This window comes from Streptomyces sp. NPDC050416, assembly GCF_044458845.1.
Taxonomy (GTDB): domain Bacteria; phylum Actinomycetota; class Actinomycetes; order Streptomycetales; family Streptomycetaceae; genus Streptomyces.
The window spans coordinates 450,483-508,153 of sequence record NZ_JBITII010000001.1 but is presented as its reverse complement, the minus strand read 5'-3'; the positions used below and the strand labels follow the sequence as shown (position 1 = coordinate 508,153).

Annotated in this window: 35 protein-coding genes, 1 tRNA gene and 1 pseudogene (2 of these 37 cut by a window edge); 21 read left to right on the top strand and 16 right to left on the bottom strand. The window is 72.6% G+C overall.

What is annotated here, in order from left to right; all coding sequences use genetic code 11:
• Positions 1-787: the 5' portion of a Gfo/Idh/MocA family protein gene (locus tag ACIBL4_RS02295; RefSeq protein WP_399405633.1), read on the bottom strand. It extends 377 nt beyond the left edge of the window; only the first 787 of its 1,164 coding nucleotides appear in the window; its start codon is at positions 785-787; its stop codon lies beyond the left edge, outside the window.
• A gap of 111 nt (positions 788-898) precedes the next feature.
• On the opposite strand from ACIBL4_RS02295, the gene ACIBL4_RS02290 reads away from it, so the two are divergent.
• Together ACIBL4_RS02290 and ACIBL4_RS02285 are read left to right on the top strand one after the other, a co-directional pair.
• Positions 899-1,897: a LacI family DNA-binding transcriptional regulator gene (locus ACIBL4_RS02290; protein ID WP_399405631.1), complete on the top strand. Its 999-nt coding sequence runs from the start codon at positions 899-901 to the stop codon at positions 1,895-1,897.
• 506 nt (positions 1,898-2,403) lie between these two features.
• Positions 2,404-2,477 (top strand) — tRNA-Pro (locus ACIBL4_RS02285).
• Here the strand turns inward: ACIBL4_RS02285 and ACIBL4_RS02280 are convergent.
• Positions 2,443-3,870 carry an HEXXH motif domain-containing protein gene (locus ACIBL4_RS02280; RefSeq protein ID WP_399405629.1) on the bottom strand — a complete coding sequence of 476 codons (1,428 nt, stop codon included), beginning with the start codon at positions 3,868-3,870 and terminating at the stop codon, positions 2,443-2,445. The two genes, ACIBL4_RS02285 and ACIBL4_RS02280, sit on opposite strands and share 35 nt — an antisense overlap.
• Positions 3,867-5,087: an FxsB family cyclophane-forming radical SAM/SPASM peptide maturase gene (locus tag ACIBL4_RS02275; protein WP_399405627.1), complete on the bottom strand. Its 1,221-nt coding sequence runs from the start codon at positions 5,085-5,087 to the stop codon at positions 3,867-3,869. Before ACIBL4_RS02275 ends, ACIBL4_RS02280 begins: the two co-directional genes overlap by 4 nt.
• A 259-nt stretch (positions 5,088-5,346) precedes the next feature.
• On the opposite strand from ACIBL4_RS02275, the gene fxsA reads away from it, so the two are divergent.
• The 3 genes from fxsA to ACIBL4_RS02260 all read left to right on the top strand — a co-directional run bounded on the left by fxsA (position 5,347) and on the right by ACIBL4_RS02260 (position 10,362).
• Entirely contained in the window at positions 5,347-5,541 is a 195-nt protein-coding gene (fxsA, locus tag ACIBL4_RS02270) for an FxSxx-COOH cyclophane-containing RiPP peptide (RefSeq protein WP_399405625.1), read from the top strand.
• Positions 5,542-5,664: 123 nt separating this feature from the next.
• Positions 5,665-9,291, top strand: coding sequence for an FxSxx-COOH system tetratricopeptide repeat protein (gene fxsT / locus ACIBL4_RS02265; RefSeq protein WP_399405623.1), 3,627 nt, complete (start codon positions 5,665-5,667; stop codon positions 9,289-9,291).
• 198 nt (positions 9,292-9,489) lie between these two features.
• A complete protein-coding gene (locus ACIBL4_RS02260; RefSeq protein WP_399405621.1) occupies positions 9,490-10,362 on the top strand; it encodes a hypothetical protein in 873 nt (290 codons plus the stop codon).
• On the opposite strand, the gene ACIBL4_RS02255 is transcribed toward ACIBL4_RS02260, so the two are convergent.
• From ACIBL4_RS02255 to ACIBL4_RS02235, 5 genes are all read right to left on the bottom strand, one after another.
• Positions 10,340-12,610, bottom strand: coding sequence for a hypothetical protein (locus tag ACIBL4_RS02255; RefSeq protein ID WP_399405619.1), 2,271 nt, complete (start codon positions 12,608-12,610; stop codon positions 10,340-10,342). The two genes, ACIBL4_RS02260 and ACIBL4_RS02255, sit on opposite strands and share 23 nt — an antisense overlap.
• Positions 12,611-12,663: 53 nt before the next feature.
• Positions 12,664-13,746, bottom strand: a complete 1,083-nt coding sequence (locus tag ACIBL4_RS02250) for a hypothetical protein (RefSeq protein ID WP_399405617.1) — start codon at positions 13,744-13,746, stop codon at positions 12,664-12,666.
• Positions 13,743-14,618 (bottom strand): hypothetical protein, encoded by an 876-nt coding sequence (locus ACIBL4_RS02245; protein ID WP_399405615.1) that lies wholly within the window; start codon positions 14,616-14,618, stop codon positions 13,743-13,745. The genes ACIBL4_RS02250 and ACIBL4_RS02245 overlap by 4 nt, the downstream gene beginning before the upstream one ends.
• Before the next feature lie 55 nt (positions 14,619-14,673).
• On the bottom strand, positions 14,674-15,927 hold the full coding sequence (locus ACIBL4_RS02240) for a hypothetical protein (protein ID WP_399405613.1): 1,254 nt from the start codon (positions 15,925-15,927) through the stop codon (positions 14,674-14,676).
• Between the two features lie 486 nt (positions 15,928-16,413).
• A complete protein-coding gene (locus tag ACIBL4_RS02235) occupies positions 16,414-17,499 on the bottom strand; it encodes a M12 family metallopeptidase (protein WP_399405611.1) in 1,086 nt (361 codons plus the stop codon).
• 96 nt (positions 17,500-17,595) lie between these two features.
• Between ACIBL4_RS02235 and ACIBL4_RS02230 the strand changes: the two genes are divergently transcribed.
• Positions 17,596-19,320 (top strand): LuxR C-terminal-related transcriptional regulator, encoded by a 1,725-nt coding sequence (locus tag ACIBL4_RS02230; protein WP_399405609.1) that lies wholly within the window; start codon positions 17,596-17,598, stop codon positions 19,318-19,320.
• Between the two features lie 44 nt (positions 19,321-19,364).
• Here the strand turns inward: ACIBL4_RS02230 and ACIBL4_RS02225 are convergent, their stop codons facing one another.
• Entirely contained in the window at positions 19,365-21,932 is a 2,568-nt protein-coding gene (locus tag ACIBL4_RS02225; RefSeq protein WP_399406538.1) for a CHAT domain-containing protein, read from the bottom strand.
• A gap of 178 nt (positions 21,933-22,110) precedes the next feature.
• Between ACIBL4_RS02225 and ACIBL4_RS02220 the strand changes: the two genes are divergently transcribed.
• The 3 genes from ACIBL4_RS02220 to ACIBL4_RS02210 all read left to right on the top strand — a co-directional run bounded on the left by ACIBL4_RS02220 (position 22,111) and on the right by ACIBL4_RS02210 (position 24,664).
• On the top strand, positions 22,111-23,541 hold the full coding sequence (locus ACIBL4_RS02220; protein ID WP_399405607.1) for a S8/S53 family peptidase: 1,431 nt from the start codon (positions 22,111-22,113) through the stop codon (positions 23,539-23,541).
• 62 nt (positions 23,542-23,603) lie between these two features.
• Positions 23,604-24,179: an RNA polymerase sigma factor gene (locus tag ACIBL4_RS02215; protein ID WP_399405605.1), complete on the top strand. Its 576-nt coding sequence runs from the start codon at positions 23,604-23,606 to the stop codon at positions 24,177-24,179.
• Between the two features lie 5 nt (positions 24,180-24,184).
• On the top strand, positions 24,185-24,664 hold the full coding sequence (locus ACIBL4_RS02210) for a hypothetical protein (RefSeq protein ID WP_399406536.1): 480 nt from the start codon (positions 24,185-24,187) through the stop codon (positions 24,662-24,664).
• 1 nt (position 24,665) lies between these two features.
• Here ACIBL4_RS02210 and ACIBL4_RS02205 read toward each other — a convergent pair.
• From ACIBL4_RS02205 to ACIBL4_RS02185, 5 genes and pseudogenes are all read right to left on the bottom strand, one after another.
• Positions 24,666-25,210 (bottom strand): annotated as a pseudogene (locus ACIBL4_RS02205) (cytochrome P450); the annotation flags it as partial.
• A 60-nt stretch (positions 25,211-25,270) separates the two neighbouring features.
• The gene (locus ACIBL4_RS02200) at positions 25,271-26,098 is read right to left on the bottom strand and encodes an N-formylglutamate amidohydrolase (protein WP_399405603.1); all 828 of its coding nucleotides are present in this window, start codon (positions 26,096-26,098) and stop codon (positions 25,271-25,273) included.
• Between the two features lie 127 nt (positions 26,099-26,225).
• Positions 26,226-28,445, bottom strand: a complete 2,220-nt coding sequence (locus tag ACIBL4_RS02195) for an NADP-dependent isocitrate dehydrogenase (RefSeq protein WP_399405600.1) — start codon at positions 28,443-28,445, stop codon at positions 26,226-26,228.
• Positions 28,446-28,771: 326 nt separating this feature from the next.
• On the bottom strand, positions 28,772-29,869 hold the full coding sequence (locus ACIBL4_RS02190; RefSeq protein ID WP_399405598.1) for a mechanosensitive ion channel family protein: 1,098 nt from the start codon (positions 29,867-29,869) through the stop codon (positions 28,772-28,774).
• Positions 29,870-30,098: 229 nt separating this feature from the next.
• The gene (locus tag ACIBL4_RS02185; protein ID WP_399405596.1) at positions 30,099-31,082 is read right to left on the bottom strand and encodes a YbhN family protein; all 984 of its coding nucleotides are present in this window, start codon (positions 31,080-31,082) and stop codon (positions 30,099-30,101) included.
• Between the two features lie 304 nt (positions 31,083-31,386).
• On the opposite strand from ACIBL4_RS02185, the gene ACIBL4_RS02180 reads away from it, so the two are divergent.
• From ACIBL4_RS02180 to ACIBL4_RS02165, 4 genes are all read left to right on the top strand, one after another.
• Positions 31,387-33,273, top strand: a complete 1,887-nt coding sequence (locus ACIBL4_RS02180) for an ABC transporter ATP-binding protein (RefSeq protein WP_399406534.1) — start codon at positions 31,387-31,389, stop codon at positions 33,271-33,273.
• Between the two features lie 117 nt (positions 33,274-33,390).
• Complete coding sequence (locus ACIBL4_RS02175) at positions 33,391-33,897, top strand: hypothetical protein (protein ID WP_399405594.1); 507 nt, start codon at positions 33,391-33,393, stop codon at positions 33,895-33,897.
• 155 nt (positions 33,898-34,052) lie between these two features.
• Positions 34,053-35,681: an ATP-binding protein gene (locus tag ACIBL4_RS02170; protein WP_399405592.1), complete on the top strand. Its 1,629-nt coding sequence runs from the start codon at positions 34,053-34,055 to the stop codon at positions 35,679-35,681.
• Between the two features lie 50 nt (positions 35,682-35,731).
• Complete coding sequence (locus tag ACIBL4_RS02165; RefSeq protein ID WP_399406532.1) at positions 35,732-36,451, top strand: response regulator; 720 nt, start codon at positions 35,732-35,734, stop codon at positions 36,449-36,451.
• Positions 36,452-36,459: 8 nt separating this feature from the next.
• On the opposite strand, the gene ACIBL4_RS02160 is transcribed toward ACIBL4_RS02165, so the two are convergent.
• Entirely contained in the window at positions 36,460-36,693 is a 234-nt protein-coding gene (locus tag ACIBL4_RS02160) for a hypothetical protein (RefSeq protein ID WP_399405590.1), read from the bottom strand.
• A gap of 127 nt (positions 36,694-36,820) precedes the next feature.
• Positions 36,821-37,765, bottom strand: a complete 945-nt coding sequence (locus ACIBL4_RS02155) for a methionyl-tRNA formyltransferase (protein ID WP_399405588.1) — start codon at positions 37,763-37,765, stop codon at positions 36,821-36,823.
• A gap of 212 nt (positions 37,766-37,977) precedes the next feature.
• Here ACIBL4_RS02155 and ACIBL4_RS02150 point away from each other — a divergent pair, with 212 nt between their 5' ends.
• The 8 genes from ACIBL4_RS02150 to ACIBL4_RS02115 all read left to right on the top strand — a co-directional run.
• On the top strand, positions 37,978-39,333 hold the full coding sequence (locus ACIBL4_RS02150; protein ID WP_399405586.1) for a lysine N(6)-hydroxylase/L-ornithine N(5)-oxygenase family protein: 1,356 nt from the start codon (positions 37,978-37,980) through the stop codon (positions 39,331-39,333).
• Between the two features lie 114 nt (positions 39,334-39,447).
• Entirely contained in the window at positions 39,448-40,506 is a 1,059-nt protein-coding gene (locus ACIBL4_RS02145) for a FecCD family ABC transporter permease (protein WP_399405584.1), read from the top strand.
• Positions 40,503-41,564: a FecCD family ABC transporter permease gene (locus tag ACIBL4_RS02140; protein ID WP_399405582.1), complete on the top strand. Its 1,062-nt coding sequence runs from the start codon at positions 40,503-40,505 to the stop codon at positions 41,562-41,564. The genes ACIBL4_RS02145 and ACIBL4_RS02140 overlap by 4 nt, the downstream gene beginning before the upstream one ends.
• A gap of 38 nt (positions 41,565-41,602) precedes the next feature.
• Positions 41,603-42,445, top strand: coding sequence for an ABC transporter ATP-binding protein (locus tag ACIBL4_RS02135; protein WP_399405580.1), 843 nt, complete (start codon positions 41,603-41,605; stop codon positions 42,443-42,445).
• 115 nt (positions 42,446-42,560) lie between these two features.
• Entirely contained in the window at positions 42,561-43,619 is a 1,059-nt protein-coding gene (locus ACIBL4_RS02130; RefSeq protein ID WP_399405578.1) for an iron-siderophore ABC transporter substrate-binding protein, read from the top strand.
• A 46-nt stretch (positions 43,620-43,665) separates the two neighbouring features.
• A complete protein-coding gene (locus ACIBL4_RS02125; RefSeq protein WP_399405576.1) occupies positions 43,666-45,453 on the top strand; it encodes an ABC transporter ATP-binding protein in 1,788 nt (595 codons plus the stop codon).
• Between the two features lie 60 nt (positions 45,454-45,513).
• Complete coding sequence (locus ACIBL4_RS02120) at positions 45,514-56,427, top strand: amino acid adenylation domain-containing protein (RefSeq protein ID WP_399405574.1); 10,914 nt, start codon at positions 45,514-45,516, stop codon at positions 56,425-56,427.
• Positions 56,414-57,671, top strand: partial view of an ABC transporter ATP-binding protein gene (locus tag ACIBL4_RS02115; protein WP_399405572.1) — the 5' portion only. It continues 443 nt past the right edge of the window; 1,258 of the gene's 1,701 nt are visible here — the first part of the coding sequence; the start codon lies at positions 56,414-56,416; its stop codon lies off the right edge, out of view. Before ACIBL4_RS02120 ends, ACIBL4_RS02115 begins: the two co-directional genes overlap by 14 nt.

The following is a 57,671-nucleotide window of genomic DNA, read 5'->3' as shown; positions in this document are numbered from 1 at the left end:
CCTCCAGCACACCGCGCGCCCCGGAGGCGAAGCGCAGCAGACAGCTGACGTAGTCCTCGTTCTCCACCGGGCCGAGTTCACCGCCCGAGGCGCGGCTGTGACCCGCCGTCGCCCCGGTCGGGCGGGCCCGCTCCGGCAGGAAGATCGCCGTGTCGGCCGTCAGAGACGCGATGTCGCCCAGCAGATGACGGGCCAGGTCCGCGCCGTGCGAGGCCAGGTCGCCCAGCACGCCGCTGCCGCCCCGCTCCCGCTCGTACCGCCAGGTCAGCGCGCCCTCGGGATGGGCCGCGTAGTCGCTGAACAGCCGGATGCGGACATGCGTGACCGTGCCGATCTCGCCCGAGGCGATCAGCTCGCGGGCCGCCTCGACGGCGGGCGCGTTGCGGTAGTTGAAGCCGACGGTGCCCTGCACACCCGCCGCGGCCACCGCGTCCGCCACCGCGCGGGCGTCCTCGGTGGTCAGCCCGACCGGCTTCTCGACCCAGATGTGCTTGCCCGCCTCGGCCATGGCGACGCCGATCTCGCGGTGCAGGAAGTTCGGCGCGGTGATGCTGACGGCCTGCACCCGGGGATCGGCGGCCACGTCACGCCAGTCACGGGTCGTCGAGGCGAACCCGAACTGCCCGGCGGCCTCCTCGGCCCGGTCCGGCACCTCCTCGGCGACCGTGACCAGCTCCGGAACGAGGCGCAGATGCGGATAGTGGTGCCGCACGCGCGCGTACGCCTGGGTGTGCACCCGCCCCATCCAGCCGAAACCGATGACGGCGACGCCGAGCGTGTCCACCATGAGAGCCCCTCTTTGGACCGTTCCACAACCTGTCCAGCCCACCCTGGGTGCGGCTTCCCGTCGCTGTCAACCCTTTGACAAGGTCACGACCCGCATGGAACGGTCCATGTCATGAGAGCGCCGACGATCCGCGACGTTGCCGAACGGGCCGGCGTCTCCAAGTCGCTGGTCTCCCTGGTGCTGCGCGGCTCCGACCAGGTACGCCCCGAGAAGCGCGAAGCCGTCCTGCGCGCCGCCCAGGAGCTCGGCTACCGGCCCAACGCCGCCGCGCGCAGCCTCAGCGAGCGGCGCACCCGCACGGTCGGCGTCCTCCTGAACGACCTGCGCAACCCCTGGTTCGTCGACCTCCTCGACGGCCTCAACTCGCTCCTGCACGCCAACGGCCTGCAGATGCTGCTCGCCGACGCCCGCCTCAACCGCCGCACCGGCCAGGACCCGGCCGACCCGCTCCTCGACCTCCGCGTCGACGGCCTGGTCGTGGTCGGCACCCTGCCCGACCCGGCGGCCCTTGGTGCGGTCGCCGAGCGGATGCCGGTCGTCCTGGCGGGCGCCCGCGAGCCCGTGCCCCCCGGGGTGGACCAGGTCGCCGGCGACGACGAGCAGGGCGCCCGGCTGGTCACCGAGCACCTCATCGGCCTCGGCCACCGCCGCATCGCGCACCTCGCGGGTTACGGAGCCGTCGGTGAACTGCGCCGCCGCAGCTTCGAGGCGACGATGCGGGCGCACGGCCTGACCGACCGGGCCGTCGTCGAGACCGGCGACATGACCGAGGAGAGCGGCTACCGCGCCACCGTCCGCCTCCTCAGCCGGCCCGACCGCCCCACCGCCGTCTTCGCCGTCAATGACATCACCTGCGTGGGCGCCCTCTCGGCGGCGGAGGAACTGGGCCTGCGCGTCCCGCGCGACGTGTCCGTCGTCGGCTACGACAACACGAGCATCTCCCGGCTGCGCCACCTGTGGCTCACCACCGTCGACAACGCCGGCCACGAGGTCGGCCGCCGCGCCGCCCGCTTCCTCCTCGACCGCTTCGAGCGGCCCGGGGGAGAGGGGCGGATCCATCTGGCGGCGCCGACGCTGGAGATCCGGGGGACGACGGGCCGACCGTCCTAGAGGCCCGCACCGGATCGGACCATAGTGTCCGTCTCGACCTCTATGCCCTGGTCGGGTGCACCCGTCGACTTAGCGTATTGTTTGCGGCATATGCGCACGGGTTGAGGCTCGTGGGCATCCGAGGGTGAAGGGGGAGCAACGGGTGGATGACGCGCGGGACCGGCGTGTCCGACGAGCCGAAACGGCCTGAGGTGCCGTCACGGGGCTCCTCGCCCTGGCGGCCTGCGCCGGACACGCGACCAAGGCGGAACTGCCCTGGTGGGCCGTCCTCGCCGTCGCCGTCTCGACGGCGGGCCTCGCCGGCTTGACCGGGGCGCATCTCGGGCGCAGGCGCGGGGCACGCGACGAGGCCGTCCTGGAGCCGGGCGAGAGTCCCCTCGGCGCGTACGCGAACCTCCCGCCGCACTGCACCGGTCACACCCCGGCTGACGCCCACGAGGGCCAGGGGTGCGGATGCGGTAGGGTTGACCTGCGCGATCACGCGGTTCACCCCGCGCGAGCCGCATCGGGACGTGGCGCAGCTTGGTAGCGCACTTGACTGGGGGTCAAGGGGTCGCAGGTTCAAATCCTGTCGTCCCGACGTGTGAAGCAGCAGACGAGAGGCTGTACCGGGAGCTTTCCGGCGCGGCCTCTCGGCCGTTCCTGCGCACCCATTCCACCCGGTGCTCGGCGGCCAGGGCCAGACCCCGGCGGCCGGCCTCGGCGGGGACCGGGAGCCGGCACAGCGCGTCCAGCGTGCGCAGCATCGTCTCCGCGAAGTGCTGCCCCAGTGCCGTGAGGCGGCCCGAGGACAGCAGGACCTCCGTGGCCTCCCGGGCGCCCGCGCGCCAGCGGGCGAACTGGGCGTGCGCCCGGGCGAGTTCCTCGGGGTCCTGTTCCACGGCCCGGTGCCGGTTCCAGAACTGTGCCACCCCGAGGTGCGCGTACGCCCCGTGGAACAGCCCGATCAGGGGCCGGGGGTCCGGGCGCCAGGGCGCGTAGTACCGTTCCTCGCCGCCGGGCTCGAACAGGTCGAAGAGGTGCAGGACCGCGGCGAACTTGCTGTGCTGCAACTCGTGGGCGAGGGACAGGGCGAGAGCGCGGCCGGTGCGCGGCCGGGACAGCGCCATCGAGCCGAACGCCTCCGCGCTGCTGCCGCTGAAGCTGCCCGTGGGGCCGAGGGGCACCAAGGTGCGCGTACCGGCGGCGAGTTCGGCGAACGCCCCCGGATGGTGGTTCCGCAGCAGCCGGCAGGCCTCCCGGGCCGTGGCCTCCCACCAGCGCAGATCGTCCGCCGTCAGGCCCAGCGGCCGCTCGGGCACGCCGGGGAAGCGCAGCGGGTCCACATCGTCCAGGAGCAGGGACGCGCCGGTGTCCAGCACGACGAGCCGGTGCGCCGCCCGCCACCGTCCCGACGGCGCGTACGGCACCTTCGGCACGGGCACAGGGCCGGGAGCGGAGCCCCGTCCCACGTCGACCCGGGCGCCACCGGCGGCATCGATCTCCACCTCGGCCACGTCACCGGGCCCGGCACCGGAGAAGCGGGCGCCGCCGAGCGAGGGCAGGAAGACCTGGTCCGTCGTCAGGGGCCACAGCACCCGTGCGGACACGCCCGCGCGGACCGCCGCCGCCGCGGCGAGGGAGCTGAACCAGTGGACCGGCGGCTCACCCACCTCCCCGGACCCGCCCTCGACGACACGGTCCAGCCGGGCCAGCAGGCCGGTCAGCGCTGTGCCCGTCGACGGATGGGTGAGGACCGCCGACACCGCCCCGGGATCGGCCCGATGGGCGGCCGCGAGGAGCTCCCAGGCCTGCCCGGCCGCCTCGGCCACACCGCCGCCGATCTCACGGGCGGCCTCCGTGACCGCGTGCGCGCAGGCCAGGCGGCGGCTGTACTCGGCGCGGGCGAGCAGGTCCATGGCCTCGGCCCCGCCGCCGCCCGTCGCGAGTGCGGTGAAGAGCCTGCCGGGCACACGGATCGGCACGGGCCTCATGCCGCTTCCGCCGGGGCGCTGCGCAGCCGTTCCAGGTCCCCGGAGAGCCGCTCCCTGACCCGCACGATGAGAGCGGCCAGGTCGGCGCAGTAGACGCTGGGGTTGGCGAACCCGGTGGCGGGCCGGTAGCGGTTGGCGTAGTGGCCGCCGCCGCACACCCGCAGCAGCCGGCAGTCCCGGCACTGCGCGGACAGACCCTCGGCGCCCCACTGCCGGGCCGCGACGCCCGGATGGCGCAGCAGCGCGTCGAAGGAGTCACGCTCGACATGGAGGCCGGTCCGCGCGGCGCCGTGATAGGCGGTGCGCAGCGTGTCGTCCTGGGCGAGCGCGCCGTCCGTCTCCACCACGGCGTACCGCACGGGCGCAAGGCCCAGCGCCTCCGTCTCCGGGGCGCCGCCGAGCAGCAGCGTCATCATGTCCTCGAGCAGCCGCACCCGGGTCTCCCGCCGCGGGGCCCCGTACCACCGCTCGAACACCCGCCACAGCCAGTCCGCGTACGGTGTGCCCGGCAGTCCGGGCGGGGGAGTGTGCCAGTTGCCCTGCGGCAGCAGGAAGTCCACCGCGGGCGGGCGGTACGTCAGCAGGTGCTCGTAGCAGCGCACCGGGTCGTTGCCGAGGTCGATGGTGCACAACAGGCCCGCGAACAGCTCGCGATGGGGCCCGTCGGCCAGCCGGTGCAGGGCGGCGGCGACCCGGGCATGGCTGCCGCGCCCGTCGGCGCCCCGGCGGTTGCGGTCGTGCGCGGCACGGTCGCCGTCCAGGCTGACCGAGATCCGGATGCCGTGCGCGGCGCACAGGTCGAGCCAGCGTTCGGTCAGCCGTACGCCGTTGGTCTGAAGCGCGAGGTGCAGCCGTACGCCCGGACCGGCCGCTGCGCGCAGGACCGAGACGGCCCGGCCGACGGCGGCCTCCCCGGCGAGCAGCGGCTCGCCCCCGTGCAGCACCACTCCGGCCTCGCGCACCCCGTGCGCCGCCAGGTGCTCGGCGATGCGCTCGGCCGTGCGGTCCAGCGTCCCGGGCGCCATGGTGCGCGGCTGTTCGCGCCAACTGCTGTCGTGCGAGCGGTACATGTAGCAGTACCGGCAGGCGAGGTCGCAGCGGCTGTGCACCTTCAGCACGAAGGAGTGGAACGGACTGGGCGTCCATCCGGCCGCTTCCCGCGCCGCGACATCGGCCGCGACCGGCCACGGTGGCTCCGCATGGCGCAGTCGATTCATACGTACCCCCCGGTTCGCATGCCGACCGGCCCGGTGCCCGTCCGGCCGGCCCACGCCATTGGGCTCAGTATTCGGCGCCGGTGACAGACCGTCAACATCGAGATTCCGTCGTCCGGGCCGCCCCCCGCCCGAAAGTAGCCGTTTTCCCGGGCCGCCCCGTGGGGACGTCAACACTGGATACGACGTCCCCGGACAGGGACGCGCAGGCGTGCGAGGCCGCCGCCTACGGCGGTCCGTCGGGCACCGCGGAGGATGGGCCATGGCAGAGGTCGAGGAAGCGGGTGCCGAGCAGGGCGAGGCGACCCTGGAGTCCGTCGTGCTCGACCTCACCGACGTGCCGCTGGACGACGTCGCCGCGCTGCCGCCCTCGGTGCTCGGGGAGACCCTGCGCCGGCTCCGGACGGGCCGCACCCCGGGCGACCCCTTCGTCACCGGGTTCAGCGAGAGTCAGTGACCGGCGCCGCGTGCGGACACCCGCCAGCGCGAAACCGCCTGATCAGGGGCAACCCGCCCTATACTGACCGTCCCTGACTGTCGTGCCCCACCGTCCAGCACCTGCCGTCGAAGCGGAGTGGCCATGCCCGACACCCACGCAGCCGACCGCCCGGGACGGTTCGCCCTCTTCTGCTCCACCGCGGAGAACCTCGGCGTCAGCACGACCGTGCGCAATGTCGCCGACCTGCTGGCCGCGGGCAACCGCAGTGTCCTGAGCGTGGACGGCCGTGCGACGGGCACACCGGAGGGGACACCGACGCCCGAGCCCGAGCCCGGGCGGATCGCCCTCGTGGCACGCCCGGACGCGGCGTCCCTCCTCGCCCTCGCCTCGGACGCCGCCGCACTGCGCTACGACCACGTCCTCGTCGAGGCGCCGCTACCCGACGCGCCCAGCGCACCCCCCGAGGGCAGGCTCGGCTCGCTGGCCGACTCGCTGGTGCTCTGCTTCGCCATGACGGCTTGGTCCATCGACGGCGCCGCCGCCCTGGCCGAGCAGATGAGCGCCGGCCGCTCCGGCCGGCCCGTACGCCTCATGGCACTCGGCCTGAAAAGCAACGTCGAGTCGCACGACCGGCTCCGCGGCGCCCGCGAACGGGTGCGGCGCAAGTTCGGCCCCCTCACGCGCACCTCCGGCACGGCCGAGCTCGCCTTCCTGGAGATCCCGTACAACCCGCTCTATCTGGACACCCGGCAGCTCGCCGTGGAGAGCGAGCCGGAAGGCTCCGTGACCGGGCTGCGCCCCTACTACGAGCGGCTCGCCGACTGGCTGCGCAACCGGCGGCCGGTGCCGCTCAGCCGGGTCACCATCGTCCACTCCCAGCGGCACGCCCCCTGGGCCGCCTGGCTGGAGGACCAGTTCCGGCGCGGCGGCATCCGCACCGAACTGCGCGCCCAGGACGCCTACTCCGGCGACCGGCCGGCTCCCGGCACGGCCCTGCTGTTCCTCTCCCCGGCGGACATGGACCACGCCGCGCTGGCGCAGCTCGCGGCGCTGTCCCACCCCGACGTCCGGATCGTGCTGGCCGACGAGCCCTTCCCGGACCCGGGGGCCGCCCACCACGAGCGCATCGACCTGCGCGGGACCGACGAGGACGAGGCCGTGCGGCGGCTGTGGTCCGGACTCGGCCTCGGCACCCCGCCCCCGGCGGACGGCCACCCCGGCCCACGGTTCCCGCGCCTGCCCGCCGTGACCAACGTGGCCCCCCGCTACAGCGGTTTCGTCGGCCGGGACGACGTCCTCGGCACTCTCCTGGAGGAACTGCACACGGCCGGCCGGGACCGCACCCCGCTGGTCGTGCACGCCGCGAGCGGCTGGGGCAAGAGCGAGACCGTCCGGGAGCTGTGCCACCGTTTCGGCTCCGCCTACGACGTCGTCTGGTGGGTGCGCTCCTGGGAGATCCCGCGCGCCCGCCGCGGCCTGAACCGGCTCGCCGGCCGGCTGGAGCTGGTCACGACGGGCGACGGCGCCTCCCCGGAGCTGTTCGAGCACCTCTCCCGCACCGACACCCAGAGCTGGCTGCTCGTCTACGACGGAGCCGAAAGCCCCGACGGGCTGCGGGAGTTGCTGCCCACCCCGCACGCCCGCGGGCACGTACTGATCACCAGCCGCACCGCCCCGGCCACGGACGGCATGGCGGCCTTCGCCCTGCCGCCCTTGTCCGCCGGCGAATGCCGGGCCGTCCTGGCGGAGCAGCTCCCGGAGATCGACGAGGACCAGGCCGAGCATGTCGGACAGGTCGTGGGCTTCGTCCCGCTCGCCGTGCGCATCGCCGCCCTCTGCCTCGCCGAGCGCGCCGCGGCGCACCGGCGCGACGACAGCATGAGCGAGAGGGCCGCCGCCCGTGCGGCCGTCGCCCATCTCCTCGCCGAGTACCGCACCGCTCAGCAGGCCCTGCTCGAACAGGAGAGCGCGGCCCCGCCCGTGACGGTCATGGTGAGGGTGGCCCGGCAGACGGTGCTGCACACCCCCGGCGCCGCGGCCTGGCGCGCCGAGAGCCGCACCAGCGACGCCCTCGGCTGGCTGCTGAACGCGGCGTCCCTGCTCACCGGGCGCGGCATGGGGCTGGAACTCCTGCGGTCGAGACGCATCCTCGCGGAACTGGCCCACGACGGTACGAGGGCCCGGAACCAGGGCGCGCCCCGGAACCCGGCCGACACCCGGCTGCCCGACGAGCACATGGTGAGCGTCGCCCTGTGGGCCCTGTCCCGGGTCGGGCTCCTGGACGTCGACTTCGACCGCACCGAGCAGCCCCTCGGACAGCACCACGCCGTACGGGACGCCGTCCGCGCCGGCATGGACCCGGCAGAGCGCGCCCACATCGAGCACGTGCTGCGCGGCACCCTCGCCGAGTACACACCGGACGAGAACCGTGACCTGCCCGCCGACTGGGCGCGCGAGGTGTACTCCCTGCGGCTGTGGGAGGACCACCGGCCCCGCGTCCGGCGGTCCCTGCTGCGCCACCTCAACGCCCTGAGCCAGCGCGGCGAGACCGCCGACCGGGCCCGCATGCTCGACATCTCCGAGCGCGCGCAGCGGGCCTGGTCCCCGGAGGGCGACGACCCGTCACCGGAGTACCTGCGCCTGCTCAACCTCACGGCCCGCGCCCACCGCCTCGACGGCTCCTACGAGCAGGCCCGCCAACTCGCCGAACAGGCCCTGCGCGGCCACCGCCGGCTGCTGGGCCCGCTGCACCCGAGAACGCTGCTGTCCGCCGACTCCTACGGCGCCGTCCTGCGCTCCCTCGGCAGGTTCTCCGACGCGCTGTTCCAGGCCCGGCCCGTGCTGGAGGGCTTGACGCTGCTGCTCGGCCCGCAGCACAGCGCGACCGTACAGGCCGAGCACAACCTCGCGTTCACGGAAGCGCTGAGCGGCCGGGCACCCGACGCACTGGCCCGGCTCCTGGCCCGGTTCCGCTACCGCCAGGCCCTCGGCGGCGAGGACGAGCCGGCCGTCTGGCGGTTCGCCGACCTGCTCGCCTACGTCTACCGGACGCTGGGCCGTGACGCGGAGTCCCAGGACCTGCTGCGGCAGTGGCTGCACCGGCACGGCGACATCGAGACCGGCACCCGGCTGGGCATCGAACGGGGCCTCGCCATCAGCGAACGGCGCATCACCTACAACTCCGCCCGCTCGCACGAGACCGTCTACGGCTACGAGAAGGCCCTGGAGCGCGACCGGCGGGTGCTCGCCGAGTCCACCGGCCGGTTCGGCGCCGAGCACCTCGACACCGTGCGCTGCCGCTTCAGCCTGGCGGCCGACCTGCACGCGCTCGGCAAGCACGACGAGGCCGAACACGAGGCCCGCCAGTGCAGCCGCGCCCTGCAGAGCACGCTCGGCGCCTGGCACCCCTACGCCGCACTGGCCGGGATCCGGCACGCGGTGTACCTGCGGGCCACGGGCGCCGTCGAGGAGGCCGAGGCCACCGGCAGGGCCGCGCTCAACCTCCTGGAGGACCGGCTGGGCGACAGCCACGCCTGGGTGTCGGCCGCGGAGAACTCCCTCGCGGCCACCCTGGCCGCGGCCGGGCGGACCGAGGAGGCCGTCGCACTCGCCGAGCGCGCCCTGCGCCGTTTGCGGGACCTGGACATGGGGCATCGGCCCGACGGGCGGCGGGTGAGTGCCCACCACACCTGGCTCACCTCCCGGACCACCGCATCCACCCCACCGGCCAGGGACTTCGACATCGACCTGGAACTGCCCGGAATCTAGCCGCGACTTGAGGGCAAAAGACCGAGTCCCGGTGCCGTCGCCCGGCGACGGTTCCACGACGGAAGGTGAGCGTACGTGGCAGCAGCCCCGCACCCGGAGACCGAGCTCTTCACCGAGTCCCACTGGTCCCCGGAGGTCCACGGCCGAATAACAGAGCTGTGCCAAGGGGCCTTCGCCGGCGTCCCCGCCCTCAGGTCGGTGTCCCACTACAGCAACGGCATCATCGACTTCGTCGTCCGCAGGGGCGACTGCCCTCCGCTGAGCAGCCTGGTCACCGAGCAGGGCGAGGACATCGCGAACGAGTCCCTGCCCGGCAGCCGGCTGCTGCTGTGCACCCAGGACCTGAACGCCCTGATGCGGCCGCTGGGCACGGGCGAGCTGATGCGCGTCGTGCTCGCCAACGCGCGCGGCGGTCTGTGGGGCGGTCGCGTCAAGACGGGGGAGTACCTGTCCGCCCTCACCGACAGGCCCGGCGGGATGCCCGCCACGGACGCGGCCATGAACCGCCTCGTCTCCGCCATCCGCACCCAGGTGCTCTCCCTTCCCGACGAACTGCCCGGCGGTCTGACGGGCCCGGCGGAACTGCTGCCGGAACACAAGGAGCGGCTGCGCATCGACTTCGGGACGGCGACGGCCGGACACGACGCACTGTCCGAGATGCGGCTGCGGGCCCTGTGGGGCGGCCACGTCAACACCCTCGACCTGCAGTACGCCGCCTTCTACCGGGACTGGAAACTCGTCTGCGCGGGCGACGTCTTCGAGAACCCAGAGCTCGGACCCCGCTTCCTCGACGTCAGCGTGCGCTCACGCCGTACCGCCTACCGCGACCTCGCCCAGAACCTGCGCGGCCATCTCGCCCGGCTCACCGACGCCCTGCGGCTGGTGGTGCAGCCGCCCGCCGACCGCCTGGTCCTGGACGTCCAGGAGGGTGCCGTGTTCGTGACCTGGCTGTCGCCGCGGGACTACCTCCTCGGGGTGACGCTGGACCAGCGGCAGGTCGGCCACGCGGAGAGCCGGCTGCACGACCTGGCGGGCGCGCTGCGCGAGGTCACGGCGCCCGAACGGCACTGACCAGCGCGCCCCACACCTCGTCGGCGAGCGCCTCCACGGCGCGCGCCGCCGTGGGCCGGTGCGCGGGGCCGGGGCTGCCGAGGGACTGCACGGGCAGCACCTCCACCGCCGTCTCGTACTCCCGGCAGACCCGGCGCAGCCGCGCCCACTGCTCCTCGGTCGGCGCGCCGGGCGCGGCCGAGCGGAACCAGGAGTCGGCGCCCGTACGGAACCGCTCCGTCAGCTGCCGGACCAGGGTGGCGCACCCCAGCGCCGTGAGATCCGATCGCCCCGCCCGCGGCAGCGGACCCTCGCCGTCGTCGGCCGGGTGGCCGGCCAGTCGCTCCACGGCCGCGTCGAGCAGCGTGAACACCTCCTCGAACCGGCCCTCGACGGGCTCCGGCAGCGCCGAGCGCGCCGGGCCGGGCGCCACCGCGACCAGATCGCGCCGGGCCAGATCGCTCACCGTCCGGCGCAGCTGGCCGAGTTGGGCGCTGTGCTCGCCGAGCGCACCGCGCAACTCGCTGGTCAGTTCCGCGAGATCGGCCTCCTGACGAAGCTCCGTGAGGCGGGAGCGCAGCCGGTCCAGAGCCTCGTTCACCGCCCTCGGGAAGTCGCCCGGGCGGTACAGCAGGGGCTGCGAGCCGAGCGAGCGCGCCAGCCGGTCCCGCATGGTCCGCGACACATGGCCGTTGACCACCAGCAGCACCTCGGCCTGGGCCGGATGCAGCGCGCCGCGCAGCGCCCGGACCCGCGCGGTGATGCGTTCCTGGTCGTCCGCGACGAGCACCGAACCGGTGACCACGATCGCGATGTAGGCGTTCGGGACGGGCTCCAGCCAGTACGCCACCACCAGCGATCCGTCGTCGGACGACGCCCGCGCCGGAACCGGGTCGCGCGACGCGATGCGCCACTGCCCGAGGGCCAGCGCGTCGTGGACCGTGGAGAGCACCTGGTCCTCGGACACGTTGTCGTGCAGCCCGCGTACGGCCCTCAGCACGGTCGCGGCGGTCACCTCCCGGACCGCGCCCTCGCCGTCCTCGCTCAACTGCCAGGCGTGATGGCAGGTCTTGAGGATCTCGCGGGGCACCCCGCCGGCGAGTTCCTGAAGGATCGCCACCGACTCGGCACCGAACGGCGCGGGCCACCGCTCGACCGCGTCCGTGCCCTCGGCAGCGGCGGGACGGGGCCCGGAACCGACGTACTCGGCGACGAGTTCGGCGGTGAGTTCCGCACTGAAGCGGGTCGGCCACAGCTGCACCACGCGCTCGTGCAGGCTCGGACGGAACGCGTTGAGCCCGCGCGGCGAGGTGCAGAACACCAGCAGACCGCCCCGGCTCACATAGACGTTGACCAGACGCTCGAAGGCGTCGACGAACGTGCGCCGGGACTCCTCCGGCCAGTCCAGCACCTTCTCCAGCGAGTCGATCAGCAGGACGTACGGCTTGCCGACCCTGCCGTGCAGGAAGCCCTGGACGGCCAGCGCGTCGAAGACCGGGTCGATGCCCGTGACGGCGTCCTTGATGCCGCGTTCCTTCAGCTGCTGCGCCGGCTCGTCACCGGTCAGCCACGCCCACACCATCGAGGTGAACCGCGGGTCCTGGAGCAGGGCGAGCGCGGTGGCGAACCGCCGGTGCTCCGTCACCTCGCCGAGGGTGACCCGCAGATCGGCGTGCAGCACCTCGGGGTCGTAGCGCAGGGCCGAGACCACCTTGTCCGGGTCGAGTACGCGGTCGCGCAGCCCGGTGGCGATGTCGTCGAGGGCGATGTCGTCGAGCGGCACGTCGTCCGCCCGGCCGGGCCGCGGGCCGGAGCTCTGCTCGCCGACCCGGACCGCCGTCACGTAGGCGTAGTAGTCCCGGACGAGTTCCTCGAACGCGGCCCGGCCCTCCGGGGTGTCGGCGGGGCCGCGCAGCCGGTCGCGGTACATACGGCCGAAGTCCTGCGCCGGTTCGTCGACGATCCACATGGCCGGGCCGTCCGGGCGGGCCAGACCGTTGCACACCTCCCGGGCCGCGTGGCTCTTGCCGAGGCCGAACTCACCCACCACGGCGATGGCCCGCCCGCGCCGACCGCCCCGGGGCTGGTCACGGAGGTAGTCGCGCACCAGGTCCTGGAGCTCCCGCAGGATCTTGGTGGGCACATGGGCGTTGCCCGAGTCCGCGGCCTCGACCGGGGCGTCACCGAGATCGGCCGAGGGGCCGAGCCGCACGACCGGCACCAGGGGGAAAGGGTTGCTGTACCAGGTGTCTGCGTTGTTTGCGGCCACGATGGCACTCCTTGCGGGTCCTGTCAGGCGCGGTCGGGGTGGCGTGGCGGGCGTCAGCCGCCGGGGCGGGGCCGGATCGGATCGCGGAGCAGGGCGTCGCGGCTCGCCCGCCGCCGCTCCCAGTAGGGTCTGAGCGCGTCGGCGTCGATCGGCCAGGGGTGCGGTGCGCAGCGCAGGGCGTCCGCCGCCGAGTGGAAGACCTTCCGCAGTTCGCGTACGTCGCGGGGCTTCCATTCGTCGTGCGCTGCCACCAGAGAGCTCCTGTCCGGCTCGACCAGGGCATGCGGCCCGCCGTGGCCCGGCCGGGCGCTGCGGCTGAACCGCCAGATGTCCTCGCTGTTCAGCTCGCTCAGCGCGAGATGGGTGACCGCCGCCGATCCGCTGAGGGCGGCGGCCACTTCCCTCGCCGTCTCCGCCGCGCCCTGGCTCACTTCGACGAACAGTACGATCCTCGGGTGCGCATTGCTCAGACAGGTGCGCAGGAACGCCGCCCTGAGGTGTGCGTCGTTCCACCGTATGTGCGGGATCACGGCGAAGAGCAGCGCGTTGCGCTGGAGCAGCAGATCACTCATCTCGCTGTAGGCCTGCCACGGATCGTCCTCGTCGGTGATCGCCTTGACCCGGGACTCGGGGAAATCATGGAGCCGGAGTCTCTTCGCGAGTTCTCTGCGTATCCGGGCGTTGATCCGCTCGGTCGGCGCGAACGACCCGTCCGCGTCGATACTGATCCGGCGGCCGTCGTTCTCCAGCCCCGCGGTCGGCACGCACACGGGGAGCGGGTTCCCCGCCGCGGCCGCGGTCGCCGCCACACGCTGTTTCACCTCGTAGATGCACCGGTGGATGAGCGTCGTCTTGCCCATGCCGGGCGGGCCGCTGACGATCACGACACGGCCTTGATCAGCGCTCGGGTCCAGGAGTTCACCGAGGCCGGGCCAGTCCGAGCCGAAGCGGTCCAGTTCCTCCCGGGAGTGGTCCACGTCCACCCACTGGTGCACATGGTCCGGCTCTTTCCACGGCACCAGCGGGTGGTCGGCGCTGAGCGCGGAGGCGCCGTTCTGACCGACGTGACGGTTCATGCCGTTCGATCCGTACGGTTTGCGCACTCCGTAGGGGTTCGCCCAGTCGGAGCTGGTCATGCGTGGGGTCCTCCGGTGCTTGTGGGACGGCCGTTGCCGCGTAATCTCCGCAGCCACCACAGGGGCGCGGGGCGCAGCAGTTCCCCCGCGTCCCGTGCCTGCCGGTCCACCGTGGTGCGCACGGCGCTCGCCTCGCTCTTTCTCTCGTGCGGTCCCAGGAACCGCCCGTCCCGGCTGCCCGGCAGCGGCTCCGCCAGGGGCAGGGAGTCGGCCAGCCGGCGGGCCGCCTCGCTGCGCGGAGCCGGGCCGGGCACCAGGGCCAGCAGGCCGGAGAGCGCCTCCCTGGCGCGTAGCGCCTCGGCGTGGTCCGCATCGGGATCCTGCTCGTACGCCGCCAGATACAGCCATGCGATCCTCCGGAATTCCCGTACCGCCGCCACCAGTTGCCGGCTGCGGGTCCGCCGCTCCGCCGAGATCCGTTCCGTCGTCTGCCCGACCAGGGTGAGCGCGGCTCCCGCCGCGAGCAGGTACACCGCGTCGAGGAAGCCGCCCTGCCCCGAACCGCCCTTGTCCGCCGACGCCCCCGGCGGGTCGCCCGCGGCGGCCAGCACTGCGTCGCAGACCCGCTCGAAGTCCCCCCGGTGCGCCTGGGCCCACTCCTCCAGCGGCAGCACGCCGCCCTCGCGCCCGGGAACCTCGACGGCATCCACACCGCCGCCCGTCCCCGCGGGCCGCCGCACCACACCGAGCCGCAGCGCCGCGTCCCTGAGTTCGCCCCGGTGCTCGTCGGCCAGGCAGTACACCAGCCGGACATCACTCCTGCCGGTGTCCGCGACCGCCGCCCCGCCGGTGGCGGCAAGCAGTAACAGGGCGAGGACCGGGATGCCGAGCACAGCCCGCCACCCGCTCCCGCTCCCTCTCCTTTCACCCATCCGGCCTCCCCGTGCCCCTGGCCGCGGCCGCGCCCGGCCGCCGCACACCATCCGGTTATGCGGAGGAACGCAGTCCGTCGGCCGTGGCCGGAGGGGCCGGCGGCCCGCCGCCCTCGCCCGCCGGGCGTCCGGGGAGACGCTCCAGGGCGCCCCGGGGTTGCCGGTTCCTCCGCGACCGGTGACGCGACCAGCACCCGAACCCGATCTGCGCCCCGTAGTGCAGCAGATTGACCGTCACCACGGCCGGGGCGACGATGCCGACCGTCTTCGGGAAGTCCCGTTCGAGGGTGAGGGCGAGCAGCACGGCCGTGAGGCCGTTCTGCTGGCCGATTCCCAGCAGGAACCGGTCCCTTCCCGACAGACCGCGGACGAAGAGGGGCATCAGCAGCATGGCCACCACCGCCTGCGCCGCGAACGCCGTGGCACCGAGCAGCACACCCGGGCCCGGCGACACTCCCTGGGCGACGAACAACCCCAGCAGGGCGGTGGCGAGCAGGAAGGCACTGGAGACCGCCCGTGCGAGCGGCCGGGTGAACGCCTTCGTCCGCAGGAACAGACCGGCGACGGCCACGGCGAGCATCAGCATGTTCGCGGCGGCGAGCACGAGCACGGCCACGGCCAGCAGGGCGGCGAGCGGCGTCGCCGGCCGCCGGGTCCCGTCGGCGTCGAGCTCCTTCCGGGCGGGCCACAGCCTGCCGCCCGCCCACCACAACAGCAGGGCACCGGCCAGCAGCACCGCGTTGAGCGCGAGTCCGAGGGTGTAGCCGCGGGTGCCGCCGCCCACCACCGAGGGCGTGCCCGCGTGCCCCGCGGCCGTGTAGGCGTATCCGGCGACGTACAGCGTCAGCAGGACCGTCATCGGATCGTCGAAGGAGGCCCACGCGGTGAGCAGGGACCGGGCGCGCTGCGACATGTGCCCGTCCCTGCTGAGGGCGGCCACCGACAGCGGGTCGATCTGCGCGACGACGATGCCGAGGATCAGGTACTCCGGGCGGCCGAAGGCCAGCACCATGACACCGGAGATGATCCCCGCCTTGAGGACGACCCCCAGGGTGACGGCCGCCACCACACCGCGCAGATCACGGCGCAGGTCGGCGAGGTCGATGCCGTACGTGCTGCCGTACAGGCCGACGGCCAGCAGCAGTCCGGTGGCGAAGACGTATCCGGTGGTGCCGGCCATGCGCGACGGATCCGCCGCCAGGCCGATCACCGTCCCGAGGACCAGGGCGCCGAGCGCGCCGAGCAGAACGGCCGGAACCGCCTCCGGCAGTCTCGGCCGCCAGGCACGGTTGCGTCGGGACGTCTCCACTGGCTCCCCCCATCCCCCGGTGTTACGCCGCGAGCGTAGTCGGGCCGCCGGCACCTCGTGCGCATTCTGGTACGGACGTGCAACCGCGAGAGCAATCAAGCGTAGGCATCATCATCCGGACGGCGTAACGCCATTGCCAGCCGTTCCCTTGCACGATGCCCGGCCGCGGCGGCCGTTGAACGCTCTTCACCCCTGGCGTGGGTCCACGGCACCACGGCCGGTGCGCCCCGCGTCCGCCCCGCAGCTCTCGGCGGCATCACGATAGGCGGCCGTGCGCCCCCCGCTCCGGCCGGACTTCGGCGTGAACGAGCGGATGGCGGCGCACGCGCCGGTGGGCGGGAACGCGACGGTTCGGCAGGCGTGGAGGCGCGGCAGACGCATGGCGTGGTCGGGGACGTCACCCACCCCCCCCGATGAGGTGACGTCCCCGACCGCTCCCCCGGCGCCGGACTGTGGCTCAGGTGTCCGCCCGGCGGGTCCGTGCCGTCACCAGCACATCACCGCCGTCTCGCCGGAACCCCAGGCGGAGTACAGGCGTACGCGGACGAAGTAGCGGCGGCCCCTGACGAGCCGCGTGCCGATCGTGGCGTTGTGCGGAGTGCCCCCGTCGTCCTGCCCGGCGAGGTAACGGGGTTCCCCGTCCCGCTCCTCGAAGACCACGACGACGGCGTCGCCGTCGCCGAAGGTGCCCAGCGTGTACGTGCGGGTCTCCGGCGGATCGACGACGAAGTCGGCCTGCTCGCCTGGCCCGAGACCGAGCGGTGCCGAGCGGAACGGCACCAGCGCGGGCGGGCCCGGCCGATCCGCCGGCGGATACCAGCGGAGCACGAACTCCTTGTCGGCGGCGGACAGGGTGCCGGGCGGGTTGAGACCCGCGCGGTACTGCTCCGGTTCCAGGACCAGCCCCGACGAGAACGGATACTCCATGATCGAATGCGGGTCCCAGACGGGGCCGTTGACCTCGTCCGTGCCGAGCTTGCGCAGGATGTTGTAGTGCGTCGTCTCCCGGCTCCAGTGGTTGGGCGGGCCCGCCAGTTCGGCGTACACGGCCTCGTCGTCCCAGTGGATGCCGGCGAACGGGCTCTGGTGCTCGTGCAGCATGCCGAGCGCGTGCCCGATCTCGTGCAGGGCCGTCCCGCGCTCCCCGGGCGCGGTCAGGTCCCAGCCGAAGTTCATGGTGCGCTCGTGCCGGCCGGCCGGCAGCGCGTCCCGGCCCACCGCCGACCAGGAGCCGGCGCCGAGCTGGAACCCGATGCGCAGTTCGGCCTCCGAGCGGTCGTCGACCTCGGCGAAGGTGATGCCGATGCCGAGGTCCTGCCACTGAGCGAAGCACCCGCGCACCACGTCCCGCTGCTCCTGGGACCCGGTCCACGGCACGCGTCGCGTCATCCCCGTCCCCGGCACGGGGATGACGGACACGTCGGTGTCACGGTCGAAGAAGCAGTAGTGCAGGACCGTGCCGTTGACCCACATCCGCCGCCCGCTCGCGAGCGCGCTCAGCCGCTCGGCCGCCAGCCCCGGTGCGAAGGCGGGCGCCGGCGCCGGTGCCAGCGAGCAGTAGCGTGCGGTCATGGCCCACAGCCTGCCCCGCTGCCGGTCCCGGGCGCCTGAGTCGGGGGCTACTCAAGTCGCCCTGTATCAGAAGTGAGTAGCCGCGCTCATGTCTGTGTGACGACTTACGAGAGGGACGCGACGACGCTGGAGCTGCCCTGGCCGTTCGCCGGGCGGGAGGACGAACTCGAGCTGGTCCGCCGGTCCCTGACCGGCTCACCCCGCGGCATCGTGGTGACGGGCCCGGCGGGCTGCGGCAAGACCCGCCTCGTCACCGAGGCGCTGCGCGGCACCCACTGCGCCCGGGCGGCGGGTACGCCCGAGAGCCGGGCCATCCCCTTCGCCGCGTTCGCCCCTCTGCTGCCCGAGTCGGTCACCCTGCACCGCGCGGTCCAGCTCCTGTCGGGCGTACGGACGCTGGTCGTGGACGACGCCCAGCTGCTCGACGACGCCTCGGCCGCCCTGGTCCACCAGCTCGCCGTGCACGGCCGCACCCGCCTGGTGGTCGTCGCCACGGACGGCACCCCGGTGCCGGGCGCGATCTCCCGGCTGTGGACGGGGGAACTCCTGCCGCGGCTCGCTCTGGAGCCGCTGCCCGAGGAGGAGACCGCGCAGCTGCTCACCGCCGCAGCCGGGCCTCTCGAAGCGCTCACCGTCAACCGGCTGCTGCGTCTGAGCCGGGGTGACCTGCGGCTGCTGCGGGACCTGCTCGGGGCGGTGCGGGGGCGGCTCACCCTCGAACCGGACACCGGTGAACGGGCGTGGCGGGGCCCCGTGCCGCTGACCACGGCCGTCCGTGAGCGCACCGCCCCCGTCCTCGGCCTCGCCCACCCGCTCGAACGGGAGACCCTCGACCGCCTCGCCTTCGCCGAACCGCTGTCGTCGCCCCTGGACGCTGTGGACCTCGGGGCGCTGGAAGTCCTGGAGTCCGACGGCCTGATCGAGGTCGACGACCTGGGCGGCGTCCGCCTGGCCCACCCCCTCCACGGCCCGGTGCTCAGAGCCGCGGCGGGCCGGCTGCGGGCACGCCGGCTGGCCCGGACACCGGACGCGTACGCCGCCGCCCTCGAGGCCGAGTCGGCCGCACTGGCCCGCCGGATCGACCAGGACGACGTCCGGGCGATGTCCACGCCGGTGGGGGAGTGGCTGGTTGCCGAGGGCGGCCCGCTGCCCGGCCGGTACGCCGCCGTGCGCGCCCGGTTCGCCCGGCTGCGGGGAGAGCTGAGGGAGGCCGCGGCCTGGGCGCGGGAGGGCCTGCGGGGCGATCCCGGGGACGCCGCGTGCCGGGCGGAACTCGCCCGCGCCTGCGCACTGGTGGACAGCGGCGGGGACCTGGACCTCGACGCCCTCGCCGACCCCTACGACGCCGTGCGCCTCGGCTGTCCCGAGAAGGTCATCGACCGGCTGACCGGCGTGTTCGCCCGGCACGCCGACGCGCTCACCCAAGCCGACGGCCCGGCCCTGGACGAGGTGGCCGAGGAGCTGGAGCGGCGCGGTTTCACGCTGTTCGCCGCGGAGGCGCACGCCCAGGCCGTGCGCGCCCACCGCGATCCGAGCGCCGCCCGGCACTCCCGCACCCGGGCCGTCGCCCTGGCCCGGCGCTGCCAGGGCGCCCGCACACCGGCCCTGTCCGGGCTGGTCCTCGGCGAACTCACCGCCCGGCAACGGCAGATCGTCACGCTCGCGGCGGCCGGTCTGAGCAACCGGCAGATCGCCGAGCGCCTCACCCTGTCCATCCGGACCGTCGGCAACCACCTGTACAGCGCCTACGCCCGGCTCGGCGCGAGCGACCGCGGCGCCCTGCCCTGGCTGACGGACGTCCCGGAAGCCCAGCCGGCCTAGGCGCGGCTCCCAGGACCGGCGGCCTGACCCGAACAGGGGACGGGTCAGGCCGCCCCGAACGCCGAGAACGCCCAGCCCGTGGCCTGGTGCAGCGCGTCGCCCGGCAGGGCGGCCCGGGCGTCGCGCAGCGCCTCCGCCAAAGACAGCCCGGCACCCAGGCCCTTGTGCAGCGCGAGCATCAGCGGCACCACGGCGGCGTCATTGACGGGCGCGCTGCACGCCACCACCCCGGCCGTGCCGAGCGGCAGCAGCGCGGTGACCAGACCGAGCAGTTCGTCGGCGCCGACGGAGGCGAGGAGGGCGGTGTCGCAGCAGGACAGGATGATCCGGTAGGGGCTGCGGTCCAGACGCTCGAAGTCGTGCACGACGATCGGGCCGTCGGCCATCCGCAGCGAGGAGAACAGCGGGCTGTCCGCGCGGAACGTGCCGTGCGCGGCGATGTGCGCCAGCGCGGCCCCGTCCAGCTCCTCCAGCACGCGCGGAACCCGCGCCTCGTCCTCCTCCAGGACCGTCGCGCAGGCGTACAGGCCGGCCAGTTCGGGCACTTCGGCGCCGCCCGTGGCCAGGCCCGGGCCGCGGACCAGCACCTGGCGGCCGTCCGGCGGCGGCTCGGTCTCCCGGGCCCGCAGCCAGCTGCCCGCCGACGGCGACACGCTGAGCACCCGTTCCCGCAGCGACGGCAGCAGCGCCCACGGCACCCGGTGCAGCCGCCCCGGCGGCACGATCACCACCGGAACGCCGCCCAGATGCGCCGCGGCCGGCCCGAGCAGCAGCTCCTCCAGCCGCCGCCCCGCGGCCTCCACCACCGCAAGCCGCGCCTCCGCCCCGGGGTGCGCCAGCCGCCGCAGCCCCGCCTGCACGTGCTCGGCCTCGGTCTCCGCCTCGGCCAGCAGCCCGGCCTCGAACCTGCGCACCCGCCCCTGCCCGCACAGCAGCACCTGCACCCGCCCGTCGAGCACGGCGAGTTCCACCAGCCGCACCTCGTCGCCCAGTTGCTCCAGCAGTCGGCCGACGTCGAAACGGTCGCCGCCACCGGGGGCCTCGCCGCGCATGTGCAGGGTCCGGGAACGGATCTGCCGCTCCAGGCGCCGCTGTTCACGCTCCAGTGCCGGAACCGGCCTGCCCTCCATCCGGGCGGCCTCCGCCCGGGAGGCGATCTCGCGGAAGGCGGTCATGCCGCTGAGCAGCTCCGGGTCGGCGGGCGGCCGGGTCGGCGGGGTGGACAGCACGGTGGCCCGCCAGCGCTCGCTCCACACCAGCAGCCGCCGCGGCCCGCCGGAGACCAGACTGGCCCGCTGCGCCAACGCGGCCAGTTCCGCGCCCTGTTCGGTGGCACGGGCCCGCAGCTCCGAGGCACCCAGCGTCATCCGGTGGTCGTCGAGCACGTCCAGGCCGCGCCGGCACGCCTCCAGCACGCCCCGGGTGGACCCGGCGGCCCGGGCCCGCAGCGCCTGCGCCGCCCAGCCCGTCATCCGCGCCAGCGGCGGGCCGCTGCGCCGGCTGCGGGCGGCGACCGCCAAGTGCCGCTCCGCGTCCGCAGTCCAGCCCAGGCCCAGCGCGATACGTCCTGCCAGCAGCGACGCCTCAGGTGCGGCCGGCGCGCCGAACGCGGCCAGCTTCTCGGCCACCGCGGCGGCGTCCGCGACCAGCCGCCCCGAGCCGCGCCCGGCCGCGTGCCGCGCCTCGATCAGCACCAGCCGGGCGTGCGTCTCCCACCAGGTGCGGCGCTGCCCGGCGAACAGCCGCACCGCCAGGGCGGCACGGGCGATCGCCGTGTGCGGGTCGCCGGCCAGCCGGGCGGCCCGCGCGGCGGCCAGCAGCAGCTCCGCCTTGCGGGTGGACTGCCCGCCGATCCCGTCCAGCCTCCCGATCGCCGCGTCCGCCTCGGCCAGCGCCTCGGGCGCCAGCCCGGCCGCCATCAGCACCTCGCAGCGCCGGATGTTCAGCATGAACGTCGGCGTGCCCAGCCGGGCGTAGCGCTCCTCCGCCTCGTCGAGCAGCCGCAGCGCCGCCGGCACGTCACCGGACCGGAACGCGGCGAGCCCCCGGCTCTCCACCGCGTCGGCCTTGTCGTGCTCCTGGCCGGTGGTGTCCCACAGTGCCTCGGCCGCGGCGAAGTCCGCCTCGGCCCGCTCCACCGCCCCCAGCGCCAGGTGCACGGTCGCCCGCAGGGTCAGCGCCCGCGCCGTCCAGATCACGTCCTCCGCCTGCCGCAGCACGGGAATCGCCCGGCGTACGTCCTCCAGCGCCTCCCGATGGTGACCGAGCACCCACCACACGTAGGCCCGCCGGTACAGCACCCGCGCCCGCGTGTGCCCGCCGCCCCGCGCGACCCCCCGCTCGAACGCCGACAGGCCCTCCCGGGTACGGCCCGCGTGCACCAGCGCCACCCCCAGGGTGGCCAGCACGTCCGCTTCCCGGTCGGCCGAGTCCGCCCGCGCCGCGAACTCCCGGGCCCGCCGCAGATGCTTCAGCGCGAGCCGCAGATCACCGAAGTCCCGCTGCCAGATGCCGATCACCTGGTGGGCGACGGAGGCGTCCAGCGGCAAGGGATCGGCGTCGAGCAGCGCCCGGGCCCTCGCGAGAGCCTCGCCCGGGTCGGCGAACACCATCGGCAGCAGTTCCTGCACCGAGCCGCTTCCCGCTGTCACTCCTCGGATGGTAGTGGCCCCGGAACCGCGGCACACAGGGTTGGCTCTGTATCAAAAAGCCGCCCGCCGGCTCTAGTCGACGAGCACCGACGACCGTTCGCCGCACCGACCGACGCCGTCGCCCAGTGGGAGGACCCGCATGGCACCTCAGCGATTCCACGAGCAGTTCGACCAGATCCAGCGCTCGATGCCCGACGTCCCCCTGGCGATGGGACCGTACGACTCGGCCGAGTTCATGTACGAGAAGGGCGTCGTCCTCGTCCGCGACGGCGAGGAGGCCCGGGTCGTCGAGGACGCCGTACGGGCGCACTTCACGGCGGCACCCGACCTCGACCAGAACCAGGTCCGCCGGGCCGGCCCGCGGGCCAACCGCAGCGGCGTCACCCGGATCCGGGTCGGCGACCCCGGTGAGGGAAGCCGGGGAACCGACAGGGCCGTCGCACAGGCGCTGCGGGCCGTACGCGAGCGCGAAGCCCGGGCCGGGCACCGGATGGTCGCCCGCAACCACGTCGTGCACATCGCGGTCAACGCCTGCCCCGGCGACGAACCCGTGCCCGTCCCGGTGAACGAGCCGCCCAACCCGGCCGCCGCGGGCACGGCGTACGACCCGGACAGCGCCGTCGGCGTCCTCGTCGTCGACACCGGCCTCACGCACGACTACCGCTCCTGCGCGCTCCTCGCCCACACCGACGGCGACGCCCAGGTCCAGGAGTGCGACGAGCAGGGGATCCTCCAGCAGTACGTCGGGCACGGGACGTTCATCGCCGGGCTCGTCGCCGCCGTCGCGCCCAACACCGACATCACCGTGCGCGGCAGCCTCAACGACGCCGGCGCGATCCTGGAGTCGGAGTTCGGCGAGAAGCTCTTCGAAGCCGTCGACGCCGGCGGCTGGCCCGACGTCCTCAGCCTCTCCGCCGGCACCTCCAACGGCCGCACCGACGGCCTGCTCGGCGTGGAGAACTTCATGCGGGAACTGCGCGAGCAGCGCACCCTGCTGGTCGCCGCCGCCGGCAACAACGGCAGCGCCACCCCCTTCTGGCCCGCCGCCTACGCCGACCTGCCCGGCTGGGAGGACTCCGTGCTGTCGGTGGGCGCGCTGCGCAGTGACGGCGAGTTTGGCGCCTGCTTCACCAACCACGGCCCGTGGGTGAAGGTCTACGCCCCCGGCGAGCGCCTCACCAGCGCCCTCACCGGCTTCGAGACGCCCGTCCCGTACGTGTACCAGCACTCCACGTACGACGCCTGCCGCTACGGCTCCACCTACGGCTGCACCTGCCAAAGCCCCCGCCACACCGGGGTGCTCAGCGACGAGAACGCCGCCGCCAAACCCGACCAGGTGATGTTCGAGGGGTACGCGCAGTGGAGCGGCACCTCCTTCGCCACACCCGTGACCGCCGGCCTGGTCGCCGCCCACATGACGGCGCACAAGGAGAACGACCCGCGCGCGGCCCGGCGCCAACTGCTCGCCGCCGTCACCGGGGTCGCGGACGTGCGCGGGGCGCAGGTACCCGCGCTGCGCCCGCCGACCTGGCGCCCCGTCCCGGTCGTGCGCCCCACCCCCGGGCCGTGAGGGCCGGAACCGCCCCCTCCACGGCGTACGATGACGTGCCGTACTCGAGGGGTGGGGCTGCCGTGGACCGTACTGATGCCGACGCGCTCGTCCAGGCCGCGGCCGACGGTGACGCGGCGGCCTGGAAGGCGCTCGTGGAAGGGCTGAGCCCCCTGGTGTGGTCCGTGGTGCGGGCCCACCGGCTGTCCGACGCGGACGCCCACGAGGTGTACCAGACCGCCTGGTTCCGCTTCGCCCAGCACCTCGGCCGGATCCGGGAACCGGGCAAGGCGGGCGCGTGGCTGGCGAGCACCGCGCGCCACGAGTGCCTGAAGGTCATCCGGAGCTCGCAGCGGCTGACCCTTACGGACGACCCGCAACTCCTGGACCGGGTCAGCGAGGACGGCACGCCGGAACAGTCGCTGCTCGACTCCGAGGAGGCCGCCGCCCAGAGCGAACGCGTACGGCGGCTGTGGCAGGAGTTCGAGGAACTGGGCGAGCGGTGCCGGCAGTTGCTGCGGGTACTGATGGCCACGCCGCCGCCCAGCTACCAGGACGTGTCCGCCGCGCTCGGGATCGCGGTGGGCAGCATCGGCCCGCTGCGCCAGCGCTGTCTGCGGCGCCTGCGGGCCCGGCTCGAAGCGCGGGGGGCGATGTGAGCGACATGAACGACGACGAGCTGTTCGACGAAGAGGACTGGGGGGACGAGGAGTTGGACACCGGACTGCTGGAGGAGGAGCTCCGGCGCGCCGCCGCCGTCCTGGACCCCCTGCCGGTGGAGCTCCAGCAGATCGCCGTCGACGCCTACGCACTGCACGACCTGGACGCCCGCGTCGCGGAGCTCACCTTCGACTCACTGGTCGACGCCCTCCCGGTCCGGGGAGCCGGCGACGCGCCCCGGATGCTGACCTTCCAGGCGGGCGAGGTGACCGTCGACGTCGAGGTCACCGCCCACGGGTTGATGGGCCAGGTACTGCCGCCGCAGCCGGCCACGATCGAGGTCCTGGCCGGACCACGCCCCGGCTCCCCGCTCACGGCCGACGACCTGGGCCGCTTCACCGCCGCCACACCCCCGTCGGGCCCGTTCGCCCTCCGGCTGCGGACCGGTGAGGACGTGGTGGTGACGGAGTGGCTGCGGGCGTAGGCCTTGATCTGCCGGGTCCAGCCGTGCACCCGTTCCCGGTCGGCGGCGGGCACGCCCATGACCTCGCTGACCAGGGCGATGGGGAAGGGTTCGAGGACCCGCTCGATCAGATCGGCCGGGGGGCCGTCCCGTACGACCCGGTCCACCATTTCGTCGAGCATCTCCTGCGCGCGGCCGCAGCCGTTTCATCGCACCGACGGTGAAGGCGCCCGCGACGGCCTTGCGCAGCCGGTTGTGGTCGGGCTGGTCGGCGAAGGCGAGCGAACCGGGCCGCGGCTTGAACTGCGGTGCCATTCGCGTCACTTGACGCCCGGTCACCTCCGCGCGGCCGAACCGCGGATCGTTGGTGATCAGCTTCACCTCGTCGTGGCGGGTGGCCAGCCACGCTCACCCCACGCCGTACGGCAGCCGGATCCGGGTGAGCGGCTCCTCGCGCATCAGCTCCGCGAGGACCGGGGTGAACTCCGTCCCGTCCAGGTCGAGGGCGGGCCAGTCCCGTACGGGGGGCGGTGCCTGGCCGGTCAGCGTCGTGGTCTCCTCCCTCATCCCACCACCCTCACCGCGCCTCCGCCGCTTGTCGCGCGGGAGTGCTTCAGCAGGTGCCGGTCAGCCGGAGGCGGCGTCGACCAGGCGGGCCAGCGTGGCGGCGAGCCGCTCAAGAGCGGGACCGGCAGGGCCGCCCGGCTCGGTCATGTAGGTGTCCCGGCGAATCTCCACCATGAGCGCCTCGACCCGCGGATCGGTCCCGTAGAACTCGAGCGGCACGTAGGCCCCTCGGAAGGGGCTGTCGAGCCCTGTCTCCCCGATGCCCCCAAAGGCCTGCCGCGCGGCCTCCACCAGCCCGGGAGGGGTGTGGAAGGAGTCGGTGCCGAGACACACCGGCGGCCGGGGGCCCTCCCCGTGCAGCTCGTACGGCAGCCGGGCCCGGGGATACGAGTGCACGTCGATGATCACGGCCCGTCCGGTGGCCGCCAGCCGGTCCGCCACGGCCTGTGTCATCGCCCGCGCGTACGGCAGGAAGTACCGCGCGACGAGTGGCCCGGCCTCGACGTCCCCGGACCGCAGCACACCGCCGTGGGTGGTCCGGGTGTAGACCGCGCCCATGCCGACGGCCCGCATCTCCTCCCGTTCGTCGGGGAAGCGCTCCGGGTCGACGACCAGTCGCGACAGCCGGTTGACGAACCGCCACGGGACGACGCCCGCCGCCCGGGCCGCCGCCTCGGCGATCCGATCCGTGTGCGCGTCGGTGATGTGGTCCAGCTCCCGCGCGAGCTCGTCGTCGCCCAGCACGATGTCCGCCCGTACGGACGGCGGTATCTCCCGCGCCGAGTGCGGGACATGCAGGATGACGGGGGAGTGCCCGGCGCCGGGCAGGACGTCGAAGGACGGGGAGTCGGAGTACGGGGAGTCGAAGGACGGGGGGTCGTCGGTCACGCGGCGGCTCCACGGGGACGTGGTCGGGGGCTTCGCTCGAAAGCCCGGCCTCTTCGAACATAACTCCGCCCCGGCCGGGCGGTGTGCCGGCCGGGGCGGAGCGGGTGGGCCGATGGGACCCGGGGCGTCAGCTCAGGGACGCCAGCGCCTCGTTCCACGTGGTGGACGGGCGCATGACCTCGGCGGCCTTCGCCGGGTCGGGCTGGTAGTAGCCGCCGATGTCCACCGGCTTGCCCTGGACGGCGGCCAGCTCGTCGACGATCTTCTGCTCGTTGGCGGCGAGCGTCTCGGCGATCGGGGCGAACGCCTTCGCCAGGTCCGCGTCGTCGGTCTGCCGGGCCAGCTCCTGCGCCCAGTACAGGGACAGGTAGAAGTGGCTGCCGCGGTTGTCGATCCCGCCGACGCGCCGGGTCGGGGACTTGTCCTCGTTGAGGAAGGTCGCCGTGGCGCGGTCGAGGGTGTCGGCGAGGACCTGGGCGCGGGCGTTGCCCGTCACCTTGGCGAACTGCTCGAAGGACGGCACCAGGGCGAAGAACTCACCCAGGGAGTCCCAGCGCAGGTAGTTCTCCTTGATCAGCTGCTGCACGTGCTTCGGCGCCGAGCCGCCCGCACCCGTCTCGAACAGGCCGCCGCCCGCCATCAGCGGGACGACCGACAGCATCTTGGCGCTGGTGCCCAGCTCCAGGATCGGGAACAGGTCGGTCAGGTAGTCGCGCAGCACGTTGCCGGTCACCGAGATGGTGTTCTCACCGCGGCGGATGCGCTCCACCGACAGCTTCGTGGCCTCGACCGGGTTCAGGATCCGGATGTCCAGGCCCTCGGTGTCGTGCTCCGGCAGGTACGCCTTGACCTTGGCGATCAGGTTGGCGTCGTGCGCACGGGTCTCGTCCAGCCAGAACACGGCCGGGTCGCCGGTGGCGCGGGCGCGGGTGACGGCCAGCTTCACCCAGTCCCGGATCGGCGCGTCCTTGGTCTGGCAGGCGCGGAAGATGTCACCGGCCGAGACGGTCTGCTCGATGAGCGCGGTGCCGCTGTCGTCGACCAGGCGGACCGTGCCCGTGGTGGGGATCTCGAAGGTCTTGTCGTGGCTGCCGTACTCCTCGGCCTTCTGGGCCATGAGGCCGACGTTCGGCACCGTGCCCATGGTGGACGGGTCGAAGGCGCCGTTGGCCTTGCAGTCCTCGATCACGGCCTGGTAGACGCCCGCGTAGGAGGAGTCCGGGATGACCGCCAGGGCGTCGTGCTCCTGCCCGTCCGGGCCCCACATGTGGCCGGAGCTGCGGATCATGGCCGGCATGGAGGCGTCGATGATGACGTCGGAGGGCACGTGCAGGTTCGTGATGCCCTTGTCGGAGTCGACCATCGCCAGCTCCGGGCCCTCGGTGAGCTCGGCGTCGAAGGAGGCCTTGATCTCGGCGCCCTCCGGCAGGGCGTCCAGGCCCTTGTAGATGCCGCCCAGACCGTCGTTCGGGGTCAGGCCGGCCGCGGCCAGCTTGTCGCCGTACTTGGCGAACGTCTTCGGGAAGAAGACGCGCACCACGTGGCCGAAGACGATCGGGTCGGAGACCTTCATCATCGTCGCCTTCAGGTGCACCGAGAACAGCACGCCCTGGGCCTTGGCCTCGGCGACCTGGGCCGCCAGGAACTCGCGCAGCGCGGCGACCCGCATCACGGAGGCGTCGACGACCTCGCCCTTCTGGACGGGTACGGACTCGCGCAGCACGGTGGTGGTGCCGTCGTCGCCGACGAGCTCGATGCGCAGCGCGCCGTCCTCGGCGATCACCACGGACTTCTCGGTGGAGCGGAAGTCGTTCTGGCCCATGGTCGCCACACTCGTCTTGGAGTCGGCGGACCAGGCGCCCATGCGGTGCGGGTGGGTCTTGGCGTAGTTCTTGACCGAGGCGGGGGCCCGGCGGTCCGAGTTGCCCTCACGCAGGACCGGGTTCACCGCGGAGCCCTTGACCTTGTCGTAGCGGGCGCGGATCTCGCGCTCCTCGTCGGTCTTGGGGTCGTCCGGGTAGTCCGGCAGCGCGTAGCCCTGGCCCTGGAGCTCGGCGATGGCGGCCTTGAGCTGCGGGATCGACGCCGAGATGTTCGGCAGCTTGATGATGTTGGCCGCGGGCGTCTTGGCCAGCTGCCCCAGCTCCGCGAGCGCGTCCGGGATGCGCTGGTCCTCCGTGAGGTACTCCGGGAACAGGGCGATGATGCGCCCGGCCAGCGAGATGTCGCGGGTCTCGACGGCGACACCCGCCTGCGAGGCGTACGCCTGGACCACCGGCAGGAAGGAATACGTTGCCAGGGCCGGGGCCTCGTCAGTGTGCGTATAGATGATGGTCGAGTCAGTCACCGGGTGCTCCGCTCCACGTCTGCAACATTGCTCGACATCAAGATATCTCCTGACCGACCTGGTCTCGACAGGGGTCCACGCTCAGTTTCGCGCCACCGACCGCCCCGGCGCCCGGGCCGGGAAGGCCACTGCGGCGGGTGGCGCCCCCGCGACTGCCCTCGGCCGGGTCTTCCGGCGCCTCGCCCGCTGGTCTGCTTCCCGCGAGCGCCCGGGGCTGGATTGCCGACGGGCTCCGCACGTTGTCGGCGGCCGGCTCGGCGCCCCGGGTGGTGCAGGTCACGGTGGCCGACCACCTGATCAAGAGCAGCGCAGCGGCCCCGCGAGGCTCAGTCGAACCGGGCCGAGGACATCTCGTTCGGCTCGATCTCGCCCGTGCGCTGCTGGGGGATGACCACCCCGCCCTGCTGGAGCGCCACCGTGCGGGCCGGCGCCGGGATGCGGATGCCCTCCGCGCGGTAGCGCTTGTGCAGCCGCTTGATGAACTCGTGCTTGATCCGGTACTGGTCGCTGAACTCCCCGACGCCCAGGATCACCGTGAAGCCGATGCGGGAGTCACCGAAGGTGTGGAACCGGATGATCGGCTCGTGGTCCGGCACGGCGCCCTCGACCTCGGTCATGGTCTCGGCGATCACCTCGTTGGTCACCCGCTCCACCTGCTCCAGGTCGCTGTCGTAGGCCACGCCGACCTGGACCAGGATGGTCAGCTGCTCCTCCGGGCGCATGAAGTTGGTCATGTTCGCCTGGGCGAGCTGGCCGTTGGGGATCACGACGAGGTTGTTGGACAGGTTGCGGATGGTGGTCTGCCGCCAGTTGATGTCCTCGACGTAGCCCTCCTCACCGCTGCTGAGACGGATGTAGTCACCGGGCTGGACGGTCTTGGACGCGAGGATGTGGATGCCCGCGAAGAGGTTGGCGAGGGTGTCCTGGAGCGCCAGCGCGACCGCCAGACCGCCGACACCCAGGGCGGTGAGCAGCGGGGCTATGGAGATCCCCAGGGTCTGGAGCACCACCAGGAAGCCGATCGCCAGGACCAGGATCCGGGTGATGTTGACGAAGATCGTGGCCGAGCCGGCCACCCCGGAACGGGACTGGGTGACCGTGCGCACCAGGCCGGCCACCACCCGCGCCGCCGACACCGTCGCCACGAAGATCAGCAGCACGGTGAGCACCTGGTTGGTGGTGTGCTGCACGGTCCGGTTCAGCGGCAGCACCGCCGCCGCGCCCGCCGCGCCGCCCACCACCGCGGCCCACGGCAGCACGGCCCGCAGCGCGTGCACGATGACGTCGTCACCGCTCCAGCGGGTCCGGTCGGCGTGCCCGCCCAGCCAGCGCAGCAGCATGCGCAGCGCGAAGGCGGCCAGCAGGCCCGACGCCAGGGCGATGCCGGCGAAGACCAGATCGTCCGCGGTGAGCGCCCGGTTCACTTGTCACCTCCGGGAAGAAGAACTGCGGCGAACGCCGTTTCCGGCCGCCGGATGTGAAGTTTCGTCACGTCGTCACCTGTTCGTCCTGCGGGATGTTCCGCCGTACCCGGCCACCCTGACCTGCGGTCGGCACGACCGTTCATCCTGCCGCATTCCGCACGGGGTTTCGTACCGGGGAACGGGCCGAGCCAGGGAGCACCGCCAGGGAACCGCGGGGCCTGCCGGGCCGTCAGATGACCTTCAGCCGCACCAGCGCCGCCAGCGTCAGCGCACCCGGGAGCAGCGGCAGCCAGACCGTGATGACGCGGAAGGCGAGGACCACGGCCGTGGCCACCGCGGCCGGGCCGCCCGCCGCCACCAGCGCCACGACCAGCGCCGCCTCCACCGAGCCGATCCCGCCCGGCGTGGGCACCAGCGCGACGGCGACCGTCGCCGCCAGGTAGGCCACCGCCATGTGCGCGGGCGGCACGTCCAGCCCCATCGCCCGGCCCACCAGCACCAGGACGGTCGCCTGCAACGCGGGGAACGCGAAGGATCCGCCCCACAGGGCGAAGGCCCGGGCCGGACGGGTGTGCACGGACCGGGCCTCGCCCAGCGCCGTCCGCAGGAAGGACAGCACGGCCGAGCGCACCCGCCGCACGAGGGTCAGCACGGACACCGCGATGACGAACACCACACCGGCACCGGCCAGCAGCGGGCCGAACGCCGTCTCGGGAACCAGCGTGCCGAGCCGCAGCGCGTCGGGGAACGCGACGAGCAGGGCACCCAGCAGGGCCACCCGGCCGATGCTCTCGGCCAGCAGGTACAGCGCGAGAGCCGCCGACGAACGGGCGAGCGGCAGCCCGCACACCGTCATGAACCGCAGGTTGACCGCGCTCGCGCCCAGCCCGGTCGGCAGCAGGTGGTTGGCGGCGCCGGCCGCGAACTGCGTGGCCAGCAGCCGCCGTCGGGGCAGCCGCTCGACGACCGCCCCCTGCCGGGTGCAGGCGGCGGCGACCCAGGTCAGACAGGTCGCGCCGACCGCGGCCAGCAGCCACGGCCACTCGGCGTCGCCCAGATGCGCGAAGCCCTCGGCCAGCACCGACCGGTGCCGCACCGCGACCACGGTGACCAGCAGGAGCGGAAGCAGACACAGGATCTGACGCAGGCGGCGGACCGGGACGCGACGGGGGAGCCGTCCCGGGCGGATTTCGGGGAGTTGTACCGCTGTCACGTCCGCAGAGGCTTCCCATGTCCCGCCAACGGCGGGTTGCGGACGTGCGGACGGCGTCTTACGGACGGGGAGCGGCTGGGAGGAGAGCGTCATCGGGGCCTTTGCGGGGGGAACGGGGAGACGGGATCGGGGAGTCGGGGAGCGGGGAGACGGGATCGGGGAGAGTCGGGGAGCGGGGAGACGGGATCGGGGAGAGTCGGGGAGCGGGAAGAGGGGGATCGGGCCGATTGTGCGGGATGTCGCGGCGATGTGCGAGCGCCTTGACCTCAAGATTGCTTGAGGTTCTACGTTCTCTGCCATGAGTATGGAGACCACAGCGTGGACACAACTGCACAGCGTCATGAATGCCCAGGAGGAGCGCCGCCCCCTCGCCCTCGCCACCTTGCGCCGCATCGGCGCGTTCGCCCGCCCGCACCGGCGCCGTATCGCCCTGTTCGTCCTGCTCGGGGTGGGGACCGCCCTGCTCGCCGTGGCGACCCCCGTCCTGGCGGGGAGCGTCGTCGACGCGATCGTCTCGGACGGCACCGAGGGCACCGTCGTACGCCTGTCCCTGCTCATCGCGCTGATCGCGGTGGCGGAGGCGGCGCTCGGCATCCTCGGCCGGAGGCTGTCGGCGACGCTCGGCGAGCACCTCATCCTCGATCTGCGGACCGCCGTCTTCGACCATGTGCAGCGCATGCCCGTGGCGTTCTTCACACGCACTCGTACGGGCGCCCTGGTCTCCCGACTCAACAACGACGTCATCGGCGCCCAGCGCGCATTCAGCAACACCCTGTCCGGAGTGGTCAGCAACCTCGTCACACTGCTGCTCACCCTCGCCGTGATGCTCACGCTGTCCTGGCAGATCACCCTGCTCGCGCTGGTGCTGCTGCCGGTGTTCGTGATCCCGGCCCGGCGCATGGGCAGCCGGATGGCCCGTATGCAGCGGGAGGCCGCGACGCTCAACGCGGCCATGGGCACCCGCATGACCGAGCGCTTCTCCGCACCCGGCGCCACCCTGGTCAAGCTCTTCGGGCGCCCCGAGGAAGAGTCGGCGGAGTTCGCCGAACGCGCCCGCCGGGTCGCGGACATCGGCGTCCGGACGGCGACCGCCCAGGCCGCGTTCATCACCGCCCTCACCCTGGTCTCCGCACTCGCCCTGGCTCTGGTCTACGGCCTCGGCGGCGCCCTCGCCCTGCGCGGCACGCTGGAACCCGGCGCGGTCGTGTCGCTGGCGCTGCTCCTCACCCGGCTGTACGCGCCGCTGACCGCCCTCGCCGGGGCGCGGGTCGAGGTGATGAGCGCCCTCGTCAGCTTCGAGCGGGTCTTCGAGGTGCTCGACCTGAAGCCGCTCATCGAGGAGAAGCCGGACGCCCGCCGGGTGCCCGACGGGCCCGTGGCGGTCGAGTTCGACCGGGTCCGCTTCGGCTACCCCGCCGCCGACAAGGTCTCCCTGGCCTCCCTGGAGGAGGTCGCCACACTCGACAAGCGGGGCGGTGACGAGGTCCTGCACGGCATCTCCTTCCGCGCCGAACCGGGACAGACCGTGGCGCTCGTCGGCTCCTCCGGCGCGGGCAAGTCGACCGTCGCGCAGCTGCTGCCGCGCCTGTACGACGTCGACGAGGGCGCCGTACGCGTCGGCGGCGTCGACGTCCGTGACTTGAGCGCGCGCTCCCTGCGGGAGACCCTCGGCATGGTCACCCAGGACGGGCACCTCTTCCACGACACCGTCCGCGCCAACCTGCTCCTGGCCCGCCCCACGGCCACGGAGAGCGACCTGTGGGACGCCCTGCGCCGGGCCCGTCTCGACGACCTCGTACGGTCGCTGCCCGACGGTCTCGACACGGTGGTCGGCGAACGCGGCTACCGGCTCTCCGGCGGGGAGCGCCAGCGCATGACCATCGCCCGGCTGCTGCTGGCCCGTCAGCGCGTCGTCATCCTCGACGAGGCCACCGCCCACCTGGACAACACCTCCGAGGCCGCCGTCCAGGAGGCACTCGCCGAAGCCCTCGAAGGCAGGACGGCGGTCGTGATCGCCCACCGGCTCTCCACGGTCCGCACGGCCGACCAGATCCTGGTCGTCGAGGCCGGCCGGATCGTGGAACGCGGCACGCACGAGGAACTCCTGGCGGCCGGGGAGCGGTACGCGGAGCTGTACCGGACCCAGTTCGGCGGGACGGAGAGCACGGTCGTGGACGAGGCCGCCGCGTAAGCCGTAAGCCGCGTAACCGCCCGACCTCGGTGAACGGCTCCGGGTGCGCGTTCGTACCCCTGACGAGTACTCCTGCCCGCCCGCGAGGGCGGGACGGTCCGCATCCGGAGAGACGACGTGTCCCAGCAGCAACCGCACGCACGATCCAGCCGCCGTCCCCTTTCCCGCGCCCTGCGGCTGCGCGCCGCCGCGCCGGCCGCCGCGCTGGTGATGCTCCCCCTGGCCACCGCCTGCGGCGGCGGTGACGACGACAAGCCCGCCGCCGGCGGCCGGACGGCGACCCCGAGCGGGTCCGCCGCTCCCGCCGCCGGTGTCGTCGCGCCGGCGAAGGTGGAGGTGATCGCCGGCCTGACCGGCTGCAAGGTGAAGATCCGCACCGAGGCGGACGAACTGCGCGAGGGCGTCTGCCACACGAAGAAGGGCGACTACCTCATCACCACCTTCCCCGAGGAGAAGCTCAAGGAGACGTGGCTGGAGTCGGCCAGCGTTTACGGGGGCAAGTACCTCGTCGGCATGCGCTGGGTGGTCAGCGCCAAGCCGGAGATGCTGCACCCCCTCCGCGCGAAACTCGGCGGCACGGTCAGGACGTTGCGAGGCATCGGCCCGAGCGTGAACGCCTCCTGACGTCCCGCTGCCCGGGCCGGAACCAGCCGTCGGCTCGGGCCGCGGTCCGGGACCTCTCCTGACACCTCACTTCCGGTTTTGCCTGGCCGGGGTCATGATGGTGCGACTCGGCACATGAGCCGCCCCACCTGTGTCGGCATCGAAGTGAGTTCCTTGTGGTCGCCACCTTTCGTCGCCATTCGCTCGCGGGCGAGATGCTGGTGCTCCAGCTCGCCATCGTCGTGATGGTGCTGCTGGCGGTCGCCGCGGTCTCGCTCGCCCAGTCGCAGGCCACCTTCAACCGGGTCGAGGGACGCCGGGTGAGCGCGCTGGCCGAACAGCTGGCCGCCAACCCTCTGGTGCGCAGCCAGCTGGTGCGTAACGCGCCCGGGGAGACGCTCGCCCCGCTGGTGCTCGCCACGCAGGCGCAGTCCGCCGTGACCTCGGTGACGGTGGCCGACGCCTCGGGCCGGATCGTCAGCTCCACGAACCCGACGGTGGTCGGCGGGCGGCTGCCCGCCGAGCCGGGCGCCGACCAGGCGCGGGGCTGGTCGGGGCAGCTGACGCTGGACGGCAGCCGCGAACTGGCCGCCCAGGTCCCCGTCCTCGGGGCGACGGAGGAGAACCTCGGGCGGATCCTCGGCACGGTGATGATCGGCGAGGCCGACCCGACCGTCTGGCAGCGGCTCAGCGGCGCCTCCTCGTATCTGCTCGCCTATCTGGGCATCGCCAGCGGGCTCGGCGTGGCCGGCTCCTGGCTGCTCGCGCGGCGGGTGAAGCGGCAGACCCTCGGGCTGGAGCCGGGGGAGATCGCGGGACTCGCCGAGCACCGGGAGGCGATGCTGTACGGCATCGCCGAGGGCGTCGTCGCCCTGGACCCGCAGCACCGGCTCACCCTCGTCAACGACATGGGCCGCCGCCTGCTCGACCTGCCCGAGGACTGTGTCGGCCAGAGCCTGGACGGCCTGGGCATCGACGGACGGCTGCGCGACGTGCTGGCCGGCACCGCCGCGGGCCGGCGGGACGAGGTCGTCGTCCGCCACGGCCGGGTCCTGGTGATGAACCGGATGACCGTCACCAAGGACGGCCGGCTCCTCGGCTCGGTCACCACCCTGCGCGACCGCACCGAACTGGCCCGCCTGGAGCGGGAGATCGGCTCCTTCCGCAGCTCCTCGGAGCTGCTGCGGGCGCAGGCGCACGAGTTCGCCAACCAGCTGCACACCATCTCCGGGCTGATCCAGATCGGCGAGCAGGACGAAGTCGTGCGCTACATCCGCGCGTTGAACCAGCGCCGCCAGTCCCTGGACGTCACCCTCAGCCGCCGCGTCCGGGACACCGCGGTGGCCGCGCTGCTGATGGCGAAGGCGTCCCTCGCGGCCGAGCGGAAGGTCAGCCTGCGCATCTCGGACGACACCGCGCTGGAGCGGCTGGCCCCGGAGGACGCCGCCGACGTGGCGACCGTGGTGGGCAACCTCGTGGACAACGCCGTCGACGCCGCGGCGCACGCCGGTGAACGGTGGGTCGAGGTGGCGCTGCGGCAGGACGCCTCCAGCGTGGAGATCGCGGTACGCGACTCTGGGCCGGGCGTGGCTCCCGAACTGGCCCGCGAGGTGTTCTCCCACGGCTTCACCACCAAGGCCGCGCGCGAGGGCGAGCGCGGCATCGGACTGGCCCTGACCAAGCTGGTCTGCGAACGGCACGGGGGAGAGATCTCGGTGGCCAACACCCCCGACGGGGCCGTGTTCACCGCACGCATGACCGTCAGCCACCTTCCCGAAGCGGTGGCGGAAGGAGCGGCCCCATGACCGGAGCGGGCGACATGACCAGACCGGGCGACATGATCAGGGCGGGCGACATGGCCGGAGGGGACGACCCGACCGGAACAGGCGCCGAGGCGGGCACGATCGACGTCCTCGTGGTCGACGACGACTTCATGGTGGCCCGGGTTCACCGCGCGTATGTCGAACGTGTCCAGCCGTTCCGGGTCGTCGGCGTGGCGCACACCGGCGGACAGGCGATCGAGGCCGTGGACGAACTGCGCCCCGACCTCGTCCTGCTCGACCTGTATCTCCCCGACCTCTTCGGCCTGGACGTCATCCCCCGGCTGCGCACCGCGGGCCACGACTGCGACGTCATGGTCATCAGCGCCGCGCAGGAGACCGACACGGTCCGCGGCGCAGTCCGGCAGGGTGTCGTCGACTACCTGCTGAAACCCTTCGACTTCGAGGATCTGCGCCCCCGCCTGGAGCGCTACGCCGCGCAGCGGGGCCGGCTGCTCACGGCGGTGGTGCGAGGCCAGGCCGACATCGACCGGGTGCTGGCCGGAGCCGGCGTCCCCGCACCGGCCCCCGCGCTGCCCAAGGGCATGAGCGTGGAGACCGCCGAACTCGTCGAGCGGGCCCTGCGCGCGGCGGACGGCACCCTGTCCGCGTCCGAGTGCGCCGCGCTGACCGGCGTGTCCCGGGTGAGCGCCCGCCGCTACCTGGAGTACTTCCACGGCACCGGCAGCGCGGAGGTGTCCCTCCGCTACGGCGTCGCCGGCCGGCCCGAACGGCGGTACGCCTGGCGAGCGTGATCCCCTGGCTACCGCGCGCTGTCGGTCCTCTGCGTCGGGACGCCCGGCTTCTCCGATGCGTCCTCCGCGATCCGTACGGTGTACAGGCCGGGGCTCTGGTCATGCCATTGCCGGGGTTCCGGTTCGAGGGCCGTCGCGACGGTCAGGGGGAGCACCACGGCCCCGGTGAGGGCCAGGACCCAGCCGAGGACGGGGCTCAGGAGCGCGGCGGCGGTCCGGTGGTACGTGTCGTGGTAGGCCAACTGTCGTCCCGGTGATTCGACTCGACGTCATGTACTGCCCCCATGGGACTCACTGTCGCAGCCGCCGCCCGCCGACGGAATCTTGAAACTTGAAGTCGCACGCGTTCCACAGAAATTTCACAGCGACTCAGGGCTGGTTGGTCAAGTAGCCGCCCATGGCGGTGAAGTACTCGCTCGCGGGCAGCTCCCGGCCGTCCTCGGTCCGGACGCGTGTGATGGCCAGGCCGTGGTTGCGGCCGGTGCGGGCGTCGGCTCCGGCGACGATCACCACGCCCTCGCCCTCGCGGTAGAAGATGCGGCCGGGCGTGCCGCCGTACCGGCCCTCGGAGACGACGGCGGCCAGCACCTCCAGTCGCCTGCCCCTGTGGAAGGTGAAGGCGCTGGGGTACGGCTCGGACTGGGCGCGGACCAGCCGCTCCAGGTCCTCGGCCGGCCAGCTCCAGTCGATGCGGCTGTCCTCGATGGACCGCTTGTGGAAGAAGCTGGCCCGGGAGCGGTCCTGCTTGGTGAACTCCGTCTGCCCCGAGGCGATGAGGCCGAGCGCGCCGATGGTGACCGGGGCGATGAGGTCGACGGTCTTGTGGAACAGGTCGGTCGCCGTGTCGGCCGGCCCGACCGCCACCGCCTCCTGCCGCACGATGTCGCCGGCGTCGAGCTCGTCGTTCATCATGTGCGCGGTGACGCCCACTTCGGGCTCGCCGTTGATCAGCGCCCAGATCAGCGGCGAGAAGCCGGCGTACTTCGGCAGCAGCGAGTCGTGCACGTTCAGCGTGCCGTGGCGCGGCAGGTCGAAGATGCGCGGCGGGATCCACGTACGCCAGTTGTTGGCCACGATGATGTCCGGGTCGGCCTCCTTGAGGCGCTCGAACAGTTCGTCGTCAGGGCGGTTGCGGATCACGACCGGTACGCCGTTCTCCTCGGCGAGGTCGGCGACCGAGTCGCTCCAGATCTTCTCGTAGGCGTGCTCGCTCTTGGGGTGCGTCACGACCAGGACCACGTCGTGCTCGGAATCCAGGAGGGCTTGGAGGGTGCGGTGGCCCCAGGTCTGGTAACCGAACATGACGACCCGCATGGGGTTCCTCCTCGAGGCAGGGAATGGCCATGGCCAGTAAAGCAAGGCTTACCTAAGTGGTCAACGGGGTTGATTTGCGGGCGTGTTGACGATCGGGTGCTCCTTGCGAGTCCGTTTTGTCTATGGACAGCCCTATGGGATGAGCTTAGCCTTACCTAAGTTTTGGGTGGTGCCTCTTTCGGCGTGCCCGACTTTCGTACGATGGGAGTGACATGGCACAGGCTCGTCCTGGCGACGCCCCTTTGATCCACGACCTCATTGGCATCGGCTTCGGGCCGTCCAACGTGGCCATGGCGATCGCGCTCAGCGAGCACAACGCGCGCGCCGGTGGGGAAGAGGCGGTCTCCGCGCACTTCTTCGAACAGCAGTCGCGCTTCGGCTGGCACCGAGGGATGCTCATCGACGACGCGACCATGCAGGTGTCCTTCCTCAAGGACCTGGTGACGCTCCGGAACCCGGCCAGCGAGTACAGCTTCCTGTGCTACCTGAAGAGCAAGGGACGGCTGATCGACTTCATCAACCACAAGAACCTCTTCCCGCTGCGGGTGGAGTTCCACGACTACTTCGAGTGGGCCGCGGGCCAGGTCGACGACATGGTCTCCTACGGCCACGAGGTCGTCGGCGTCATGCCCGTCCTGCGCGACGGTGCGGTGGAGTACCTGGACGTGACGGTCCGTTCGGGGGAGGGCCTGGAGGTCCACCGGGCCCGCAACCTCGTCCTCGGCACCGGCCTGCGTCCCCTCATGCCGGAGGGCGTGGAGCGCAGCGACCGCGTCTGGCACAACTCCGAACTGCTGGGCCGGGTCGACGCGTTGGAGGGCACCTCGCCGTCCCGGTTCGTCGTCGTGGGAGCGGGGCAGAGTGCCGCCGAGAACGTCGCCTACCTGCACCGGCGTTTCCCCGGGGCCGAGGTCTGCGCCGTCTTCTCCCGCTACGGCTACAGCCCCGCCGACGACAGCGCCTTCGCCAACCGGATCTTCGACCCCGAGGCCGTCGACGAGTTCTTCGCGGCGCCGAAGGACGTCAAACGCCGGCTGATGGACTACCACGGCAACACCAACTACTCCGTGGTGGACATCGACTTGATCGACGACCTGTACCGGCAGATGTACCAGGAGAAGGTCCTCGGCACCGAACGCCTGCGCTTCCTCAACGTATCCCGGCTCACCGGTGTCACGGAGGCACCGGACAAGGTCACGGCCGCCGTCACCTCCCTCGTCACCGGCGAGGAGACCTTCCTGGACGCCGACGTCGTGGTCTTCGCCACCGGCTACAGCCCCGCCGACCCGGTCGGTCTGCTCGGCGAGGTGGCCGACCGCTGCCTGCGTGACGACGAGGGCCGGGTCCGTGTCGAGCGCGACTACCGCATCGCGACGGAGCCGGACCTGCACTGCGGCATCTACCTCCAGGGCGGCACCGAGCACACGCACGGCATCACGTCGTCACTGCTGTCCAACACCGCCATCAGGGTCGGCGAGATCCTCGACTCGCTCCTCGACCGGAGCCGCAAGCCCGTCTCCGACGCCGCCCGGACGGTCGCCGACGGAACGGGCAGCACGGCGCGTTAGCTCCGCCGGCGAGGCCGTATTGCGTCTGCGGGCCGAACGTGGCTGGGCGCGCCGTTCCCCGCCCTCTTGGGGGCGCTGCCGTTCTCGTTGATCAAAGGGATAACGTACGTCGACATGGGCACGATCGCAGTGGAGCGCCCCGCATCCGAGGTCACAACTCAGGCCCGTCGGCGACGAGTTGTGGGACTTGGCGCGCTGGTGCTGGTCCTCGTGGCCGCGGGGGCGTTGTCGTTGGCCGTCGGGGCGCGCGCGCTGAGCCCCGGCGAGGTGTGGCACGCGCTGTTCGCGGCGCCGGAGTCCGACCGGCGGCTCACCGAGATCAGGCTCATCGTCGAGACCGTGCGGGTGCCCCGGACGGTGCTCGCGATCGTGGCGGGCGTCGCCCTCGGGGTCGGCGGGGCGCTGATCCAGGGGTACACGCGCAACCCGATCGCCGACACGGGCCTGCTGGGCGTGAACTCCGGTGCCTCGTTCGCCGTCGTGACGGTGATCGCCGTGTTCGGGCTCTCCGACCCGTTCCAGTACCTCTGGTTCGCGTTCCTGGGGGCGGCGGTCGCCGGTGTCGTGGTGTTCGGGCTTGCGAGCATCGGCCGCGGTGCCGGGAACCCGCTGACGCTCGCCCTGGCCGGGCAGGGAGTCACGGTGTTCCTCGCGGCGATGACCACGGCGATCGCACTGTCGGACCAGAAGTCGCTGAACGCGCTGCGGTTCTGGAACGCGGGCTCCGTGGCCGGCGTCGGATTCGGCGTCATCTGGCCGGTGACCGGGTTCATCGCGGCCGGACTGGTGCTGGCCCTGATCACGCTGCCCGCCCTCAACCTGCTCAACCTGGGCGACGACGTGGCGCGCGGGCTCGGGGTGAACATCGCGCTGAGCCGGACCATCGGCATCACCGCCATCACCCTGCTGGCGGGCGCCGCGACGGCCGCCTGCGGGCCCATCGCGTTCCTCGGGCTCATGGTGGCCCACGTGGCCCGGTACCTGACCGGGCCCGACTACCGCTGGCTGGTGCCGTACGCGGGTCTGCTCGGGGCCGTCGTCCTCCTGGTCTGCGACATCGCGGGGCGTCTGGTGGTGCGGCCGAGCGAGCTGGACGCGGGGGTCGTCGTCGCCCTGCTGGGCGCCCCGTTCTTCGCGGCTCTGGTGTGGCGCGGAAAGTTCAAGAGCGCATGAACAGGACAGGCGTGAAGCCGTCGGTGACGCCGGGCGTGCGGCTCGGCCGGGTGTCGTTCGTGTGGCGGCCGTGGATCGTGTGCGTCTCGCTGCTGCTCGCGGCGGCGACGTTCCTGGTGTTCTGTCTGTCCATCGGCGTCGGGGACTTCCCCATCGGACTGCCCCAGGTGATCGCCACGCTCTTCGGCCGGGGCGAGCGGGTCGACGAGTTCGTCATCATGGACCTGCGGATGCCGCGGGCCCTGGCCGGGCTCGTCGTGGGCATCGCGCTGGGGGTGTCCGGAGCGCTCACGCAGTCCATCGCCCGCAACCCGCTGGCCAGTCCGGATGTCCTCGGGATCACCAACGGCGCGAGCGCCGTCGCGGTGTTCCTGGTGACGGTGTCGGGCGGGACGGCCGCGGCGGTCGTCGACTCCGTGGGCCTGTCGGCGGCGGCGCTCATGGGCGGTCTCGGCACGGGCCTGCTGGTGTACTTCCTCGCCTGGCGGCGCGGCATCGACGGCCTGCGGCTCATCCTCATCGGCATCTCGGTGAGCGCCGTGATGGAGGCCCTCACGACCTGGCTGCTGGTCAGGGCCGACATCAGGGACGTCGCCCAGGCCCAGGCATGGCTGGTCGGTTCGCTGGACGACCGGTCGTGGGACGAGGTCCAGGTGGCCCTGTGGGGCACGCTCGTCCTCCTGGTCGTCGTGGCGGGCGCCGCGTTCCAGTTCAAGCCGATGCACCTCGGTGACGACGTCGCCGCGGGCCTGGGCGTCCGTTACTCGGCCGTGCGGGCGGTCCTCCTGCTGTGCGCGGTGTTGCTGGCCGGCGTGGCGGTGAGCGCGGCGGGCCCGGTCCCGTTCGTGGCGCTGGTGGCCCCGCAGGTGGCGATGCGTCTGGCGCGCTGCCCGACGCCGCCCGTGGTGGCCTCCGCGCTGGTCGGCGCACTGCTGCTGACCGGCTCGGACCTGGTCGCCCGCACGGCTCTGCCCGTCAGTCTCCCGGTCGGCGTGGTCACCGCGGCGATCGGCGGCCCCTTCCTCGTCTATCTGCTGGTACGGGCGAACCGCAGATAGCTGGTACAAAGTCAGGCGAGCCTAAGTAAGGGGGCCTTGTGGTCACTCAGTCCGTCACCGGGGTCGAGTCGAAGTCCGATGAAGCCGCCTCACGGCTGGCAGCCAGGGGCGTCACGGTCGGCTACGGCGCCCGGACCGTCATCGACGATCTCGACGTGGCGATACCCCCGGGCGTGATCACCACCATCATTGGCCCCAACGGCTGCGGAAAATCGACCCTGTTGCGCACCCTGTCCCGGCTGCTCAAGCCGTCCAAGGGGACGGTCGTGCTGGACGGCGACGACATCGCCCGGCTCCGGACCAGGGACGTGGCGAGGAAACTCGGCCTGCTCCCGCAGGCGCCGGTCGCGCCCGAGGGGCTGACGGTGGCCGACCTGGTCGCCAGGGGCCGCCATCCGCACCAGAGCTGGCTGCGGCAGTGGTCCTCGGACGACGCCGACGTCGTGGAACGCGCGCTGGCCATGACCGGGGTGTCCGACCTGGCCGACCGCCCGGTCGACGCGCTGTCCGGCGGACAGCGGCAGCGCGTCTGGATCTCGATGACCCTGGCCCAGGGCACCGATCTGCTCCTGCTGGACGAGCCGACCACCTATCTCGACCTGGCGCACGCGATGGACGTGCTCGATCTGGTCGACGATCTGCACGAGTCGGGATGCACCGTGGTGATGGTGCTGCACGACCTCAACCTGGCTGCGCGCTACAGCGACAACCTCATCGTGATGAGGGAGGGGTCGATCCTGGCGCAGGGGCATCCCCGTGACGTGCTGACCGCCGAGCTGCTGCAAGAGGCGTTCGGACTGCACGCCAAGATCATCGACGATCCGGTGGGGGACCGGCCGCTCATCGTCCCGATCGGTCGCACGCATGTCCAACTCGACTAGTTCGCCAGAAAGTTACGCAAGTAAGGCTAGGCTAACCTTACCGCGTTGCGATACGGTTTGCATGCCCTTACCCGGGGGCGTACTGGACCGTGCGAAAAAGCAAGGGGATTGACGGATGCTCCTCCACAGAACGTCGCGCAGGAAGCCATGGCGGCGGGTCGCGGCACTGCTCTCCGTCGCCACGCTCGGCGTCGGCCTCCTCGCGGGGTGCGGCTCCGGATCCGACTCGGCGGACAAGGGCGGCGACACCACCTCGACCGCCGCGGCCGGCGCCTTCCCGGTCACCGTGGAGCACGCGTTCGGCACCACGAAGGTCACCGAGGCCCCGAAGCGGGTCGTCACGGTCGGCTACACCGACGACCAGAGCGTCCTGGCGTTCGGCATCAAGCCGGTCGGCATGACCGACCAGTACCCGAACCCGGCGGGCAAGAGCCCCGACATCAACACCCAGTGGCCCTGGGTGAAGGACAAGTGGGGCGACACCAAGCCCGAGGTCATCATGAAGAACGGTGACACCGGCCCCAACTACGAGAAGATCGCCGCCCTGCGCCCCGACCTGATCATCGCGGTCTACTCCGAGATCGACCAGGCCGGCTACGACAAGCTCTCCAAGATCGCGCCGACGGTGGCCCGCACCAAGGCCGAGAAGGAGCCGTTCAGCGCCCCCTGGCAGGACAACGCCCTGCACATCGCCAAGGCACTCGGCAAGGCCGAGGAGGGCGAGAGGATGGTGCAGGACATCCAGGGCAAGCTGGACACGGCCAAGAAGGCGCACCCCGGGTTCGCGAAGCAGAAGGCCGTCGTACTGTCCTGGTACGAGAACTCGGTCGCGCCGTTCACCTCCACCGATGTGCGCGGCCGGCTCGTGACGGGCATCGGCTTCCAGTACCAGACCGAGATCGACAAGGTCGCCGACGGCAGCTTCTACACCAAGCTCTCGCCCGAGCGCGTCGACATGGTCGACGTCGACCGCATCTTCGTCATCAACGACAAGGCCGACACGGCGGCCCTGAAGAAGTTCAAGCTGTTCGCCAACCTCGACGCCGTGAAGAAGGGCAACGTGTCCTACCTGCTGGACAGCGAGGGCCCGGCGGTCGGCGCGGCCATCTCCCAGGGCACCCTGCTGTCCATGCCGTACGCCGTCGACGAGCTCGTGAAGTCGGCGGCCGAGTAGCGATGCCGGTCACCCTGTCCCGTCCCCTGCCCGCCCGGGTCGCGGTGTGAGCGCGACCGCCACCCGCCCCGCCCCGGCGACGCTGCACACGGCGACCGGGCGCGAGGCGTCCCGATGGGTCGCGGCGCACTGCCGCGAGGTGCCCTGGCTGTCGGCGGCCACCGTGCTCACCACGGTGGCCGGCGCGGCGCTCCAGGTGCTGCCGGTCCTGCTGCTCGGCCGGGTGGTCGACGGCGTGGTCGAGGGCGAGTCGCGCTCGGTCCTCGTCACCATCGGGGTCTTGATCGGGGCCGCCGCGCTGCTCGGCGCGGCGGCCACCGCGGTGTCGACGTACCTGATCGGCCGGCTGGGCGCCGACCTGCTCGCGCGGCTGCGGGAAGGAGCCGTCCGGGCGGTGCTGGGGATGCCGAGCGCCCGCATCGAACAGGTCGGCCGGGGAGACGTGCTCTCCCGGGTCGGCGACGACGTGGCCGTCATCTCCAAGGGCATCCGAACGGCCATCCCCACGGTGTTCTCGGCCGGAGTGCTGGTCGCCATCGCCACGTTCGGCATGTTCGGCCTGGACTGGCGGCTCGGACTGGCGGGCGCCGGCGCGCTGCCCGCGTACGCGCTGGCCCTGCGCTGGTACCTCCCCCGCTCCGCGCCGCTCTACCGCAAGCAGCGCGTGGCCCAGGCCGACCGCGCGCAGGCGTTGATCAGCGGCTTGAACGGGATCGACACGGTCCGTGCGTACCGCCTGGAGGGCGCCTTCCGCGAGAAGGTCACCAGCGAGTCCTGGCGGGTGCGCGATCTCGGTATCGAGGTGTTCCGGTTCTTCGGCCGGTTCGTCGGCCGGGAGAACCGCGCCGAGTTCATCGGGCTGGTCCTGATCATCGTGGTGGGGTACGCCCTGCTGGAGGCCGACGCCGCCACCCTCGGCGAGGTGTCGGCGGCTCCGCTGCTGTTCCACCGGCTGTTCGGCCCGCTGGGCCTCATCATGTTCACCTTCGACGAGGCACAGAAGTCGGGCGCGAGCCTGACCCGGCTGGTCGGCGTGCTGGGGGAGGCCGGTGAGGGCCGGCTGGTGGGTGATCCGGCCGTCGCGCCGGCGGAGGCCGAGCCGCTGCCGGTGACGGTGCGGGGACTGACGTTCCGTTACCCCGGCGCCGAGGAACCGGTGCTGAGGGACGTCGATCTGACGATCCCGGCCGGGGGTTCGCTCGCGCTGGTGGGCGCGACGGGTGCGGGCAAGACGACCCTGGCCGCGCTGATCGCGGGCATCGCGACTCCCGAGGCCGGGTCGGTGCACATCGGCGCAACCGACCTGGCGGGTCTGGACGAGGCCGGAGCGCGAGCCCTGGTGAGCATCCTGACGCAGGAGACCCACGTGTTCTCCGGCCCGCTCGCCGACGACCTGCGGCTGTCCGCGCCCGGGGCGAGCGACGCCCAACTGACGGACGCACTGCGCACGGTCGGCGCCGACGCCTGGGTCCAGGCGCTGCCCGACGGGCTGAACACCAGGGTCGGCGAGGGCGGCGAGCGCCTCGACGTCACCAAGGTCGCCCAGATCGCCCTGGCCCGGCTGGTGCTGGCCCGCTCGCCCGTGGTGGTGCTCGACGAGTCCACCGCGGAGGCCGGCAGCGAGGGCGCCGCCGAGCTGGAACGCGCGGTCGTGGCCGCGTGCGCGGGCCGGACCACCCTGTTCGTGGCGCACCGGCTGACCCAGGCGATGGCGGCGGACCGGATCGCCGTGCTGGACGCGGGCCGCGTCGTCGAGCAGGGCACACACGACGAGTTGGTGGCTCTGGGCGGCCGGTACGCCCGGCTGTGGCAGGCATGGCGCGAGGGTAGTTAGGCAGGCCCGAGTCGGGCCGGGCTTGATTTCTGGTTTCCTTGAAAGGGTGCTGAGTCTTCGATGATGGAACCGAGCGCTCGTCTCGTACGACTTTCTCCCGCACGCCTGGCCGACGTACGCCGGCGGACCGGTGACCACTCCGACAGGACCATCACCGAAGCCTGCGCCATCGGGCTGTCGTACTGGACGACGGGCGAGAGCCCCGACGGCATCGACCTCACCCCCGGCACCCTGTTCGCCGACGTCCTCGGATGGGTCGACAACGGCGGGGCCGGACCCGATGACTGGGAGGTCGGCGCGGACGGCCGGAGCATCCGCGTGCCCGACGGCGTCTCGCCGGCCGAAGCACAGCTCGCGCTGGACGACCTGGCCGACTTCCCGGACCGGCCCCTCGGCACCATCGGCCCGGCCGGCGTGGCCGCGAGACTCGAACTCCTGGCCCGCTGGAACGACACCGGGGCCGGCCGGAGCCGCCCCACCATCGTCGAGATGTTCCACGAACAGGCGCGGAGCAGGCCGGACGCCGTCGCCATCGTGGACGAACGCCGCTCACTGACCTACCGTCAGGCAGCCGAGTTCTCCAACCAGTTGGCCCACCACCTGATCGAGCACGGCCTCGGCCACGAACAGGTCGTCGGCATCTCACTGGGCCGCTCCGCCGAGATGGTCGTCGGGCTGCTCGCCGTGCTCCAGGCGGGGTGCGCGTTCGTGCCGCTCGACCCGCAGTGGCCCGCCGCGCGCCGGGCCGTCGTCATCGAGGACGCCCGGGTCGCCGTACAGCTCAACGCCTCGGGCGAGCGCGACCCGGCCGAACCGCCGGCCGTGGCCGTCGACCTCGACGACTGGCGCCACGGTTCCCACCCCACCGAGGGGACCGGCGTCACCGTCCACGGCGACGCCCTCGCCTACGTGATCTTCACGTCCGGCTCCACCGGACGGCCCAAGGGCGCCATGATCCGGCACGAGGCGATCAGCGAGCGCCTGCTGTGGCAGGTGAACGAGATCCTGGGCTTCGGCCACGACGACGCCTCGCTGTTCAAGGCGCCGTTGTCCTTCGACATCTCCATCAACGAGATATTCCTGCCGCTGGTGTCCGGCGCCCGGCTCGTGGTGCTGCGCCCCGACGGCGAACGCGACCCGCACCACCTGCTGAGCGTCATCGCCGAACAGCGCGTCACCTTCACCTACTTGGTGTCGTCGATGCTGGACGTGCTGCTGGAGATCGCCGGCGACTCCGGCCGCCTGGACAGCCTCCGGCACGTGTGGTGCGGCGGCGAGGTGCTGACCCCGGAGCTGTACGAGCGGTTCCGCACCAAGCTCGACATCCCCATGTACCACGGCTACGGCCCGGCCGAGACGACCATCGGCGTCTCCCACGTCATCTACCGGGGAGAGGCGGAGCGCCTGTCGACCTCCATCGGCAAGGCCAACCCCAACACCCAGCTGTACGTCCTCGACGAGGAGCTGCGTCCGGTCCCCGTCGGCGTCGGCGGCGAACTGTACGTGGGCGGCTTCCTCCTGGGGCGCGGCTACGTCAACGCGCCCGGTCTGACGGCATCCCGGTTCGTCGCCAACCCCTTCGCGAACGACGGCTCCCGCCTCTACCGCACCGGCGACCTCGCCCGCTTCGCCCCGGACGGATCGCTCGACTTCCTCGGCCGCGCCGACAACCAGATCAAGATCCGCGGCATGCGGCTGGAGATCGAGGACGTCGAGGCCGGCCTCGCCGAGCACCCCGGCGTACGGCACACCTGCGTCGTCGCCCGGAAGAACACGGCGGGCGGCACGTACCTGGTGGGCTACGTCATCCCGGCCGCCGGCAGCGAGGACCTGCGGGCGGACGAGGTCAAGGCGTGGGCCGCCGAGCACATGGTCGAGTACATGGTGCCTGCCCACATCGTCGTCATGACGGAGTTCCCCCTCACCGCCAACGGCAAGCTCGACCGCAACGCCCTGCCGGAGCCCGTCATCGGCACCGGCACGCTCGTACGGCCCACCACCGACGACGAGCGCGCGGTGTGCGCGGCCGTCGCGTCCGTGCTGCGGCTCGAAGAGGTCGGCGTCGACCAGGACTTCTTCCAGCTCGGCGGCGACAGCATCCTGGCGATCTCGCTGCTGACCGCGCTGCGCGACGCGGGCCTCTACGTCACGGCACGGCAGATCTTCACCCACAGCACCGTGGGGGCCCTGGCCGCGGTCGCGAGCCGGGAGGACGTCTCCACGGTCGACCACCGCGATGTCGCGACCGGGTCCGTCGTGGGATCGCCGATCGTGCAGTGGCTCGGCGAGACCACCGACGCGATCGACGGCTTCGTGCAGTCCGTCGTGCTGAACACCCCGCCGAACCTGACCGCCGACGCCCTCGACGAGATCCTCACCGCCGTCGTCCGCAGGCACGACATGCTGCGCGCCAGGCTGGTGCGCGGAAGCCGCTGGAGCTTCGACATCCCGGAGCCCGACCGGGCCGTCGCCGGATGGCAGGGAAGCGACCGGCCGCTCGACGCGTGCGTCGCACTCGCCACCGACGCCCTGGACCCCGACAACGGCGTGATGCTGCGCGCCGTCTGGCGCCGCGCGGCCCGGCAGCTGGTCCTGGTCGCCCACCACGTGGTGATCGACGGCGTGTCCTGGCGGATCCTGATGGACGACCTGGCCACGGCCTGGCGGCAGTTCACCTCGGACACCCCGATCGAACTGCCCCCGGTCGGCACGTCCTTCCGGCGCTGGACGCAACTGCTGGAGCGCGCGGCGTTCGACGCGGACAGCTCCTACTACTGGCGCCCGCTGCTGGCAGCGGACCAACCGGTGGGCAGGCGCGCGCTGTCCGAAGCCGACACCGTCGCCACGGAGCGGCTGCGGACCGTCGCGGCCGGCCCGGAGGTCACGGCCGCGCTGCTGGGCGAGATCCCCGCGAAGTTCCACGCGGGCGTCAACGACGTCCTGCTGACCGGGCTCGCCGTCGCGCTCGCCCGCTGGCGCCGCGACCTGGGACAGGACCAGACCTTCGCGCACATCGAACTGGAGGGTCACGGCCGCGAAGCACAGTTCGTGGCGCCATCCGCCGGCTTCGAGCCCGAACTGTCACGGACCGTCGGCTGGTTCACCACCCTCTTCCCGGTGACCGTCGACCCCGGCCCCGCGGCCGACTTCACCTCACCCGCATACCTGACCGCCGCCCTCAAGGCCGTCAAGGAAGACCTCGCCCGGGTGCCGGACAACGGCGTCTCCTACGGTGCCCTGCGGTACCTGACCGACACCGAGTTCGACGCGCCCGCACCTCAGGTGCTCTTCAACTACCTGGGCCGCTTCGCCGCCGGCGAGCCCGGAGACTGGCAACTTGCGGAGACGACCGGTCAGTTGGGCGAGAAGCGCGATCCGCGGATGCGCCTGCCGCGCGCCCTGGAGTTCAACGCGATCGCCGAACCGTCCCCGACCGGCGATTACGACCTGGTCACCACCATCTCCTGGCCCGACGGCATGTTCACCGACGAGGACATCGCCACCATCGGCGGCTACTTCCGGGACGCCCTGGCCGGACTGGCCGCGCTCGACCCGCGGGGCGGCCACTCGCCCAGCGACTTCCCCCTGGTGCCGCTGACCCAGGCCGACGTCGACGCTCTGGACGGCCCGGCGCTGCGGGACATCCTGCCGCTGACGCCCTTGCAGGAGGGCCTGTACTTCCACTCCGTCTTCGACGACGACTCGGCCGGCGCCTACGTCGAACAGCAACTGCTCGCCCTGGACGGCGAGGTGGACGCCGACCGGCTCGCGGCGGCGGCCACCCGGCTGCTCGCGCTCTACCCGAACCTGGCCGCACGGTTCGTGGCCCTCGCCGACGGCCGCGTGGTCTCCGTACTGGAGAGCGGCGTCGAGGCGCCCTTCACGACCCTGGACCGCCCCGGCATTACCGACGCCGAGCTGCGCGACCTGGCCGAGCGGGACCGCCGCGCCGGATTCGACCTGGCGACGGGGCCGTTGATGCGGTACACCCTCGTCCGCGGCGGCCCGGGCCGGAACGTCCTCGTGCAGACCGTGCACCACATCATCGCCGACGGCTGGTCGGTGCCGCCGATGCTCCGCACGCTGCTCGCCGAGTACCACAAGCCCGGGACCGTGTACCCGATCGGCGGCTTCGCCGACTACGTACGCTGGCTCGCCGGACGCGACGCCGACGAGAGCGACCGGGTGTGGCGCGAGCAGCTCGCGGACCTGCCCGGCCCGTCGCTGGTCGCCGAGGGCCACACCCCGTCCGACCGGTTCGCCGACACCGCCGTGCGCCCGGACCAGGACATCGACGCGGCCGCCCGGTCGGCGGGCGTGCCGCTGAGTGTGGCCGTGCACAGCGCCTGGGCGGTGACGCTGGGCGGCATCCTGCACGGACAGGACGTGGTGTTCGGCTCCACGGTGTCCGGCCGCGACGCGGACGTCCCCGGCATCGAGGACATGGTGGGCCTGTTCATCAACACGATCCCCGTGCGCGCCCGTTGGACCGCCACCACCACAGCCCGGGACCTGCTCGCCTCGGTCCGGGAACACATGGGCGCGGTCCTGCCGCACCAGCACGTCTCACTCGCCAGGATCGGCCGCCAGACCGACGCAGGCTCCCTGTTCGACACCCTGGTGGTCTTCGACGTCGCGACCGACGTGGACGCACTGCGCCGTCCCGGCGACACCCTGGTCGTCACCGACCTCGTCAACGAGGGCGCACCCCACTACCCGTTGACCCTGGTCGTCGAACGCGCACTCGACGGCCGCCCGCTCTTCAACCTGATCTACGACGGCGAGCTGCTGCCGGAGACCACAGCCCAGGCGATCCTGCGCACGTTCACCTCCACCCTCACCGCCCTGCTCACCCGACCGGACACCCTGGTCGACGACGTGACCTCCGAGGGCGACCGGCGCCCCGCGCGCATCACGCCGACGACCCTGGGGAGCCTGTTCGACGCCGCAGCGCGACGCGACCCGGCCGCCACCGCCGTCACTCAATGCGGCCTCAACGGCGGCACCCGATCCCTGACCTACGGCGAACTGGCGGAAACAAAGAACGAATTGGCCTCGGCTCTGCGCGCTGCCGGCGTCGGCCCCGGCCGACGGGTCGCCGTCGCCGTCCCGCGGTCCGTCGAGCAGGTCGTCGCCCTGGTCGCCATCGTCACCGCGGGCGGCGCGTACGTACCGCTGGACCTGGCATACCCGGACGAACGGCTGGAGTACATCCTCGCCGACGCCGCCCCGCAGGTCGTCCTCGTGGACAGTGAGCAGCGTGACCGCTTCACGGAACTCCTGGCCCGTACGGGCGTACAGGCCCGCGTTCTTGTCCAGGGCGACGACCTTCCGCAGGCCACGATCGAGCCGGGCCCCGGGGCCGGTTGGCACGACCCCGCGTACGTGATCTACACGTCCGGATCGACCGGCCGGCCCAAGGGCGTCGTCGTCCCGCACTCCAGCGTGGTGACGCTGCTCGCCAACACCCAACCGGACATGGACTTCGGACCGCACGACGTCTGGGTCCAGTTCCACTCCTTCTCCTTCGACTTCGCGGTCTGGGAGCTGTGGGGAGCACTCGCGCACGGCGGTGAGCTGCTGGTGCCGGAGTACGGGCTGACCCGCTCCCCGGTCGACTTCCACCGGCTGGTCCGCGAGCGCGGGGTGACCGTGCTCAACCAGACGCCGTCCGCCTTCTACCAGTTCATCGAGGCAGACCGGCACGCCGACGAGCCCATGCCCGCCCTGCGCCGCGTCATCTTCGGCGGCGAGGCACTGGACCTCGGGCGGCTGCGCGGCTGGGTCGAGCGGCACGGCACCGGCTCGCCCGAGCTGGTCAACATGTACGGCATCACCGAGACCACCGTCCACGTCACCCACCGCGTGCTGACGGAGGAGGACTTCGGCCGCGGCGACGACGTCAGCCCGATCGGCGGCCCCATACCCGGCCTGATCACCCACCTCCTCGACGGCCGGCTCCGCCCGGTGCCGCCGGGCCGGGTCGGCGCCATCTACGTCGCCGGCGACCAGGTGTCGCTCGGCTACCTGGGCAGGCCCGGCCTCACCGCGGGCCGGTTCGTGGCGAACCCCTTCGCGGGCGACGGCTCCCGCATGTACCACACGGGCGACCTCGCCCGCCGCACCCTCGACGGCGAGCTGCAGTTCATCGGCCGCGCCGACGACCAGGTCCAGCTCAAGGGCTTCCGCATCGAGCTGGGCGAGGTCGAGACCGCGATCCGCGACCTCGACGGCGTGATAGACGTGGCCGTGACGGTAGCGGACAGCGGGGATCACCTGGTGGCGCACGTGGTGGGCCGGGTACCGGGGGACTTCGCCGAGCAACTGGCCGTGAAGCTGCCCGCGCACATGGTGCCTGGGCGGGTGCTCACGATCGACGCCCTGCCGCTGACGGTGAACGGCAAGCTGGATCGCAAGGCTTTGGCGGAGCGGGCATTTGGGGGCGCGGGGAACTGCGCGACCAGCCACGACGCACCCGCGGACGAAAACTCAGCTATAGCCGCAATCACGAAGATCTTCACAGAGACGCTGCCCGGCACGGAGGTGACCGCCGACACCGACTTCTTCCACGCGGGAGGCGACAGCATCATCGCCATCACGGTCGTGAACAGGGCCAGGACACTCGGCCTGCCCATAGCCCCCCGGGACGTGTTCCTGCACAAGACCCCCCGCGCGCTCGCCGAGCACCTGCCAACGCGCACACCACAAGCCACCGCCCCCACCCACCGCGAGGACGGCCCCCTCCCCCCGACGCCGATCATCCTGCGCCAACGCGACCTGGGCGGCTCACTCACCCGCTTCGCCCAGGCCAGAACGCTCGTGGTCCCGGACAGCTCCTTCGCCGATGTCGAACGCGCCGCGAACGCCGTAGTCGCCGCACACCCGGCCCTGCGACTGAGCCTCGGTACGGAACACGGAGTGTGGACCCTCCGCACCGAACCCGCCCGTGACATCACCGTCGTACGCCCGGACACCCCCGACGCCACGACCGCCGCGAACGACGCCGCCGGACGGCTCGACCCCGAGTCGGGCGAGGTCGTCGCCTTCGCGTGGCTGGAGGCGAGCCGGACCCTGGTCGTCACCGCGCACCACCTCGCCGTCGACTCGGTGTCCTGGCTGATCCTGCTGGACGACCTGGCCGCCGCCCTGCGCGGGCAAGCCCTGGCCGCTCCGACGACGTCGTACGCCGAGTACGCCGAAGCCCTGGCCCTCCGGTCCGCCCACGCGACCGACGACCTCGGGTACTGGCTCACCACGCTGCAGGCGCCCCCGCTGCTCCCCGCCGTCGAGGGACTGCGGGAGATCACGGTCGTCCTCCCGCCCGAAGCCACCGACCGCGTGACGCGCACCGCGCCCGCCGCACTCGGCGTCGGCCTCACGGAACTGCTGTGCGGCGCCCTGCGCACCGCACTGACCCACATCCAGCCCTCGCCCACCGACCTCGCGATCGACCTGGAGCGGCACGGCCGGGTCCCGGTGCTGGAACACCACGACTACACCCGTACGGTCGGCTGGTTCACCGCGATCGCACCCGTACGCCTCACCGCGCACACCGACCCCGTCGCGGCGGCCCGCGAGGTCGCCGAACGCCAGCCGGACGAGCGAGCCCACGTCGCCTACGGACAGCTCAGGTATCTCAACTCGCAGACGGCCCCGCTGCTCAACTCCGCCCACCCGCACGTGCTGTTCAACTACCTCGGCCGGGGCAGCGAGTCCCAGGCGGTGCACCTCACCGGCGGCGACCAGGGCAGCCCGTACGCCGTCGAGGTCAACGCCTGGCTCGACGAGACCACCGGCAGCCTGCACGCGGAGTTCACCCTCGCCGAGGGCATCCCCGACGAGATCACCGAGCACTGGCACCGCGCCCTCCAGCACATCGCGGACGCCGCCACGACAGCCGAGCGCACCGCACCGGTCACCCCGCTCCAGCGGGGCCTGTACTTCCAGGCCCAGATGGCGGGCTCGGCCGGGCACTACGTGGCGCAGAGCTGGTTCACGTTCGACCGGCGCCTGGACACCAGCGCGCTGGCCGAGGCGATGGCGTACGTGATCGCCCGTCACCCGGTGGTCGGCGCGGGCTTCACGACCGACACCGACGGCAACCCGGTCCAGGTCCTCAAGGCCGGCCGGCGCGTCGACGTCCGTACCATCGAGCTGGCGGCGGACACCGAGGTCGACGCCCTGCGGGCCCGGGACCGCGACACCGGGTTCGACCCGGGCGAACCGCCGCTGATCCGGCTGACCGTGGTGCGTCTGCCGGGCGACCGCGACGGCCTGCTGCTCAGCTACCACCTGCTGCTGTGGGACGGCTGGTCCCGCGAGATCGTGCTGCGGGACCTGTTCGACGCCTACGAGGCCGCCGTCGCGGGTCGGCCCCTCGACGCGGTTCCGGCCAGGCCGGGCTTCGAGGACTACGCCCGGTCGCTCGACGCCAGGGACTCCGCCGTCTCGGAGCGCTTCTGGGCGGAGCACCTGGCCGGACTGCCCGGCCCCACACTGCTCGCCGGACCGGCGCCGTCCTTCTCGGACGACCTGCCGCGCGCGCTCGTGCACACCCTGTCCGCCGAGCAGTCCGACCTGCTGCGGGAGGCGGCCAGGACGCACGGCGTCACGCTGAACTCCGTGCTGACCGGCGCGTTCGGCCTGCTCCTCGGCGCCCATACGGGCCGCGGGGACGCCGTGTTCGGCGTGACCGTCTCCGGCCGCGAGGGCGAGGGGCTGTCCGACATCGTCGGCGTGCTGCTCAACACCGTGCCGATGTGGACGCGGCCCCGGCCGGACGACACGGTCCGCGACTACCTCTCGGCCGTGCAGACGGCCAGGGTCGAGGCGATGGAGCACGAGCACCTGGGGCTCGGCGAGATCCAGCGGGCCAGTGGGCACGACACCCTGTTCGACAACCTGTTCGTGCTCCAGAACTTCCTGGACCTGGACGCCTTCGCCGAGATGCATGCCCGGCACGGCATCACCTCGGTGAAGGCCGACGACTCCACGCACTATCCGTTCACCTGGGTCGTCACGCCCGGCGACCGGCTCACCGTCAAGCTGGAGTACCGCGACCAGGACACCGCGGGCGCCCGCCGTCTCCTCGACGACTACCTGCGCGTGCTGGAGGACCTCGCCCGGTCGACCGGCCCCGTGGGCGCGCTGCGGGGCCTGGGGCCCGAGCCCGCGCGGGGCGAGCGTACGGACGTCGGCACGGACACCGTCGTCGACCGGTTCGACCAGGCGGCGGACCGCGCGCCGGAGCGGGTGGCGCTCGTCGCCCACGGTTCGACGATGACGTTCGCCGAACTCCGGGACCGCAGCCGCGCGGTGGCCGGCGTGCTCGCCCGGCGGGGCATCGGCCCCGAGACCAACGTGGGGCTCGCGATCCCGCGCTCCCTCGACTCGATCGTGGCGCTGTTCGCCGTGCTGCGGGTCGGCGCCGCGTACGTGCCGCTGGAACTGGACCACCCGGACGAGAGGATCGCCGCGATCGTCGAGGACGCCCGCCCGGAGGTGATCCTCACCTTGAGCGGCGTGTCACCCCGGCTGGTCTCGCTGGACGCCGACCTGATCGAGCTGGACCGCCCGCTGCCCGAGGCCGAGCCGTATGTGACGTTCACACCGGACGACCCCGACCGCCTGCGGCACCCCGCCTACACGATCTACACCTCGGGATCGACCGGCAAGCCCAAGGGCGTGGTGACCGAGTACGCCGGACTCACCAACATGCTGATCAACCATCAGCGCCGGATCTTCGAACCGGTGCTGGCCGAGCACGGCCACCGGATCTTCCGCATCGCGCACACCGTGTCGTTCGCGTTCGACATGTCCTGGGAGGAGCTGCTGTGGCTCGCCGACGGGCATGAAGTGCACATCTGCGACGAGGAGTTGCGCCGCGACGCCCCCCGGCTGGTCGAGTACTGCCTGGAGCACGGGATCGACGTCGTCAACGTGACCCCGACCTACGCCCAGCAGCTCGTGGCCGAGGGCCTGCTCGACGACCCGGACCGTCGGCCACCACTGGTGCTGCTCGGCGGGGAGGCCGTCACCCCGACACTGTGGCAGCGCCTCGCCGAGACCGAGGGAACAGTCGGCTACAACCTCTACGGACCCACCGAGTACACCATCAACACCCTCGGCGTCGGCACCTTCGAGTGCCAGGACCCGGTGGTGGGCGTCGCGATCGACAACACCGACGTCTACGTCCTCGACCCCTGGCTGCGCCCCCTGCCGGACGGCGTCCCCGGTGAGCTGTACGTGGCGGGCATCGGCATCGCGCGCGGCTACCTCGGGCAGCCCGCCCAGACCGCGCACCGCTTCGTCGCCTGTCCCTTCGGGGAACCCGGCGAGCGCATGTACCGCACCGGGGACCTGGTGGTACGCCGGCCCGACGGCAACCTGATGTACCTGGGCCGCACCGACCAGCAGGTCAAGATCCGCGGGCACCGCGTCGAACTCGGCGAGGTGGAGGCCGTGTTCACGGCGCACCCGGCGGTGCGGTTCGCCGCCGCGGTCGCCCAGCCCGACCCGCAGGTCGACGGTTCACATCGGCTGGCCGCCTACCTGGTGCTGGACGGGGCGGAGTTGGCGACGGTGGCGGCCGAAGTGGGCGCCGGACTGCCGGACTTCCTGCGCCCCACGCACTACGCCCAGGTCGACAGCATCCCGCTGACGGTGAACGGGAAGGCTGACACCAAGGCGCTGCCGGAGGCCAAGCCGCTGGGCGCGCTGACCACGGTGGGGGAGCGGGGCCCCACGACCGAGACCGAGACCGTGGTGTGCGAGTACTTCGCCGAGGCACTGGACCTGGACGACGACGAGGTGAGCGCGGTGAGCGACTTCGTGTCCCTCGGAGGACACTCCATGCTGGCGGTGCGGCTGACCGGGCTGCTCCGCCGCGAGTACGGTCCAGTGATCACGATCCGTGATCTGTTCACCCTGCGCACCCCGGAAGCGATTGCCCGCCACATCGATGACAACTCCTGACACGCAGCGGCCCCGTTCGGGGTCCGACATCCTCCGCACCGCCCTGCGCCGCAACGTCGGCGCCATGGCTAGCGGCACCTGCCTCATGGGCCTGTACCAGGCGGGCGAGACGGCCTTCCCCATCGCGCTCGGCCTGATCGTCGAGCACACGATGCGGGACCGCAGCCTCGGCGCGCTCGGCCTCTCGATCGCCGTCCTGGCCGTGATCATCACGACCGTGTCGCTGTCCTGGCGGTTCGGGATGCGCATCCTGCAGAAGGCCAACACGACGGAGGCGCACCGCTGGCGCGTCAAGGTCGCGGCCTGCGGGCTCCAGCCGGTGGCCAGGGACGTCGACCTCAAGTCCGGCGAGGTGCTGACCATCGCCACCGAGGACGCGGACCAGACCGCCGACATCATCGAGGTGGTGCCGCTGCTGATCAGCTCGCTGGTCGCGGTGGTGGTCGCGGCGGTCGCCCTCGGCCTGGCCGACATCCGGCTCGGCCTGCTGGTGATCGTGGGAACCGTCGCGATCCTGTCGTGTCTGAGCGTGCTGTCCAAGAAGATCGGCATCAGCACCCAGGAACAGCAGGCCCGGGTGGCACGGGCGGGCGCGAAGGTCGCCGACCTGATCACCGGCCTGCGCCCGCTGCACGGCTTCGGCGGCAACCACGCGGCGTTCCGGTCCTACCGGAAGGTCAGCACGGAGGCGAAGGTCCAGGCGATCACCGTTGCCAAGGTGAACGGCGCCTACGCGGGCACCGCCCTGGCCCTCAACGCGGTGCTCGCCGGCGCCGTGACGCTGCTGGCCGGCTGGCTGGCGTTCGACGGCCGGATCAGCATCGGCGAACTGGTCATGGCCGTGGGCCTGGCGCAGTTCATCATGGAACCGCTCAAACTGTTCTCGGAGATGCCGAAGTACGTGATGATGGCGCGCGCCTCGGCCGAGCGCATGGCACTGGTGCTGACCGCGCCGCCGGTGATGACGCCCGGATCCGAACGCCCGGCCGAGAGCGGGGACGTGGAGCTCGACTGCGTCCGGTACGGCACCCTGCGCAAGCTGAAGTTCCAGGTGTCAGCGGGGGAGTTCGTGGCGATCGCCGCCTACCAGCCGCGCGCGGCGGCCGATCTCGCGTCGATCCTGGCCGTGAACGTCCCGCCCGGCGCGTACGAGGGAGCGATGCGGATCGGCGGCCGGGACCTCGCGGACCTGTCGGTCGCGGCGGTCCGCGAGCACGTGCTGGTGAACCCCTACGACGCCGAGA

Coding starts and splice junctions, on each gene's coding strand:
- ACIBL4_RS02290 (WP_399405631.1), top strand. CDS start 899: ATGAGAGCGCCGACGATCCGCGACGTTGCCGAACGGGCCGGCGTCTCC.
- ACIBL4_RS02280 (WP_399405629.1), bottom strand. CDS start 3,870: ATGAGGCCCGTGCCGATCCGTGTGCCCGGCAGGCTCTTCACCGCACTC.
- ACIBL4_RS02275 (WP_399405627.1), bottom strand. CDS start 5,087: ATGAATCGACTGCGCCATGCGGAGCCACCGTGGCCGGTCGCGGCCGAT.
- fxsA (WP_399405625.1), top strand. CDS start 5,347: ATGGCAGAGGTCGAGGAAGCGGGTGCCGAGCAGGGCGAGGCGACCCTG.
- fxsT (WP_399405623.1), top strand. CDS start 5,665: ATGCCCGACACCCACGCAGCCGACCGCCCGGGACGGTTCGCCCTCTTC.
- ACIBL4_RS02250 (WP_399405617.1), bottom strand. CDS start 13,746: ATGACCAGCTCCGACTGGGCGAACCCCTACGGAGTGCGCAAACCGTAC.
- ACIBL4_RS02245 (WP_399405615.1), bottom strand. CDS start 14,618: ATGGGTGAAAGGAGAGGGAGCGGGAGCGGGTGGCGGGCTGTGCTCGGC.
- ACIBL4_RS02235 (WP_399405611.1), bottom strand. CDS start 17,499: ATGACCGCACGCTACTGCTCGCTGGCACCGGCGCCGGCGCCCGCCTTC.
- ACIBL4_RS02225 (WP_399406538.1), bottom strand. CDS start 21,932: ATGGTGTTCGCCGACCCGGGCGAGGCTCTCGCGAGGGCCCGGGCGCTG.
- ACIBL4_RS02220 (WP_399405607.1), top strand. CDS start 22,111: ATGGCACCTCAGCGATTCCACGAGCAGTTCGACCAGATCCAGCGCTCG.
- ACIBL4_RS02210 (WP_399406536.1), top strand. CDS start 24,185: ATGAACGACGACGAGCTGTTCGACGAAGAGGACTGGGGGGACGAGGAG.
- ACIBL4_RS02180 (WP_399406534.1), top strand. CDS start 31,387: ATGGAGACCACAGCGTGGACACAACTGCACAGCGTCATGAATGCCCAG.
- ACIBL4_RS02165 (WP_399406532.1), top strand. CDS start 35,732: ATGGCCGGAGGGGACGACCCGACCGGAACAGGCGCCGAGGCGGGCACG.
- ACIBL4_RS02155 (WP_399405588.1), bottom strand. CDS start 37,765: ATGCGGGTCGTCATGTTCGGTTACCAGACCTGGGGCCACCGCACCCTC.
- ACIBL4_RS02150 (WP_399405586.1), top strand. CDS start 37,978: ATGGCACAGGCTCGTCCTGGCGACGCCCCTTTGATCCACGACCTCATT.
- ACIBL4_RS02145 (WP_399405584.1), top strand. CDS start 39,448: ATGGGCACGATCGCAGTGGAGCGCCCCGCATCCGAGGTCACAACTCAG.
- ACIBL4_RS02140 (WP_399405582.1), top strand. CDS start 40,503: ATGAACAGGACAGGCGTGAAGCCGTCGGTGACGCCGGGCGTGCGGCTC.
- ACIBL4_RS02130 (WP_399405578.1), top strand. CDS start 42,561: ATGCTCCTCCACAGAACGTCGCGCAGGAAGCCATGGCGGCGGGTCGCG.
- ACIBL4_RS02120 (WP_399405574.1), top strand. CDS start 45,514: ATGATGGAACCGAGCGCTCGTCTCGTACGACTTTCTCCCGCACGCCTG.